At 32.3% G+C, this 57,671-nt stretch carries 60 protein-coding genes and 2 pseudogenes (1 of these 62 running past the window's edge); 42 read left to right on the top strand and 20 right to left on the bottom strand.

The features are described 5' to 3' along the window. Positions 1-466 precede the first annotated feature (466 nt). From ilvA to ilvD, 9 genes are all read right to left on the bottom strand, one after another. Positions 467-1,735: a threonine ammonia-lyase IlvA gene (gene ilvA / locus CM54_RS10435; RefSeq protein WP_023349990.1), complete on the bottom strand. Its 1,269-nt coding sequence runs from the start codon at positions 1,733-1,735 to the stop codon at positions 467-469. Between the two features lie 14 nt (positions 1,736-1,749). Next, positions 1,750-2,319 carry a 3-isopropylmalate dehydratase small subunit gene (leuD, locus tag CM54_RS10440; RefSeq protein WP_002436916.1) on the bottom strand — a complete coding sequence of 190 codons (570 nt, stop codon included), beginning with the start codon at positions 2,317-2,319 and terminating at the stop codon, positions 1,750-1,752. Then, on the bottom strand, positions 2,320-3,690 hold the full coding sequence (gene leuC, locus CM54_RS10445; protein ID WP_002436896.1) for a 3-isopropylmalate dehydratase large subunit: 1,371 nt from the start codon (positions 3,688-3,690) through the stop codon (positions 2,320-2,322). Positions 3,691-3,707: 17 nt separating this feature from the next. Then, on the bottom strand, positions 3,708-4,751 hold the full coding sequence (leuB, locus tag CM54_RS10450; protein ID WP_037551059.1) for a 3-isopropylmalate dehydrogenase: 1,044 nt from the start codon (positions 4,749-4,751) through the stop codon (positions 3,708-3,710). Further along, on the bottom strand, positions 4,748-6,283 hold the full coding sequence (locus CM54_RS10455; protein ID WP_037551061.1) for a 2-isopropylmalate synthase: 1,536 nt from the start codon (positions 6,281-6,283) through the stop codon (positions 4,748-4,750). The genes leuB and CM54_RS10455 overlap by 4 nt, the downstream gene beginning before the upstream one ends. Before the next feature lie 16 nt (positions 6,284-6,299). Beyond that, a complete protein-coding gene (ilvC, locus tag CM54_RS10460; RefSeq protein WP_037551063.1) occupies positions 6,300-7,304 on the bottom strand; it encodes a ketol-acid reductoisomerase in 1,005 nt (334 codons plus the stop codon). A gap of 128 nt (positions 7,305-7,432) precedes the next feature. Continuing rightward, on the bottom strand, positions 7,433-7,666 hold the full coding sequence (locus tag CM54_RS10465; RefSeq protein WP_002436904.1) for an ACT domain-containing protein: 234 nt from the start codon (positions 7,664-7,666) through the stop codon (positions 7,433-7,435). Continuing rightward, on the bottom strand, positions 7,666-9,465 hold the full coding sequence (gene ilvB, locus CM54_RS10470; RefSeq protein WP_037551065.1) for a biosynthetic-type acetolactate synthase large subunit: 1,800 nt from the start codon (positions 9,463-9,465) through the stop codon (positions 7,666-7,668). Before ilvB ends, CM54_RS10465 begins: the two co-directional genes overlap by 1 nt. A gap of 16 nt (positions 9,466-9,481) precedes the next feature. Further along, entirely contained in the window at positions 9,482-11,170 is a 1,689-nt protein-coding gene (gene ilvD / locus CM54_RS10475; protein ID WP_016898677.1) for a dihydroxy-acid dehydratase, read from the bottom strand. Positions 11,171-11,613: 443 nt separating this feature from the next. Here ilvD and tsaE point away from each other — a divergent pair, with 443 nt between their 5' ends. From tsaE to tsaD, 4 genes are read left to right on the top strand one after another with little or no spacing between them, the layout of a single operon-like run. After that, positions 11,614-12,075 (top strand): tRNA (adenosine(37)-N6)-threonylcarbamoyltransferase complex ATPase subunit type 1 TsaE, encoded by a 462-nt coding sequence (gene tsaE, locus CM54_RS10480; protein WP_168992761.1) that lies wholly within the window; start codon positions 11,614-11,616, stop codon positions 12,073-12,075. After that, the gene (gene tsaB / locus CM54_RS10485; RefSeq protein ID WP_002436924.1) at positions 12,056-12,718 is read left to right on the top strand and encodes a tRNA (adenosine(37)-N6)-threonylcarbamoyltransferase complex dimerization subunit type 1 TsaB; all 663 of its coding nucleotides are present in this window, start codon (positions 12,056-12,058) and stop codon (positions 12,716-12,718) included. The genes tsaE and tsaB overlap by 20 nt, the downstream gene beginning before the upstream one ends. Then, on the top strand, positions 12,691-13,152 hold the full coding sequence (rimI, locus tag CM54_RS10490; RefSeq protein WP_002436921.1) for a ribosomal protein S18-alanine N-acetyltransferase: 462 nt from the start codon (positions 12,691-12,693) through the stop codon (positions 13,150-13,152). Before tsaB ends, rimI begins: the two co-directional genes overlap by 28 nt. Continuing rightward, positions 13,149-14,177 (top strand): tRNA (adenosine(37)-N6)-threonylcarbamoyltransferase complex transferase subunit TsaD, encoded by a 1,029-nt coding sequence (tsaD, locus tag CM54_RS10495; RefSeq protein ID WP_037551214.1) that lies wholly within the window; start codon positions 13,149-13,151, stop codon positions 14,175-14,177. The genes rimI and tsaD overlap by 4 nt, the downstream gene beginning before the upstream one ends. A 105-nt stretch (positions 14,178-14,282) precedes the next feature. On the opposite strand, the gene CM54_RS10500 is transcribed toward tsaD, so the two are convergent. Both CM54_RS10500 and abc-f read right to left on the bottom strand, forming a co-directional pair. Next, positions 14,283-15,899: a MutS-related protein gene (locus CM54_RS10500; RefSeq protein ID WP_037551068.1), complete on the bottom strand. Its 1,617-nt coding sequence runs from the start codon at positions 15,897-15,899 to the stop codon at positions 14,283-14,285. Positions 15,900-16,240: 341 nt separating this feature from the next. Beyond that, on the bottom strand, positions 16,241-18,178 hold the full coding sequence (abc-f, locus tag CM54_RS10505; protein ID WP_037551070.1) for a ribosomal protection-like ABC-F family protein: 1,938 nt from the start codon (positions 18,176-18,178) through the stop codon (positions 16,241-16,243). Positions 18,179-18,534: 356 nt separating this feature from the next. On the opposite strand from abc-f, the gene CM54_RS10510 reads away from it, so the two are divergent. From CM54_RS10510 to CM54_RS10545, 8 genes are all read left to right on the top strand, one after another. After that, entirely contained in the window at positions 18,535-19,176 is a 642-nt protein-coding gene (locus CM54_RS10510) for a redox-sensing transcriptional repressor Rex (protein ID WP_002436898.1), read from the top strand. Positions 19,177-19,264: 88 nt separating this feature from the next. Next, complete coding sequence (locus tag CM54_RS10515; protein WP_037551072.1) at positions 19,265-19,552, top strand: hypothetical protein; 288 nt, start codon at positions 19,265-19,267, stop codon at positions 19,550-19,552. Positions 19,553-19,633: 81 nt separating this feature from the next. Continuing rightward, entirely contained in the window at positions 19,634-20,728 is a 1,095-nt protein-coding gene (locus tag CM54_RS10520; protein WP_037551074.1) for a YeeE/YedE family protein, read from the top strand. An 18-nt stretch (positions 20,729-20,746) separates the two neighbouring features. After that, the gene (locus tag CM54_RS10525; protein ID WP_037551076.1) at positions 20,747-20,971 is read left to right on the top strand and encodes a sulfurtransferase TusA family protein; all 225 of its coding nucleotides are present in this window, start codon (positions 20,747-20,749) and stop codon (positions 20,969-20,971) included. 177 nt (positions 20,972-21,148) lie between these two features. Continuing rightward, on the top strand, positions 21,149-22,399 hold the full coding sequence (locus tag CM54_RS10530; RefSeq protein WP_037551078.1) for an ammonium transporter: 1,251 nt from the start codon (positions 21,149-21,151) through the stop codon (positions 22,397-22,399). Positions 22,400-22,542: 143 nt separating this feature from the next. Beyond that, positions 22,543-23,493, top strand: coding sequence for a LacI family DNA-binding transcriptional regulator (locus CM54_RS10535; protein WP_037551080.1), 951 nt, complete (start codon positions 22,543-22,545; stop codon positions 23,491-23,493). A 225-nt stretch (positions 23,494-23,718) separates the two neighbouring features. Beyond that, positions 23,719-25,194, top strand: coding sequence for a sucrose-6-phosphate hydrolase (locus CM54_RS10540; RefSeq protein ID WP_037551082.1), 1,476 nt, complete (start codon positions 23,719-23,721; stop codon positions 25,192-25,194). Between the two features lie 6 nt (positions 25,195-25,200). Next, positions 25,201-26,160: a carbohydrate kinase family protein gene (locus CM54_RS10545; protein ID WP_037551084.1), complete on the top strand. Its 960-nt coding sequence runs from the start codon at positions 25,201-25,203 to the stop codon at positions 26,158-26,160. A 64-nt stretch (positions 26,161-26,224) separates the two neighbouring features. On the opposite strand, the gene agrA is transcribed toward CM54_RS10545, so the two are convergent. The 4 genes from agrA to CM54_RS10565 are packed head-to-tail and all read right to left on the bottom strand — an operon-like array spanning position 26,225 to position 28,979. Further along, on the bottom strand, positions 26,225-26,941 hold the full coding sequence (gene agrA, locus CM54_RS10550) for a quorum-sensing response regulator AgrA (protein ID WP_002436958.1): 717 nt from the start codon (positions 26,939-26,941) through the stop codon (positions 26,225-26,227). 15 nt (positions 26,942-26,956) lie between these two features. Then, positions 26,957-28,246, bottom strand: a complete 1,290-nt coding sequence (gene agrC, locus CM54_RS10555; RefSeq protein WP_002436956.1) for a quorum-sensing sensor histidine kinase AgrC — start codon at positions 28,244-28,246, stop codon at positions 26,957-26,959. Between the two features lie 23 nt (positions 28,247-28,269). Further along, positions 28,270-28,410, bottom strand: a complete 141-nt coding sequence (gene agrD / locus CM54_RS10560; protein ID WP_030063609.1) for a cyclic lactone autoinducer peptide AgrD — start codon at positions 28,408-28,410, stop codon at positions 28,270-28,272. Positions 28,411-28,412: 2 nt separating this feature from the next. Next, a complete protein-coding gene (locus tag CM54_RS10565; RefSeq protein ID WP_037551087.1) occupies positions 28,413-28,979 on the bottom strand; it encodes an accessory gene regulator AgrB in 567 nt (188 codons plus the stop codon). A 316-nt stretch (positions 28,980-29,295) separates the two neighbouring features. Here CM54_RS10565 and CM54_RS13170 point away from each other — a divergent pair, with 316 nt between their 5' ends. Then, positions 29,296-29,373 (top strand): delta-lysin family phenol-soluble modulin, encoded by a 78-nt coding sequence (locus CM54_RS13170; protein ID WP_049307263.1) that lies wholly within the window; start codon positions 29,296-29,298, stop codon positions 29,371-29,373. Between the two features lie 367 nt (positions 29,374-29,740). Here the strand turns inward: CM54_RS13170 and CM54_RS10570 are convergent, their stop codons facing one another. Further along, the gene (locus tag CM54_RS10570) at positions 29,741-30,526 is read right to left on the bottom strand and encodes a carbon-nitrogen family hydrolase (protein WP_037551089.1); all 786 of its coding nucleotides are present in this window, start codon (positions 30,524-30,526) and stop codon (positions 29,741-29,743) included. A 101-nt stretch (positions 30,527-30,627) separates the two neighbouring features. Next, the gene (locus CM54_RS10575; RefSeq protein WP_037551091.1) at positions 30,628-31,254 is read right to left on the bottom strand and encodes a nitroreductase family protein; all 627 of its coding nucleotides are present in this window, start codon (positions 31,252-31,254) and stop codon (positions 30,628-30,630) included. 190 nt (positions 31,255-31,444) lie between these two features. Here CM54_RS10575 and CM54_RS12800 point away from each other — a divergent pair, with 190 nt between their 5' ends. Beyond that, positions 31,445-33,109, top strand: a complete 1,665-nt coding sequence (locus CM54_RS12800; RefSeq protein WP_037551093.1) for an SdrH family protein — start codon at positions 31,445-31,447, stop codon at positions 33,107-33,109. A gap of 57 nt (positions 33,110-33,166) precedes the next feature. Here CM54_RS12800 and mroQ read toward each other — a convergent pair whose 3' ends face one another. Next, on the bottom strand, positions 33,167-33,910 hold the full coding sequence (gene mroQ, locus CM54_RS10585; protein WP_037551096.1) for an intramembrane glutamic endopeptidase MroQ: 744 nt from the start codon (positions 33,908-33,910) through the stop codon (positions 33,167-33,169). Between the two features lie 177 nt (positions 33,911-34,087). Here mroQ and groES point away from each other — a divergent pair, with 177 nt between their 5' ends. After that, a complete protein-coding gene (groES, locus tag CM54_RS10590; protein WP_002435917.1) occupies positions 34,088-34,372 on the top strand; it encodes a co-chaperone GroES in 285 nt (94 codons plus the stop codon). 69 nt (positions 34,373-34,441) lie between these two features. Continuing rightward, positions 34,442-36,061: a chaperonin GroEL gene (gene groL / locus CM54_RS10595; RefSeq protein WP_002435951.1), complete on the top strand. Its 1,620-nt coding sequence runs from the start codon at positions 34,442-34,444 to the stop codon at positions 36,059-36,061. Between the two features lie 114 nt (positions 36,062-36,175). On the opposite strand, the pseudogene CM54_RS10600 reads toward groL, so the two are convergent. Beyond that, positions 36,176-37,351: pseudogene (locus CM54_RS10600) on the bottom strand (tyrosine-type recombinase/integrase). Between the two features lie 8 nt (positions 37,352-37,359). Then, entirely contained in the window at positions 37,360-37,944 is a 585-nt protein-coding gene (locus CM54_RS12225; protein ID WP_051600358.1) for a helix-turn-helix domain-containing protein, read from the bottom strand. A 96-nt stretch (positions 37,945-38,040) separates the two neighbouring features. Between CM54_RS12225 and CM54_RS10610 the strand changes: the two genes are divergently transcribed. The 26 genes and pseudogenes from CM54_RS10610 to CM54_RS10730 all read left to right on the top strand — a co-directional run. Beyond that, positions 38,041-38,259 carry a helix-turn-helix transcriptional regulator gene (locus CM54_RS10610; RefSeq protein WP_037551098.1) on the top strand — a complete coding sequence of 73 codons (219 nt, stop codon included), beginning with the start codon at positions 38,041-38,043 and terminating at the stop codon, positions 38,257-38,259. A 3-nt stretch (positions 38,260-38,262) separates the two neighbouring features. Further along, positions 38,263-38,904: a BRO-N domain-containing protein gene (locus CM54_RS10615; RefSeq protein ID WP_037551100.1), complete on the top strand. Its 642-nt coding sequence runs from the start codon at positions 38,263-38,265 to the stop codon at positions 38,902-38,904. A gap of 13 nt (positions 38,905-38,917) precedes the next feature. Continuing rightward, entirely contained in the window at positions 38,918-39,232 is a 315-nt protein-coding gene (locus tag CM54_RS10620) for a helix-turn-helix domain-containing protein (RefSeq protein WP_037551101.1), read from the top strand. A gap of 11 nt (positions 39,233-39,243) precedes the next feature. Continuing rightward, the gene (locus CM54_RS10625; RefSeq protein ID WP_037551102.1) at positions 39,244-39,453 is read left to right on the top strand and encodes a hypothetical protein; all 210 of its coding nucleotides are present in this window, start codon (positions 39,244-39,246) and stop codon (positions 39,451-39,453) included. A 3-nt stretch (positions 39,454-39,456) separates the two neighbouring features. Further along, on the top strand, positions 39,457-39,870 hold the full coding sequence (locus tag CM54_RS10630; RefSeq protein WP_037551103.1) for a TscA family type II toxin-antitoxin system antitoxin: 414 nt from the start codon (positions 39,457-39,459) through the stop codon (positions 39,868-39,870). Beyond that, positions 39,870-40,121 carry a hypothetical protein gene (locus CM54_RS10635; RefSeq protein ID WP_037551104.1) on the top strand — a complete coding sequence of 84 codons (252 nt, stop codon included), beginning with the start codon at positions 39,870-39,872 and terminating at the stop codon, positions 40,119-40,121. Before CM54_RS10630 ends, CM54_RS10635 begins: the two co-directional genes overlap by 1 nt. Before the next feature lie 59 nt (positions 40,122-40,180). After that, the gene (locus tag CM54_RS10640; RefSeq protein ID WP_037551105.1) at positions 40,181-41,794 is read left to right on the top strand and encodes a hypothetical protein; all 1,614 of its coding nucleotides are present in this window, start codon (positions 40,181-40,183) and stop codon (positions 41,792-41,794) included. 179 nt (positions 41,795-41,973) lie between these two features. Further along, positions 41,974-42,777, top strand: coding sequence for a bifunctional DNA primase/polymerase (locus CM54_RS10645; RefSeq protein WP_037551106.1), 804 nt, complete (start codon positions 41,974-41,976; stop codon positions 42,775-42,777). Next, positions 42,764-43,039, top strand: coding sequence for a hypothetical protein (locus CM54_RS10650; protein WP_037551108.1), 276 nt, complete (start codon positions 42,764-42,766; stop codon positions 43,037-43,039). Before CM54_RS10645 ends, CM54_RS10650 begins: the two co-directional genes overlap by 14 nt. Before the next feature lie 5 nt (positions 43,040-43,044). Then, positions 43,045-43,482: a hypothetical protein gene (locus CM54_RS10655; protein ID WP_082243240.1), complete on the top strand. Its 438-nt coding sequence runs from the start codon at positions 43,045-43,047 to the stop codon at positions 43,480-43,482. An 11-nt stretch (positions 43,483-43,493) separates the two neighbouring features. Further along, positions 43,494-43,862, top strand: a complete 369-nt coding sequence (locus tag CM54_RS10660) for a hypothetical protein (protein WP_037551110.1) — start codon at positions 43,494-43,496, stop codon at positions 43,860-43,862. Positions 43,863-44,189: 327 nt separating this feature from the next. Continuing rightward, positions 44,190-44,444, top strand: a complete 255-nt coding sequence (locus tag CM54_RS10665; protein WP_037551113.1) for a hypothetical protein — start codon at positions 44,190-44,192, stop codon at positions 44,442-44,444. Next, on the top strand, positions 44,434-45,042 hold the full coding sequence (locus tag CM54_RS10670; RefSeq protein WP_009384209.1) for a hypothetical protein: 609 nt from the start codon (positions 44,434-44,436) through the stop codon (positions 45,040-45,042). Before CM54_RS10665 ends, CM54_RS10670 begins: the two co-directional genes overlap by 11 nt. 64 nt (positions 45,043-45,106) lie before the next feature. Then, positions 45,107-45,577 (top strand): hypothetical protein, encoded by a 471-nt coding sequence (locus CM54_RS10675; RefSeq protein ID WP_037551118.1) that lies wholly within the window; start codon positions 45,107-45,109, stop codon positions 45,575-45,577. 16 nt (positions 45,578-45,593) lie between these two features. Further along, positions 45,594-45,929 (top strand): sigma-70 family RNA polymerase sigma factor, encoded by a 336-nt coding sequence (locus tag CM54_RS10680; RefSeq protein WP_009384205.1) that lies wholly within the window; start codon positions 45,594-45,596, stop codon positions 45,927-45,929. A gap of 73 nt (positions 45,930-46,002) precedes the next feature. Beyond that, a pseudogene (locus CM54_RS10685) lies at positions 46,003-46,395 on the top strand (DUF3102 domain-containing protein); the annotation flags it as partial. Between the two features lie 693 nt (positions 46,396-47,088). Next, positions 47,089-47,385: a MarR family transcriptional regulator gene (locus tag CM54_RS10690; protein WP_231469474.1), complete on the top strand. Its 297-nt coding sequence runs from the start codon at positions 47,089-47,091 to the stop codon at positions 47,383-47,385. Further along, on the top strand, positions 47,378-47,950 hold the full coding sequence (locus tag CM54_RS10695; protein ID WP_037551126.1) for a terminase small subunit: 573 nt from the start codon (positions 47,378-47,380) through the stop codon (positions 47,948-47,950). The genes CM54_RS10690 and CM54_RS10695 overlap by 8 nt, the downstream gene beginning before the upstream one ends. A 132-nt stretch (positions 47,951-48,082) precedes the next feature. Then, entirely contained in the window at positions 48,083-48,271 is a 189-nt protein-coding gene (locus CM54_RS10700) for a hypothetical protein (RefSeq protein ID WP_037551128.1), read from the top strand. 113 nt (positions 48,272-48,384) lie between these two features. After that, entirely contained in the window at positions 48,385-48,768 is a 384-nt protein-coding gene (locus CM54_RS10705) for an effector binding domain-containing protein (RefSeq protein WP_037551130.1), read from the top strand. 1,063 nt (positions 48,769-49,831) lie between these two features. Continuing rightward, a complete protein-coding gene (locus CM54_RS12230; RefSeq protein WP_012085746.1) occupies positions 49,832-50,482 on the top strand; it encodes a hypothetical protein in 651 nt (216 codons plus the stop codon). A 13-nt stretch (positions 50,483-50,495) separates the two neighbouring features. Continuing rightward, complete coding sequence (locus CM54_RS12965; RefSeq protein ID WP_012104246.1) at positions 50,496-51,230, top strand: Panacea domain-containing protein; 735 nt, start codon at positions 50,496-50,498, stop codon at positions 51,228-51,230. A gap of 489 nt (positions 51,231-51,719) precedes the next feature. Then, a complete protein-coding gene (locus CM54_RS10720) occupies positions 51,720-52,328 on the top strand; it encodes a hypothetical protein (RefSeq protein WP_155980173.1) in 609 nt (202 codons plus the stop codon). Between the two features lie 421 nt (positions 52,329-52,749). Then, positions 52,750-53,304: a hypothetical protein gene (locus tag CM54_RS12970; RefSeq protein ID WP_443027720.1), complete on the top strand. Its 555-nt coding sequence runs from the start codon at positions 52,750-52,752 to the stop codon at positions 53,302-53,304. 63 nt (positions 53,305-53,367) lie between these two features. Continuing rightward, complete coding sequence (locus tag CM54_RS12455) at positions 53,368-54,297, top strand: hypothetical protein (protein WP_231469477.1); 930 nt, start codon at positions 53,368-53,370, stop codon at positions 54,295-54,297. Positions 54,298-54,494: 197 nt separating this feature from the next. After that, positions 54,495-57,671 carry part of the coding region annotated (locus CM54_RS10730) for a SasC/FmtB family protein (protein WP_231469480.1) on the top strand (this coding region is incomplete at its 3' end). 1,708 nt of the annotated region lie beyond the right edge of the window, so 3,177 of the 4,885 annotated nt are shown.

Raw genomic sequence — 57,671 nt, forward strand, 5'->3', positions numbered from 1 at the left:
GCGATGAGCCGAATCGAGACCGTAAGGTCTCTTTTTTTATGCGAAAAATAAAGATGAGAAATTACCAAGAGCCATAGCTATAGAGAAGAACTATTCTCTGCGAAGAGAAAGCGTTTGAAGCTGATGAATTAAGGAAAGAACGCCACGAGTTTAGTCGAGCTAAACGAGTCAGAGAGAGACGAAAATGAAGAAAGATGCGAGCGCTTGTCTCGAAGCAGAGGAAGGACCTTAGCGCCGAAGGTAGCCGACTTACGTTCTAAAGTAAAATAAGTATTTTTAATACTTAATTTTACTTACTTAATGGCCAAAGCCATTAAGAACCAAAGAACCAATTGCCAGATAGTAATATACCGCAAGCTTTTTTTATTTAAGAACTAATAGAAAACAGATGAAATTGGGTCATACGAAAAAGCTTGAAAATAATACTTACAATAGTAAGATTATTTTCAAGCTTTCCTTGTACCTTTTAAATTAATAAAGAATATAACATTTTATTTTCATTAATATAGATATTTGATGGATCAAATTGATTTACACGTTCTTTTAATTGAATGAGATCATTGTGATGTTTAAGTTGAATACCAATGATAACAGTACCTGTTGTTTGAGAGGACTTTTTAAGATATTCGAATTTAGTAATATCATCTTGAGGACCTAGTACATCATTAACAAACTCTCTTAAAGCCCCTGGTCTTTGAGGAAAATTAAGGATGAAGTAATGTTTCATCTCTTCAAATAATAATGAACGCTCTTCAATTTCTTTCATTCTATTAATATCATTATTACCACCGCTTACAACACATACAACAGTTTTACCTTTAATTTTTGCTCTATAGTTTTCAAGAGCAGCTACACTTAAAGCGCCTGCGGGTTCAGCTACTATAGCTTGTTTAGAGTACATATCTAGTATAGTAGAACATACTGCTCCTTCATCTACTTGTACATAATCATCTACATTATGCTTAGCTATATCAAATGTAATATCTCCAACTCTGGCTACTGAAGCACCATCAACAAATTTATCAATGTGATCTAAAGTGATGACCCGTTTGTTTACGACTACAGATTCATACATACTGCAGGCGCCTGCAGGTTCAACACCAATAATTTGTGTGTTTGGGGAATAAGCCTTGAAATATGTGCTAATACCAGATATTAAACCTCCTCCGCCTATAGCAGAAAATAAATAATCAAATTTTACTCCATCTGCTTCGGATTGTTCAATAATTTCTTTGGCAAGTGTTCCTTGGCCTGAAATTGTAAATACATTATTAAATGGATCAATAAAATTCATTTCATTTTCTTTAGTATAAGCTAAAGCTTCTTCTAAGCAATGATCAAATGTATCACCAGTTAGCACGACTTCAACATTATCGCTACCAAAAAATTGAACTTGGTTTATTTTCTGAAGAGGTGTAGTAACTGGCATAAAAATTACAGCTCTAAGATTTAATTTCTTAGCAGTGTATGCCACGCCTTGAGCATGGTTACCAGCACTAGCACAAGTGATACCTCGATTTTTAGCTTCTTCAGATAATACTGAAATAGCATTATATGCGCCTCTTAATTTGAAAGAACGAACCCACTGTAAGTCTTCTCTTTTTAAATATACTTTACAATCATATTTTTGAGAAAGATAGTGGTCAAGCTGTAATGGCGTTTCTTTCACGATATCTTTGAGGCGTAAAAAAGCTTCATCTATATCTTGTGTCGAAACGGTTGTTTTAACTGTCATAATATTCCACACCCTTAAAATGTTTTTTCATATTTTTCTATTAGATCTTCATATTGTAAAGTAATGGCAATATCATCAAGTCCATTTACTAATTTATTCTTCCATGTTTCATCTATTTTAAATTCAAAAGTTTGTTCTGAAGATGATACGGTTTGCGAAGGTAGATCTACCGTAATTTCTTCAAATTGAGCCAGATGTTCTCGTGCTTCCTTATCAAGTGTAATAGGGAGCATTGCATTCTTCGTACAATTCATATAGAAGATATCACTAAAACTACCTGCGATAATAATATTAAAACCATAGTCTTTTAAAGCCCAAGCGGCATGTTCACGACTTGAACCACACCCAAAGTTGTCTCCCGTTATTAAAATAGAAGCATCTTTATATTCTGGCTTATTAGGGTTAAATTCTGGATTATCAGAACCATCAGGTAAATAACGCCATTCATCAAAGGCGAAGGGACCAAAGCCGGTTTTTGAAATACGTTTGAGATGAACTTTGGGTATAATTTGATCTGTATCTATATTGTCGTAGAAAAGGGGAACAACTTTACCTGTGTATGTTGTAATAGGTTGAATTTCCATCTATACGACCACCTTTCTTACGTCTACAAATTTACCGTTAATAGCAGCAGCTGCTGCCATAGCAGGAGATACAAGATGGGTTCGTGCACCTTTACCTTGACGTCCTTCGAAATTACGATTACTTGTGGAAGCACAGTGCACACCTTCAGGAACTTGATCGGGATTCATACCTAAACACATTGAACAACCTGGTTCTCTCCATTCAAAACCAGCTTCTTTAAAAATGACATCTAGACCTAGTGCTTCAGCTTCCTTCTTAACTGTTCTGGAGCCAGGCACTACAATAGCTGTGATATTAGGATGAACTTTATTACCTTTAACAATATGACTTGCTTCTACTAAATCAGAGAGTCTTGCATTCGTACATGAACCTAAGAATACATAGCCTAATTCAATATCTTCGGCTTTTTGACCTGGTTTGAGTCCCATGTAGTTATAGGCACGTTCATCATTAGAATCTTTAATTTCTGGGAAAGGAGAGCTAAAATTAACTCCCATTTCTGGATTTGTTCCCCATGTCACCTGAGGTTCTAAGTTTGAAACATCTAATTCAATAACTTTATCGAAGTACGCATCCTCATCGGAATATAAAGTTTGCCACCAATCAATAGATTGATCAAAATTAGTAGCGTAAGGACGACCTTTAACATATTCAAAAGTCGTCTTATCAGGTTGCATCATACCGTATTTTGCGCCTGCTTCAATTGCCATATTACAAATTGTCATTCGAGCTTCCATAGACAAACTCTTAATCGTTTCTCCTGTAAATTCAAGGGCATATCCTGTACCAAAATCAACGCCATATTGGTTAATTAAATAGAGTATTATATCCTTGGCATAAACGCCGGTAGGTAATTTACCATTTATATCAATTTTTAAATTCTTAGGTTTAGTTTGCCAAAGTGTTTGAGTAGCAAAGACATGTTCAACTTCACTTGTACCAATTCCAAATGCGATTGCACCAAAAGCACCATGTGTCGCGGTGTGAGAATCGCCACAAACAATTGTCTTTCCTGGTTGAGTTAAACCTGTTTCAGGTCCTACCATATGAACGATACCTTGTTCATCAGATCCCATATCAAAGATATGGACGCCAAAGTCTTTGGCATTCTTTTGTAGGGTAGTAATCTGTTTATTTGCTATTTCATCTTTTATGTTAAAAATGTCGATAGTCGGTACATTATGGTCTAAAGTAGCAAACGTGAGATCAGGTCTTCTTAATGATCGATTCTGAATTCTGAGTCCCTCAAAAGCTTGAGGAGAAGTAACTTCATGTATGAGATGTAGGTCTATATATAATAATTGTGGTTCACCTTCATTCCCATGTAGAACATGTTTATTCCATACTTTATCGAATAGTGTTCGTCCCATAATACTTCTCCTCCCTTTTATAAATAATTATTCTTTAGTAGTTTAAATATTTCAGAAGTTTTGTGACTTCCACCTAAATCTGCTGTAGTATGGCCAGACTTAATGAGTTTAAATACATGTTTTTCAAGTTCTATTGCGGCTTGTTCTTGATTTAGACTTTCTTTTAAACAAAGTGCCAAAGATAACACCATACCAAATGGATTAGCTTTATCTTGGTTAGCGATATCAGGTGCCGAGCCATGAATAGGCTCATATAATCGTGTCCCTTGTTCCCCAAAACTTGCGGAAGGGGATAAACCAAGTGAGCCTGGTATTACTGATGCTTCATCACTCAAAATGTCTCCAAATAAATTTTCGGTAACAATAACATCAAATTGAGTAGGGTGTGTGATTAAATGCATGCTACAGGCATCTACTAACAAGTGGTTGACTTCAACATCTGGATAATCCGCTTTAACTTCATTCACCACTTGACGCCAAAGTTTACTTGAAGATAATACATTTTCTTTATCAACGGATGTTAGTTTTTTTCTTCTATTTTGAGCTAAATTAAATGCAACTCTAACGATTCTCTCTATTTCTTTACGAGTATAAGTAAGTGAATCTAGAGCTGAATGATTATCATAGTGACTTGGTTCACCAAAATAAATACCGCTAGTTAGTTCTCTGACAATCACTAAATCAGTACCTTCAACTCGCTCTTGTCTTAATGGTGATAAATGACTGGTACCCTCACTTACAATGGTAGGACGTATATTTGCATATAAATTTAAAGCCTTTCTAAGTTTTAATAGCCCATGCTCTGGACGATTTTTAGGATTTGACCATTTGGGACCACCAATTGCACCAAGTAAAATGGCATCTGAAGATTTACATGCTTCTAATGTTTCATCAGTAAGAGGTGTACCATAGTTATCGATTGCCGCACCTCCAAAATGATGATGTTCTATTTGATACTGGAAGTCATATTTATGACTGATTAGTTCGAGAAGCTCTAATGTACCATTTATAATTTCTGGTCCTATACCATCGCCAGGTAAAGCTACGATTTTGTAACTCATGAATGAATACCTTTTTTCTTTTGTGTTTCAGAAATATATTTCGCATGAGCTTCTATATAGGCTTTACAAGAAGCCTGTAAAATATCATGATCAATTCCTATACCGTTGACTGGTGTACCTTCGATGTTTAAACTAACGTGAACTTCTGCTTGCGCATCTGCACCTTCAGTGATTGAGTCAATCCTATAATCGATAAGTTCTGTCTTTCTTTGGAAAATACGATCAACAGCATTATATATAGATACGATTGAACCTGTTCCAATACTTGAATCTTGATAAGTTTTTCCATTTTTATCTTTAATCACGACCACAGCACTTTGTAGCCCTTTAGATACATATTGCAGTTGTAAATTTTCTAATTGATAAATCGCTCGTTGCTCATGCTCAGATCCTTGAATGATTGCATGGATGTCGCGATCAGAAACTGATTTTTTCTTATCAGCAACTTCTTTAAATTGTTTAAATAAGTTGATTTGATCCTCAGGGCTAATGTCATAGCCTAATGATTTTAGTTTCTCAGCAAAAGCATGCTTTCCAGACAATTTACCAAGAGGTAATTCAGTTGTACTTACTCCGACTAATTGAGGCGTCATAATTTCATATGTTTCACGATGTTTGAGTACACCATCTTGATGTATCCCCGATTCATGACTAAACGCATTTTGACCGACGATTGCTTTGTTTTTTGGAACTCGAATTCCTGCGTATCGTGATATGAGGTCTGATGTTTTCTTAGTTTCATCAAGTTTAATTTGGGATTCAATACCATAATGATCACGTCGAACATAAAGTGCTAATGCAACTTCTTCAAGCGCAGCATTACCCGCACGTTCACCAATTCCATTCACAGTACCTTCGATGCGTCGTGCACCACCTTCAATGGCTGCCAGACTATTAGATACAGCCATACCCAGGTCATCATGACAATGGGCACTGAAAACGATTGGTTGTTCAGAATGGATGGATTTGGTTAATGTTTTGAAAATTTGTTCATATTCTGTAGGATAACTGAATCCTACAGTATCTGGGATGTTAATAATGGTAGCGCCAGCATCAATAGCAGTTTGCACACAATCAATTAAGAACGGAATTTCGGTTCTAGTCGCATCTTCAGGGGAAAATTGTACTACTTCAAAGAATTGTTTAGCGTATGATACATGTTCTTTGATAGATGCTAATACTTCCTCTTGAGACATTTTTAATTTATGCTCTAAATGAATAGGGGATGTTGCAATAAACACATGTACTTGCGGTTTAGCAGCTAACTTTGTTGCTTCATATACAGCGTCTATATCTGACTTTTTACATCTAGCTAAGCCACAAACTGCTGTAGTAGTTAATGCCTTTGCAATTGATTCAACTGATTTAAAACTTCCAGAGCTTGAAGCGGGGAAACCAGCTTCTATGACATCGACTCCCCATTTTTCTAATTGCTTAGCAATTTTCAATCTTTCGTCAAAGGTAAAGTTGACTCCCGGTGTTAGTTCTCCGTCCCTTAGTGTTGTATCAAAAATTTGAATATGGCTTTCCATTTTTAACATCTCCTTATTATTTTTGAATACTTTTAGCTTTAATAAATGGCATCATTTTTCTTAATTCACGACCAACCGCTTCGATTTCATGACCATGTTGTTGTTCACGTAATTGGTAAAATTCTTTAAAGCCATTTTCATTATCTTTAACAAAACGATTAGCAAAGTTACCGTTTTGAATATCTTCTAATACAGTTTTCATGTTGTTTTTAACTTCTGGAGTGATAACACGTGGTCCAGATACATAATCACCAAATTCAGCTGTATTTGAAATAGAGTAGCGAACGTTTTCCATACCGCCTTCGTACATTAAATCAACGATTAATTTCATTTCATGTAATACTTCGAAGTATGCTAACTCTTTTTGATACCCAGCTTCTACTAAAGTTTCAAAACCACTTTGAATTAATTTATGGATACCCCCGCAAAGTACAGCTTGTTCACCGAATAAATCAGTTTCAGTTTCTTCTTTGAATGTAGTTTCAATAACACCAGCACGTGTTGCACCAATACCTTTGGCATAGCTTAGTGCGATATCACGTGCATGACCTGAATCATCTTGTTGTACACCGAATAATGCTGGTACAGCAGTACCTTCTACAAAGGTACGTCTTACTAAATGACCAGGACCTTTAGGTGCTACTAAGAATACATCTACATCAGCAGGGGGTTGAATAACTCCAAAGTGAATGTTAAATCCGTGCGCAAAAGCTAATGCATTGCCTGCTTCTAAGTTAGGTTCAATTTCATTTTTATATACATTACCTTGGATTTCATCAGGTAATAAAATCATTACTACATCTGCTTGTTTAGTAGCCTCATTCACTGGATAAACATCAAATCCATCTTCTTTAGCTCTATCGAAAGAATGACCAGGTCGAATACCAACGACTACATCATAACCATTGTCTTTTAAATTTTGAGCGTGTGCATGTCCTTGTGAACCGTAACCAATTACTGCAATTTTTTTACCTTGTAAAGCATCTTTTTCAACTGATTGATCATAATAAACTTTTGTCATAGTGAATTCCTCCAATTACTTCCTAAAAATTCTTAATTTTCAAAATATTTATGTTATAAAAATATGTAAGATGATAGTTATGTCTCAATCATCAATTTTTTTACATCGCTAGCGCATCAAACAATTTTTTAAACACTCGTAACACTTAATACATTGATTTGTTGTTCTAACTTTTTTAATACAATATTGAAAGCAGCTTCGTCTTCAATATGTACTTTCAGTTCTAGATTAGAAATACCTTCATTATCTGACCTCTTAACATGCAGCTCATCAATGTTACATTGTAATCGAACAAATGCACTTGTAATACGATGTAATGTACTCACTTGGTCGGCGACCACAAATTGAATTGTACGTTTCATTATAATCCCTCCATCTCGTGATTAGATTTACCACTAGGTACCATAGGATTGACAGGTTCTACAGGAGAGATGCGAACTTCAATTAATGCAGGACCATTATGATTGAAAGCTGCATCGATTTGTGATTCAAGTTTGTCCGGTGAATCAATTAGATATCCATTGATACCATATGCTTCAGCCATTTTAATAAAATCAGGTTGATCATTAAATACTGAATGAGAGAAGCGCTGGTTAAAGAATTTGTCTTGCCATTGTTTAACCATACCTAACGTACCATTATTAATTAACACTATTTTCACGTTCAGGTTGTATTCAGGCAATAGCGCCATTTCTTGATTAGTCATTTGGAAACCACCATCTCCGACGAAGCATACGACAGTTTTATCAGGGGAAGCGAGTTGTGCACCAATCGCAGAAGGAATACCAAATCCCATCGTACCTAATCCGCCACTAGTTACCCATTGACCATGGTCTTTGAAAGGATAGAACTGAGCAGCCCACATTTGATGTTGACCTACATCAGTAGTGACGATTGCATCGCCATTTGTAATTTTACCGATGTATTCAATTGCCTTTTGAGGTTTACTAAATGTATCATCTTCATTTTTATCGTATTTGAATGGATGTTTTTGCTTATTCTGTTTACAATAATGAATCCATTCTTCATGATGAGCTGTTGTGACATTTTCAGAAGATAAAGCTTCTAAAACGAGTTTACAATCGGCAACAATACCTAAATCTGTTTGAATGACTTTATTGATTTCTGAAGGATCAATGTCTACGTGAACTATCTTAGCGTTTGGTGCAAATGCATCAGGTTTGCTAGCTAGTCGGTCATCAAAACGACTACCTAAATTAATGAGTAAATCACATTCAGTGAGTGCCATATTACTTGCATATGAACCATGCATGCCTCCCATTCCTAAGAACAGGGGATGTTCGTAAGGTATTGCACCAAGACCTAATAGTGTGGTTACGGTAGGGATTTGATGTTTAGTGACAAATTCTGTTAATAATTGATTTGATTTAGAATGATTGATACCTGAACCTGCGAGAATAATAGGCTTTTTAGATTTACTAATATATGAAACTAATGTCTTAATGTCTATATCTTCTGGTTCACTTTTAACTTGATAATGAGGCAAATTGATTTCATTTGATAAACCAACGTTTGTTGATAAAATTCCCATGTCTTTCGGGAAATCAATGACGACAGGACCTTTTCTTCCTGAATTAGCTACATGAAATGCTTCATGAACTATTTTAGGAATATCTTCAACATTTTTAATTTGATAATTTTGTTTAGTAATTGGTGTTGTCATAGAGAGTAAATCTGCTTCTTGGAAGGCATCTTTTCCAATTCCTGGTGTTGCTACTTGACCTGTAAAAACGACTAAGGGTAATGAATCACTATGAGCATCTGTGATACCAGTAATTGCATTTGTAGCTCCTGGGCCACTAGTGACAACAACTACACCAGTTTTACCTGAGACACGTGCATATCCTTCTGCGGCATGGGTTGCACCTTGTTCATGTCTTGCTAAGATATGCTTGATTTGTCCATCATAAAATGTGTCATAAAGTGGCAATACAGCACCGCCTGGGTAACCAAAAATAAAATCAACGTCCTCATGTTGTAAAGCTTCAACTAAAAGTTGAGAACCACTACGCATTTGATTAACAGTCTGTTGTTGAAGATATTCTGGTTCTTGTGATTCAGAAACATTTAATGTATCAATATTTTCTTTACTAATCGCGGTTACCGTTGTAAAAGAGGGGCTTTCTTTTTGATTAGACATCGTAATCATCTCCTAATTAAATAAGGTTTTCTGGAACTTGCATAATACCACCTGTATTAGCACTTGTGACTAAAGAGGTGTATCTAGCCAGATATCCCGTTTTTACTTTTGCTTTAAATGGTTGTAGCTCTTCACGTCTGCGATAAAGTTCTTCTTGTGGCTGGTCAACATCTAACTTTCTATTTGTTAAATCAATTGTAATTTCATCTCCATCTCTAATTAATCCGATAGGGCCACCAGATGCTGCTTCTGGGGAAATGTGTCCCACAGCAATACCTCTTGTAGCACCTGAAAATCTTCCGTCAGTAATTAAAGCCACATCTTTTCCTAATCCTCGACCAACAATAGAGGAAGTAGGAGCTAACATTTCAGGCATTCCCGGACCGCCTTTAGGACCTTCATAGCGAATAACTACAACATGACCTTCACGTACAGTATGATTGTCAATTGCTTCAACAGCTTCATCATGAGAGTTAAAACAAATAGCTTTCCCTTTAAAGACTTTAATAGAGGGATCTACACCACCTACTTTAATCACTGCACCTTTGGGAGCTATATTACCGAAAAGTACTGAAAGTCCACCTTCGTGATCATAGGGACTATCGAGAGGATGTATAACATCGAAGTTTGAAATTTCCTTTCCTTTATTATTTTCTTTTAATGTTTTACCAGTGACTGTAATTCTTTCTGGGTGTAACGTACCATCTTTTTTCATTAACTCATTGATAATAGCTGGAACACCACCAGCTTCATGTACATCGTGCATAGAGTAAGAAGAGCTAGGGGCGATTTTTGAAAGGTAGGGTGTTCTTTTCGCAATTTCATTAATACGTTCTAAGTCATAATCAATGCCTGCTTCATTTGCGATTGCTAATGTATGCAACACAGTATTAGTTGAGCCGCCCATTGCCATGTCTAATGCAAAAGCATCATCAATTGCCTCTCGTGTAACGATGTCTCTTGGTTTTATATCATTTTTAATATTATCTACTAATCGAAAAGCAGCTTGACGAATCATTTCACGACGTTGGTCACTAACTGCTAAAGCTGTTCCATTGTAAGGTAAGGCGAGTCCTAAAACCTCCATCAAACAGTTCATAGAATTTGCTGTGAACATACCAGCACATGAACCACAAGTAGGGCAGGCATTTTGCTCCATATCTAAAAATTCTTCTTTAGAAATAGACCCCTCTTTAAAAGCGCCGACTGCTTCAAACATTGAAGATAAAGTAAGTGCTTTACCGTGAGCAGATAGACCAGCTTTCATTGGGCCACCTGAACAAAAAATTGCAGGGACATTTGTACGTACCGCAGCGAGTATCATGCCCGGAGTGATTTTATCGCAGTTAGGAATATAAAACACACCATCGAACCAATGTGCATTAATTACTGTTTCAGCTGCATCTGCAATAATTTCTCTCGAAGGTAATGAATATCTCATTCCAATGTGTCCCATTGCGATGCCATCATCTACACCAATCGTATTAAATTCGAAAGGGATTGCACCCGCTTCACGAATAGCTTCTTTCGCGATATCAGCAAGTTCTCTTAAGTGAACATGTCCTGGTACGATATCGATATAAGAATTACAAATTGCCACAAAAGGCTTATTCATATCTGTAGGTTTTTGAAGAGCGCCCGTCGCATGTAAAAGACTTCTTGCTGGAGCCTGTTGATCTCCTTTTTTAATCATGTCGCTTCGCATATTTGATTCCCCCGTATGAGTATTAAGAACAATAAAAAACGTCCCAATAATAATTGGGACGTTTGAAAGTCCCATTCAACTAGAAATAGGACTTAAACATTTAGTAGATCAACTAACTAAAGTTCGAGTCCTTACGAGTATAATAAAATGATAATAATGTTTTGAGTTGTCGGTAGATAATGTGATGTATTATAAGTCATTTTATTATACTCCTTTCGGTGAATGGATAAGTATTCTTAATAATTTGAATTGTCTTAAAATTTGATAAACTTAATTTACTACATGTGAAATAGCGTGTCAATAAAAATATAGAATTTTCTAACAATTATTTTTAAGTATGTTTCTAGAATTTTCACAAAGAAATTTATAATAAAATTTGTTACAATGAATGAGTTAATAAAGGACGAAATAATAATGTATCTTCGTAAATAGGAGAATGAATGTTGATTACTATACACAATTTAGATGAGATGAAAGAATTTGCTGATGTTTTAGTGAAAAATTTAAAGTCAGGAGATTTAATTTTATTGAACGGCGATTTAGGTGCTGGTAAAACGACTTTAACACAGTTTATAGGAAAAGCTTTAGGTGTGAAACGAACTATTAATTCACCAACATTTAATATTATTAAATCTTATAAAGGGAATGAACTCAAACTTCATCATATGGATTGCTATCGTTTGGAAGACCATGAAGAAGATTTAGGATTTGAGGAATATTTCGAAGACCATGCTGTTACAGTCATTGAATGGAGTCAGTTTATTTCTGATTTATTACCTTATCAACATTTGACAATCAACATTAATGTTATAAATGAAAATGAACGTACAATAATGATTGAAGCACAAGGTGCACATTATGAAATGTTAAGGGAGGTTGTTATCAATGAATTATCTGCTCATTGATACATCTAATCAGCCGTTATCAGTTGCACTCATGCAGGATGAAAAAGTGTTAATTGAACAAACTACAAATATTAAACAAAATCATTCAGTTCAATTGATGCCTGAGATTCAAAAGTTATTTGAACAGTCTCAAGTTGATAAACAAGAAATCACAGACATAGTTGTTGCAGAAGGACCGGGTTCATACACAGGTTTAAGAATCGGTGTGACTGTGGCTAAAACGTTAGCTTACGCTTTACAAACTCGATTATATGGTGTGTCATCACTTAAAGCTCTTGCTGCAACTATTAAAGATGAGCATAGATTATTAGTACCTATCTTTGACGCAAGAAGAGAAGCGGTTTATACAGGTGTTTATCAATACGTTAATGGTGAATTAACTACAATCATTGAGGATGGATATTTATCAATTAATGATTTAAAAGATAAACTTCATGCGCTAAATCAAGAATATGTTTTTATTGGGTTTAATTTAGAAAATATAAAGCATTTATTAGATAGCGAAGTGATTGAAAGTTTACCTAAAGCTTCAGTTATGAAATCCTTAATTCAACAACCTGAAAATATCCATTCATTTACACCGAAGTATCATAAATTATCAGAGGCGGAAAGAAATTGGTTAGACCAACAGAAGAACAATTAAATATTAGGAAAATGAGTGTTGAAGATGTTCCTCAAGTCTTTGATATAGAGCGCGAAAGCTTCAATGATAGTTCATGGACGATTGATGCCTTTTATCATGAAATAGAACAGAATCAATTTGCAACATATTTTGTAATTGAATATGATGATAAAATTATTGGATATTTAGGTATGTGGATTGTTATAGATCAAGCTCAAATTACAACAGTCGCCATTAAAAAACAGTATAGAGGGTACGGACTAGGTCAATTATTACTTAAATATGTTAAAAATTACGCAAGTCATACCTGTGAAGTAATGAGTTTAGAAGTTCGTTTAGATAATGTAGTGGCGCAACATGTATATCAGAATTTAGGATTTGAATATGGTGGAAAAAGAAAAAATTATTATGGTGAAGGTGAGGATGCACTAGTGATGTGGGTGAATTTAAAATGACACAACAAACTTTAATTCTAGGGATGGAAACCAGTTGTGATGAAACAAGTGTAAGTGTGATTAGAAATGGTCAAGAAATACTTTCTAATACAGTATTAAGTCAAATTGATAGTCATAAACGATTTGGTGGAGTTGTTCCTGAAGTCGCAAGTAGACATCATGTTGAAGGTGTAACAGCTACGATTGAAGAGGCACTTGACTCAGCAAACGTCACTATGCACGAGATTGATGCTATAGCAGTGACGCAAGGTCCAGGATTAATAGGTGCATTACTAATAGGAATAAATGCTGCAAAGGCGCTCGCTTTCGCTTATGATAAACCTATTATTCCTGTTCACCATATTGCTGGCCATATTTATGCAAATCATTTAGAGCAACCACTTACATTTCCATTAATGGCTTTAATCGTTTCCGGTGGTCATACAGAGTTAGTCTATATGAAAGATCACCTGAATTTTGAAGTTATTGGTGAGACGAGAGATGATGCTGTTGGAGAAGCTTATGATAAAGTGGCTCGTACGATTAACTTACCTTATCCTGGAGGACCACAAATCGATCAGCTAGCTACTCAAGGTCAAGATGTATATGATTTCCCAAGGGTTTGGCTAGAAAAGGATAGCTACGATTTTAGCTTCAGTGGATTAAAAAGTGCAGTCATTAATAAATTGCATAATCTAAGACAAAAAAATGAAGAAATTGTAGAAGAAAATGTTGCTACAAGTTTTCAAAACAGCGTTGTTGAAGTATTATCTTATAAAGCTATTCATGCTTGTAAATCTTATGACGTTAAACGACTTATTGTGGCAGGTGGTGTAGCAAGCAATAAAGGATTAAGAACATCACTCAAAGAAGCTTGTGATAATGAAGGCATTACTTTAACGATACCAAGTCCATCCTTATGTACAGATAATGCTGCAATGATTGGAGCTGCGGGTCATTATCTTTATCAGGCTGGATTACGAGGTGATTTAGCTTTAAACGGTGAAAATAATATAGACATAGAAGATTTTACGATGTGTAAATAAATAAAAGAGCACTATATAACGTATGAACTTAACTGTTAATATTTCGTTATATAGTGCTTTTATTATTGTATAAATATTTCAATAGTTATTACTGTAAAAGTCAACTTATTCATCTACTTGTGTTTTAGCGCGGTGATAAATATCATCTGGAAAATGAGTAATTCTAAGCAATTCAATTGCATTGCGCGTATTTGCTTTGCCAGGTTTGATTTTATAGTCAAAATAAATTTCATTGTTTTGAATAGACTCATTAAAGTGATAATTATGGTAATCCTTTTCTAATAGGGTGGACAATTCAATATCATGCGTAGCTGCAACAACTTGATAATTTGGCAGTTCATTTAAATAGCTGAGTACTGATTCAGAAGCAGCAATACGTTCAGTTGTATTAGTTCCTTTAAAAATCTCATCTATGAAACAGTAAATGTTAGCTTGTGTATCAATATTAAAAAGTCGTCTAATTGACTTTAATTCAGCCATAAAATAGCTGTCCCCTGAGAGTACATCATCTGCGTTAGCCATTGAAGTAAAAACGTAACCTGGTTGGTAGTTAAATGATTCAGCAGTAGCAATATTAAGGGATTGAGCCATAATAACATTCAGTGCTACAGCCTTCATGAAAGTCGATTTACCAGAAGCGTTCGAACCTGTAAGTAGAAGGTTGGTATCCAAGTTTAAATCATTAGGAACGGCCACTTCTTCATCTATTAATGGATGAATTAAACTTTCAAAATGCACACCCTCCATGTATTGATCAGCATGAGGTATACAATTATCAGTTAACGTACGTCTATACATAGCTAAAGAGTAGTGATTATCTAGTGTACTAATATAGTCGTAACATTCTTCGACTTCATTTTGATATTTAAAATAACTATGTTGTATTAGATGAAATAAAACATAATCAACCATAAACATTAATTTCACAAGCATAATCGTACTGCCTACAACATCATTGGATTCTAATTGAGCTAGCAATCCACTAAAACGTCGAGAACTCTTAAAGTGATTGAAATTAATTCTTATATCAGGTGTTCCTTCTATTTTAGATAAAGCCTTGCATTGTTTAATCACATTAGCAGTATAAAAGATTGATTTTAAATCCTGTTCATAAGTTTTCTTTAAATTCAAAGAAAGCACAATATTTAAGAAGAAGCTTCCAATAAATAAAAAGACTCCTATTTCTGGTGAAATAAATATAGATAAAAATGCAATTAAAGGTAATAAAGGACTAAACATTAAGAGATTGTTCTTAGGAATTGGTGTTAATTGATCTGGGAATAATGGGTATACAGTTTTGCCTATTTTAGAAAGTATGTAAGATACATTTAAACGAAAAGATTTATCCTCGCTATAACGCTTGATGAGTGATTGATTTTCAATCGAGAACATTCCTCTTAATGTAGCATATAATTTCATTTCTCCAATAGCGGTAAAATTAAAGTTTATTTTATGAAATAGAGCTTCAATATTTAAATCTGACCAAGTTTTATCATCTATAAGAGGATGTTGATCAGTGTAATTATCTTTATACTCTTGGTATTGAGCATCAAACCTAGAATTAGGCCTTATAAATGTCTCTAATTTAGCTTTCCTATCCCAAAGCGTATTAATTTTAGCGATTGTTTTTCTCCTTTCGATAAATGAAACGGTGATATTTACAATCGCTATTAAAATAATAAAGATAAGAACGATGAGTCCAAACGTCTGATTATTAGTCATAAATGTCTCCTCAATATAGTTATAATTAAATTATTTCATAAATAAATTTTAGACTCAAATGTTCATACTAAATATAAGATGTCAATAGGGAACGTGCGTACTTATCAACAAAATGTGTGTAAACTGTGGATAAACACTGTTGAAAAGTGTGGATATTACCGTGTATAACTCGAATAATTTTTAGCGAAAGTGTTAATTTACTTGTGGATAACTAGGATAAGTGTGTGGATAGCTATCAAATTAACAATATAGCGTGTGAATAAAATTTGTGTAATAACATACTAAAAGACACTAAAAAGTAAGAAATTCTACCTTTAAGTGTCTCAATAATAAATGGATATTTATAATTTTTCTTGTAATTCTTCCCATTCTAACATTACTTGTTCTAATTTTTGTTCGGTATTATTTTTTTCCTCAGCTAATTCTGCAGCTTTCATTGGATCATTAAATACTTCTGGCTGAGTTAATTGTGTTTCAATATAAGAAATATGAGTTTCAAATTCTTCAATCTTAGTTTCACATTGTTCAATCTGACGTTCGATTTTACGTTGATGACTTTTCTGTTGTTTTTGACTTGAATATGCTGAAGAAGAAATAGAAGTGTCATTATTGTTATTGGTTTTTGAAGAAGAATTATTCAATTCTTCTTGAGCTTTTAGTGCAGCAGCTTCTTCAGTTTTCTCAATATAGTATTGATAGTCCCCGAGATATATCTGTCCACCTTCATGATTCAAATCAAATACTTTATTTGCAAGCTGATTAATAAAATATCTATCATGAGAAACAAATATTATTGTACCTTCAAAATGTTTTAACGCTTGTTCTAACATTTCTTTTGAATCGATATCTAAGTGGTTGGTAGGTTCGTCTAAAATCAGCACATTGTCTTTTTGCAACATTAATAAAGCTAATTGCAAACGAGCTTTTTCACCACCAGATAGGTCATTAATTATTTTTTTAACATCTTCTTGTACAAATAAGAAACGACCTAGTACAGCACGTACATCTTTCTCATTCATAGTAGGGTACTGGTCCCAAACGTAATCTAAAATTGTTTTATTTGATTTAAATTCAGCTTGTTTTTGGTCATAGTAGCCTATTTGAAGATTTGCTCCAAAAGTAATTTCTCCACCAAGTTTGTTTTGCTTATCGGCAATTGTTTTGATAAGTGTCGTTTTTCCTACGCCGTTTGGTCCTATCACTGCGATATGATCCCCCTTGAATACTTCGATATTAATAGGTTGAGTGATAGGTGAATCATAACCAATTTTTAGGTCACGAATATGCATGACATCATTACCTGTATTTCTTTCAAAGCCAAATTGAATATTTGCGCTTCTAGCGTCAATCATAGGCTTATCTATACGTTCCATTTTTTCTAACGTTTTACGTCGACTTTTAGCCATGCCACTTGTTGAAGCGCGTGTAATATTCTTATCAACAAATGTTTCTAATTTTTGAATTTCTTCTTGTTGCTTTTCATACTCTTGCATACGTTTTTCATAGTATTGGTCACGTTGCTCAATAAATTGTTCATAATTACCTACATAACGTTTAACGTCTCCAAGGGCAACATCATAAATTTGAGTAACTATTTTGTCTAGGAAATATCTATCGTGACTAATTATGATAATGGCGCCTTTGAAATATTTTAAATAATCTTCTAACCATTTAGTAGTCTCTAAATCTAAGTGGTTTGTTGGCTCATCTAGCAATAGTAAGTCGGGTTCATTCAATAACATTTGAGCAAGAGAAAGTCGTGTTTTTTGACCACCACTAAAATCATTAATGGGTTTATTAAAATCACTTTCAGTAAAATTAAGCCCGTGAAGAACTGTTTTTATTTTACTTTCATACTGATAACCTTCAAGTTGTTCAAACCGGTTTGTTAATGATTCATAACGTTCCATATGCTCTTGATAAGTTTTGGTTTCATATTCATTTGTATGTTGTGCCAACCAATCTGTTTCCTCTTTAATTAAGTTTTCCATATTTTTTATATGTTCAAATGGTTTTGACATCTCTTCGAAGACAGTAGCCGTGGAGTTAAGTGTCATTTGTTGCGTGAGGTAACCCATTTTTAAATTTTTTATTTTCGATATATGACCACTATCGTAACCTTCTACGCCGGCTATGATTTTCATTAATGTAGATTTACCTGCACCGTTTCGACCAACGACACCAATTCTTTCACCAGTTTTAACTTCAAAGTCTACATCAGTAAAAATATCTTCACCATCGAACGATTTCGAGATGTCATTAAGTTGTAAAAGTATCATTCGATTCTCACCTTTCTAATTCTATTAAATAGTTATAAACTATATGTAATCAATAAGATTTAAAAAATTTTAATTTTATGTGAATTTTAAATAGTTAAGCATTATTTTTTAATAATAGGGTACATCTACCTCATAAGGTATGACGATTAAGCTATTTATTGACTCAATTATCTTTATTTTACAGCATTCGCGCATTACATGAAACTGAGATATTTATTTTTAAAAATCAATAATGTATAATATTTAAGTATTCATTGAAGGCAATTATTTGTTTATTTAAACGCCTTACAACTTGCACGATAAAACGTTTGAATACATAAATATAATTCATTCAAACTTTAAGGGGGACATATTGGATGCCAGAAAATATTAAAATTCCTCGTGCTACATTAAAGCGTTTACCTTTATATTATAGATTTGTGAGTACATTAAAATCTAAGGGTATCGACCGTGTGAATTCTAAAGCAATCAGTGAAGCTTTACAAATAGATTCGGCAACGATTCGTCGTGATTTTTCATATTTTGGTGAATTAGGTAAAAAAGGCTATGGTTATAACATCGATAGTATGCTTGAATTTTTCAAGTCTGAACTAAGTGAAAGTGATGAAATTAAAATTGCGATAGTAGGTGTTGGTAATCTAGGTCGCGCGTTACTTACTTATAATTTTTCAATACACGCTGAGATGACAATTACTGAAGCTTTCGATATTAGAGAAGATTTAATTGGAGAGAAAGTCGGTAAAGTCGTTGTTAAAAATATCAATGAAATTCAATCTACATTAGCAGCAGAAGAAATTGACGTTGTGATATTAACGACTCCTGAAAGTGTAGCACAACAGGTTGCTGATCAACTCGTTGAAGCGGGTGTGAAAGGTATTCTTAACTTTACGCCAAGCAGAGTTAAAACACCACAAGATGTACAAGTTCACCATATTGATTTGGGTATTGAACTACAATCACTATTGTTCTTTATGAAGAACTATAGTAATAATAATTAATAACTTTTAGCATCCTAATTTAGGATGCTACTTTATTATATAAAAATGATATAGTATACGTAATAAAATAAAGGGGGCACAAGCCATAATGAAATTTGAAGCAAACTGTACATTTAAAGCACATATCCCTCAAATGATAAGGGTTCCTGGAAAATTAGTAATCAATAAGAATACTTTACAATTCAAAGCTTATGGCAAAGAATATACTCCATTTGATATAGAGTTAGATATTAATAAAGTTGTGAGATATAAGTGCTCGAAAGGACTGCTGGGAAGTAAATTATTTGTTTACTATAACAATCATGAGTGGTATAAATTTAGTCATTTTTCAAAAGAGGATTTAAAATCATTGAGTAAAGAATTGAAAATACATTAGGTTTCAAAAAATATTGAACTTGCAATTTTTCATTTTTTCTAATATAATACCTTAGTATTTATATCGGAAATAGGTGATTAAATGACATGGATGATAATTAGTGGACTTATTGTCGGAGCGTTATTAGGGTTCGTAATGCAACGAACAAGATTCTGTCTAGCGGGCGGTTTCAGAGACATGTATGTCCAAAAAAGTAATAAAATGTTTTATGCATTGCTCGTAGCTATAACAGTTCAGAGTTTGGGATTACTCATATTAACGAGCTTAGGTATTATTGAAGTGCCTACGCATACATTTCCAGTATTAGGGACGATTATAGGATCATTTATATTTGGCGTTGGTATTGTATTAGCTGGTGGCTGTGCCACAGGTACGTGGTATCGTGCTGGCGAAGGTTTAATTGGAAGTTGGGTGGCATTAATTTTATATGCTATAACTTCTGCAATTACTAAAACAGGAGTACTCCTTCCTGTTATGAATATGATTAATAAGCCTACGAACGTGAATGCGAGTGTAAGTCATTCAACAGGGCTTCCTAATTGGGTACTTGTTTTAATTTTAGTAATTATTACAATTACAATGGTTGTGAAAACTTTACGTAAACCGAAAGTGATGGTGCCTAAGTTAAAACAAAAATATACAGGTATTAGACACTATTTATTTGAAAGAAAATACCATCCATTTATAGCTGGTATTGCCGTAGGACTTATTGCTTTACTAGCATGGCCCATGAGTGAATCAACTGGTCGACCTTATGGACTTGGGATTACGACTCCATCTGCTAATTTGATTAACTTTCTAATATCCGGTGACACTAAGTTCATCGATTGGGGCGTTTTATTAGTGCTCGGTATCTTTATTGGTTCATATATTGCTGCTAGAGGGTCTAAAGAATTTAAATGGAGACTTCCAGATAAGAAGACGATTCGTAACAGTGCTATTGGTGGCATATTGATGGGATTTGGTGCTTCAGTAGCTGGTGGATGTTCAATTGGTAATGGGTTAGTAGAAACCGCAACAATGAGCTGGCAAGGATGGTTAGGTTTAGCATCAATGATAGTTGGTGTATGGTTCATGAGTTATTTTATTTTTATTAAACCAATGAAAAAGTTTCAACAATCATCTAATGAAAAATCTAAACGTAAACAAGTGAGTCAACAAACTCAGACAACATAAGGTAAGGAGGATAAGAAATTGGTACATGAATTAGGTACTGTAGGAATGGTGTGTCCATTTCCACTTATTGAAGCGCAAAAGAAAATGGAAGAGTTAGAGCAAGGCGATGAATTAAAAATAGACTTTGATTGTACGCAGGCAACAGAAGCCTTACCAAACTGGGCAGCTGAAAGTGGATATCCAGTCACTAATTATGAACAATTAGATGATGCTTCTTGGACGATAACTATTCAAAAATCTTAAATTTACTTTAGACGCAAGCTAGTGATATCATACGATGTCACTGGCTTTTTTATTTTAATATATTCAAATACTCAAGTTATGATGTCACTTAATCTTACACTTAGTGTAATTTTATCTTACCGATTTTTGCACTTCTACTAAACACTCTTTATGATGTTGCTAAAGGAAGTGGTAAGAATGAATATGGATGATACAATTTTCTTATTTCTATGTACATTATTAGTTTGGTTAATGACTCCAGGATTAAGTTTATTTTATGGAGGTCTAGTCCAATCTAAGAATGCATTAAATACAGTAATGCAAAGTATGGCTGCAATAGTTATCGTTACCTTTGCGTGGATGATTATTGGTTTTTCTATTAGTTTTGATCAAGGTAATGATTGGTTAGGTGGCTTAAAATTTCTAGGTCTAAACCATGTAGGCTTTGCTATTTCTAAAACTATTAGCCCTCATGTCCCTCTCGCACTCTTCATGTTATTCCAAATGATGTTCTGTACTATAGCAGTTTCTATTTTATCAGGTTCAATTGCTGAAAAAATGAGATTCATCCCTTATCTTATTTTTGTCGGTTTATGGGTTGTGTTTATCTATAGTCCAGTAGCTCACTGGGTGTGGGGCGGCGGATGGATTAGTAAACTCGGTGCTATTGATTATGCCGGGGGTACAGTTGTACATATTACCTCAGGGGTGTCTGGTCTTATATTAGGGATAATGATTGGTGTAGGTAAAAAGCAAGAGAAACATACCCCACATAACTTACTAATAACTCTCATCGGAGGTATTTTAGTATGGTTGGGGTGGTATGGCTTTAATGTAGGTAGTGCATTTACTTTCGACCAAATCGCAATGATTTCATTTGTTAACACAGTCATCGCTGCAAGTGCAGGTGCGCTAGGATGGTTAATTTTAGAGTATGCTTTGAAAAAAACGACAAGTCTTTTAGGATTATTATCAGGCGCTTTATCAGGTCTCGTTGCTATTACTCCAGCAGCAGGTTATGTTAACTATTTAAGTGCCATGATCATAGCTATAATTGGTGGTATCGGTTGTTATGTCGTTATTAATTTAATTAAAGTGAAGTTACAGTATAATGATGCTCTAGATGCATTTGGTATTCATGGTGTAGGGGGAGTATTAGGCGCAGTTTTAACAGGTGTGTTCCAGTCTCATAAAGTAAATGATGCTATTGAAAATGGACTCATATATACAGGTAACTTTAAAGTCATTTGCATTCAATTAGCAGCAGCAATAGCAACTGTCGTATTTAGTGCAATAGTTACATACATGATAGCTAGAGTAATTAAATCATTCACTCCTTTAGCAACTACTGAAGAGGAGGATAAAACAGGTCTTGATGCAATCGTTCATGGAGAAAAGGCCTACTTCTATGGCGAATTGAACAAATTCAATCGCCGAATGAAATTTTAAAAATTATTTTCAAAAAAAATACACTCACCTTCATATCAATTAAACTTTAGTATTTAAAATGGAATTGATTTAAGTATTTAAAGCGATTACATATGTGATAGAATAAGTTTAAGTTATTGAATATATGATAGGTGAGTTTTCTTATGAAAAATATTTCTGATATCGCCAAGCTAGCGGGTGTATCAAAAAGTACTGTTTCAAGGTTTTTAAACAATGGATCCGTTAGTAATAAAACAAAAGAAAAGCTGACAAAAATTATTAAAGAGTATGATTATCAACCTAATCAATTTGCTCAAAGTTTAAGAGCAAGACGTACCAATCTTATAGGAGCAATTATTCCACGTATGAATTCATTCGCAGTTGATGAAACTATTAAAGGTGTCATCAACCAATGTCATTTACATAACTATCAACTCTTATTAAATTATACTGGACTTGAACTAGAAGCAGAACTTGCAGCATTAGAAACATTATCAAGAAGTAAAGTAGATGGTATTGTTTTAATGGCTACAAACATTACTGAACAACATATCCAAATTATAGAAAAGATTAACGTACCGGTTATTATTGTAGGGCAAGAACATGCACAATTGCATAGTATATATCATGATGATTACCAAGCTGGATTTGAAATAGGTATGAGAATAGGTCAAAAAGGACTACACGAAGTCACTTTATTTAGCGTTAGTGAACGTGATGTTGCTGTTGGTATTAAACGTAAAAAGGGACTAATAGATGCTCTAAAACAATATAATATTGAACCTAAGATTTATGAAACTACATTTAAATATGAAGAAGCTCTGGTAGATGTTGAGAGATATTTATCCAATATAACGGAAGTTGATGCAATTGTCGGTGCAACGGATTCAATTGCCTTAGCAATTCACAAATTTTGTGCGGATCATAAGAAAGATCTATCTCCTCATGCAATTTTTGGATTTGGTGGTGATCCAATGACACAAGTAGTGTCTCCGATAATTGAAACAATTCACTTAAATTATAAAGAAGCAGGAGAGCAAGCACTTAAAGAAATTAATCAATTATTAAATCATCAAACTACAGAACTTAAAATAAAAATTCCTGTCATTAAGTAAAAGGTGAGGGATTTTTATTTTATAATAATTTGGAACCGATACCACTACGATGATTAAATTTGTTAAGATATATACTTAAGAAAATTTATTTATCATAAAAGTATTGTGGTTTTCATTTCATAAATAAGCGTTCTTAACAAAAATTCTACATCGTAGTGTTAAGCTAATATGTTAAAATAATAAAGTTAAGTAAAAGTCAAATCAGTCGAGATTAGGAGTGAAAACATGGCGGAATGGACACGTGAAGCACGTTATCAACGAATAGAGGATGTTGATACAGAGACATTTAAAAATTTAAAACAACGAGTCGATGCTTCTCCTTATAGACAGACATACCATATTCAGCCTGAAACAGGATTGCTCAATGATCCAAATGGTCTCATTTATTATGACGGCTATTATTACATATCACATCAATGGTTCCCTCTAGGGGCGGTTCATGGTTTGAAATATTGGTTTAATTATAAAAGTGATGATTTAGTACATTTCAAAGCACAAGGTCCTATATTAGAGCCTGACACAAAATATGATAGTCATGGTGTCTATAGTGGTAGTGCATTTGAGTTTAATGGTCATCTTTATTACATTTATACCGGTAATCATAGAGACAATCATTGGAAACGTACCTCCAGTCAAATGATTGCTCGCGTTAAAGAAGATGGTTCAGTTGAGAAGTTTCCTAAACCTGTAATTCATGGACAACCTGATGGATACACAAGTCATTTTAGAGATCCTAAAGTGTTTAAAAAAGATGATCAATTATATGCAATTATAGGAGCCCAAAATAATAATGAACAAGGGCGGTTACTACTATATCAAAGTGATGATGTTGTTAACTGGACATTTCTTGGTGAAATTCAAACGAATTTAAATCATTTTGGTTACATGTGGGAATGCCCTGATTATTTCGAAATAGATGGACAGGGTGTTATTTTATTTTGTCCGCAAGGGATTGAAGCGGATGGAAATAAATATCGCAATATTTATCAATCTGGCTACATGATCGGTCATTTAAATATTGAAAATATGACATTTGATCATCAAGAGTTTCAAGAGTTAGATAGAGGCTTTGATTTTTATGCACCGCAAACATTTATAGATAAAGATGGAAAACGCATATTAATTGGTTGGATGGGCTTACCAGAAAGTGATTATCCGACAGATAGTGAAGGTTGGGCACATTGTTTAACGATTCCACGAGAACTTACTCTCGAAAATGGTAAATTAAAGCAACGACCATTAAAAGCTCTAGAAACTTTAAGAACGAACAAAGAGACTGCATTAGGGTATGCAAATAAATTTAACCGCAAATTGCACCCCTATGAAGGCAAACAATATGAAATGATTATTGATATTTTAGAAAATGATGCAACTGAAATTTATTTTGAGCTTAGAAGTTCTAGAAATGAGTCTACGTTGATTACCTATAATCAACGTGAGAATTCGCTCACATTAGATCGGTCAGAAAGTGGTTTATTACCTACAAATGTGGATGGCACAACGCGTTCAACTATTTTAGATACACCTTTAAGCCAGTTACACATTTTTGTAGATACGTCGAGTATAGAAATATTTTGTAATAATGGTGAACGTGTACTTACATCCCGTATTTTCCCAAGTGAAGCTTCTACGGGTATCAAAGCATCTACTGAGTCAGGACAAGTATATTTACAATTTACGAAATTTGAACTAAAGGGATGATATATAATGAGAAGGTTGTTTGCAATAGGTGAAGCACTTATCGATTTTATACCACATGTCACAAATTCAGAACTTAAAGACGTAGAACAATTTAGTCGTCAGGTAGGTGGGGCACCTTGTAACGTAGCAGCAACAGTGAGTAAACTAGGTGGTCATTCCGAAATGGTCACTCAATTAGGACATGATGCATTTGGTGACATTATTGTTGAAACCATTGAACGCATTGGTGTAGGTGTAGACTATATTCAACGTACCAATGAAGCAAATACAGCACTAGCTTTTGTAAGTTTAAAAGAAGATGGTCAGCGAGATTTCTCGTTTTATCGTAAGCCTTCTGCTGACATGCTTTATGATCCCTCACATATTGAAGATATAGAGGTTACTGATCAAGACATTCTACATTTCTGTTCTGTGGATTTAGTTGAAAGTTTAATGAAACAAGCACATTCAAAAATGATTAAGAAATTTGAGAAGGCTAATGGAACGATAGTATTTGATCCTAATGTACGCTTACCTTTATGGGAAGACCCAGAAGCATGTCGTCAAGCAATTCTTGAATTTATTCCTAAAGCGAATGTAGTAAAAGTTTCAGATGAAGAACTAGAATTTATAACAGGAATGAAAGATGAAACTAAAGCTATACAGTCACTATTTAAAGGTAACGTAGCTGTAGTGATTTATACAAAAGGTCCGAAAGGGGCACAAGCGTTTACTAAGAACCAATTTACTACAGAACATCAAGGTTTCAAAGTTAAAGCTATAGATACTACAGGTGCCGGTGATGCCTTTATAGGAGCCGTTATTAGTCGTATATTATCTTCAGATATTATTGATGTTGCTCAATTATTTGAAAATGAAGGTAATAGCATTCTCGAATTTGGTAATAAAGTGGCAGCTATAACAACTACAAGATATGGTGCCATTGAAAGTTTACCGACAACAGAAGAAATTGAAAAAGGTTCCTAAACACATAAAGAAACCCAGCTTATTCACTATAGAGTGATAAATAAGCTGGGTATTTTAAAGTGTGTTAGATTTTTTTAACATTACGCACAGACGCGAAGCAATTTTCACCATTTTTGAAATAAACGATACGCTCTTTAGAATCAATCGATTCAATGTTATGTCTATTCACAACAAAGCTGTTATGACATCTAAAGAAACGTTCATCAAGTTGAGCTAACTCTTTAAGATTACCGTAAAATTCAATTTGACGGTTATCTAAGTGTGCGATTAATCTGTGTGACTTAGTTGAAGATTCAAAGAACATAATATCGTCATATTGAACATACACAGAGTTACTACCACGTTTTAACTCAATTGTTTCAACATTACTTTCTTTAGATAGCAACTTAAGACGTGTATGAGCAGTTTCAAGACAGTCAATGATTCTTGTTTTTAGTTCTGAAGGATCATCTTTGAAAATGAAATCCATAGCAGCCACTTTATAAACAAAAGTGAGATAAGTAAGTTCGCTGTGACTTGTTACAAAAATAATGTTACCCACAGGGTCATGTTTACGAATTTCACTACCAAGTTTAATACCATTCATATCAGCTTCTAATTGAATATCTAAGAAATAACAACCAATATCATTCATTTCTTTTGATTGCTCAAGCACTTCATAAGGATCATCAGTTGCGAGAGCTAGTTCCATAGGTTTTTCTTCTATCATGATGTAATTTTTGATAATTGAAACCATGTTTTCTCTTTGTCTAGGATCGTCTTCGCAAACGAATATCTTCATCTATATTTCACATCCTTATGCTTCCGTATTAATAATTTCTACTTTTTGAACGAAATATCCATTTTCGATAACAGTATCTAATAGGACGTTCTCATTTTGGTCAGTCAGTTCTTTAAGCGTAGATAGACCTAACCCTCTGTTATCGCCTTTAGTTGAAAAGCCTTCTTCAAATAATTCATGTATTTTAGGGGTATCATCGCTACATTTATTCATCACAATGAATGTAACAGATTCTTCATTATTAATAAAAGCAATTTGAATAAGTGGATCATCAAGAACTTCTGAAGCTTCAATGGCATTATCCAAAATAATTCCTGAAATACGGCTGAACTCTATAGTGTTCATTTCGATTTTATCAATTTCATCAGGAACCTCTATACTAATCGGTATTGCTTTCTCTTGAGCTTGAAGAATTTTAGTAGTAATTAACCCTTTAATTTCTCTAACTTTAAGATTTTCAATACCATTTATTTTTATAGAGCGCGTTTTCATATTATCCTTCATAGGAACAATTTGTTCATTGAAATATTTTTTAAGACCTTGCATATCATCTTCACGAATAAAATCTGAAAGCGTAGAAAGAATATTGACGTAATCATGTCGGAACTTACGCATCTCATTATTGATACTTTCGATACGTAGCGTATACTCATAGTACGTTTCAATTTCTTCAAGATTACGCTTATACTTCATTTCACGTAGAGTGAACGTTGACATGATTAGAATTACTACACTTAAAAATACGATAAGAGCTACTAATAAGACAGCGTATAATTTGAGACTGTCATTTGCTTGCATATCTGTTTGAGAAACCATATAAAGTAAAATAAAAGATACTAATAGTACAATAGTAATAATAAATAAGTATCTTTTATTGAGTGATAGGTATGATTCTTTAAGTTTTTTAAATAATAATTGAGTTAAATAAGCTATAATTAGAGCTATAACTACAAAGAAACTGAAGTGTATCGTTAATAAAACTAATCTATTGGGAATCCAATCTTTTATAGTTAAATATATGTATACCGTTATGAAATTAGTTAAATATAAAATCATATTGGTGAATAAAACAACAATCACGGAATATAACTTAATCTTGGTGTAGAAGAATATTGTAATAATTATTACTAAAGCAATAAGAGCTTTACTATGCCAAAAATAATAAAGTATAGTAGAAGGGATTACAATCGATAAAATGATTAAATAATCCCTCAAATTAAACTTCATATTAATAATAACTTTTGTAACCCAAAATATTAAAAAAACCTGTAGGGCTGCAAATGGTAAAAAATTAATTTCATCCATAACTTACACACTTTCTGTAAAGTTTACTCGTAAAGTTTAGATAATTCCTTAGGTACCTCAGGTTCATCGAAATAAGAAGCGCATGGATTTGCTCCTGCTACAAAACCAATGAATTCAAATATCATAGTAAAGAATTTTATAAATAAATTAAATAATCCTTCCATAATCATGTATCCTCCTTAGGGAAAAAAATAGATAATAGTGTCAATGACTCTAAAAATTCGCCAAATAAAATAAGTTTATTAACTGGCTCAAATGTAACGAATGAAACTACTAGAATAAAGCAATATAAAACAATGGAGAGTATTTTCTTACGTTTTATTAGGAGTTTAGGTATGGGTTGTTTTTTCGTTGCTGCAGGTGCATTCTTAATAACTATAATAAAACCTATCAATGCCAAAAATAATAATATTAGATATTTTACATCATACTTTATTATCAAATATGGGAATAAAATAAAAAGAATTATATTTTGAATATGACATAATAGGGATGATTTTGCGTGTGCACCATGAGCATTACTTCTAATTAAAAAATAACTTAAATGAGTTAAAAGTGTGTAATAAAAAGTCTGGAAAATTAATGCTAACCCGTATACAATAATTGTTTTTTCAATATTTGTTAATACTACCTGCATACCTAAGCGAACTTTCAAAAATTGTATATGATCTAAGTTGTTTTTGCGTTGTAAATAGTTAGCAAATTCATCAATTTTTCTATCTATTATATTCAATCGTCTATTACTCTCCTCATAATACATTATACAATTTTGCGCAACTCATTTTAAATATTATGCCTAACTGTTTAAAAAATATACCTAAGTGTTATTTTTAATTTCCAAGTGATATTTTAACATAAATAGAAATACACTTAAGTACATTTTTTGACGAGTTAAGGAATTATCGTACTTTAATGTAAAAACCATGTTTTAATAGACTCATATCACAGAGATGTGATAGAAAGATAGTTGAAAAATTTGCTTAATCTTAATTGAATGATTCTTCCCAAATCATTCAAATCCATTATTTAGTTGGAAGGAGTGAAGTGTAATGGCTGCAGATATCGTATCTACAATCAGTGATTTCATTAAATGGATCATTGATACAATTAAAAAATTCAAAAAATAAGTTTTGAATTCTTTCATTGTAACTTTGTTTTCTTCGTATAGTATGACTAAGTAATGGGTTGTTAAGCCATCCCAACTTAATAACCCAAAGTTAATAGCAAGTGAGCAACATTTGCTATAAAGCTGTAGTTTCCTTGGACTCAGTGTTACGTATTATTCTTAGCTACCTTTAATTAGGTAATTATTTCTAGCATGTAAGCTATCGTAAACAACATTCAATTTATCATTAATAAAATAGATAAATTCACTAAAATTTTTTCATAATTAATAACATCCCCAAAAAATAGATTGAAAAAATAACTGTAAAAACATTCCCTTAATAATAAGTTATCAAAGCCGTGAGTCCCTCCCAAGCTCACGGCTTAATTTTATTTATATAAATTAGGTTTTAGATTTCTAAATACAGGTATAGACTCTCTTTGTTGATCAACCAATTCTAAATCTACATTAGTGGTGAGGACACCTTCATCACTGCCCAATTCTTGAACAATCTCACCATTTGGATTGATAACTGTCGAATATCCAGCGTACTCCGTGTTTCCATCATTACCGCAACCATTAGCTGCAACTACATACATATCATTTTCAATAGCTCTTGCTTTAAGCAATGCCAACCAATGATTAAGTCTAGCACTAGGCCATTGTGCAACGTAAAATGCAATTTTAGCACCATTTTTAGCTGGATATCTTAACAATTCAGGAAACCGTAAATCATAGCATATGATTTGTGTAGCTAGGGTACCATCTGACAATTGAAAAGGTTCAGGTACTTTATTGCCATCAGTCAGAAACTCAGGTTCTCTAAGCATTGGTACAAGATGGACTTTATCGTACTCATTTATTAGCTCACCATCTTTATTCACTGAAAATGCTGTATTATACACGTTATTGTCTTTAATATTTGATACAGAACCTGCAATAATATCAACATTGAATTGTTTAGCCAGTTGAGCTATAAATGAAAAACTTCGTTTTAAATTAGTATCTGCTTTATCCTTTAATTCTTCTAAAGCGTATCCGTTGTTCCACATTTCAGGTAAAACAACGACCTCAGTATCCTCGTTTAAGTATTCTTTAAACCACTTTTGTATTTTGGATTCATTTTCATTAGCATTTCCATAAGTTACATGAAATTGAAAAAGTTGAATTTTCATTTTCTTCACTCCCTATTACGAGTTATTTATAAGATACTAAAGTTAAGTATTAAACGCAAAAAAGCGTCTGTGTATTACCTACACAGACGCAGTTAATTTAATTATTTTTTAATAATAAAACGATCTTCTACAGGTTTGATTTCTTTTTCCTTCGCATTCTCACGTACATCACCGAAAGGCATTTGTGCGATTAATTTCCATGTATTCGGAATATCAAATTGGCTTGCAGTAGATTCGTCTATAATTGGATTATAGTGTTGTAAAGATGCACCGATGCCTTTAGTAGCTAAAGCAGTCCAAATAGCATACTGATGCATCGCGTTAGCTTGGTTTGACCAAATTTCAAAGTTTTCATAGAAGTTAGGCATTTTATCTTGTAATGCATTAATAACACTTTGATCTTCATAATAAAGAATTGTGCCATGAGAATGTTTGAAATTATCAATTTTTTGGCGAGTAGGTTCAAAATCTCTGTCAGGACCCATTGTTTCTTTTAAAATAGATTTTGTATTTTCCCAGAATTGTTCATTTTTGTCATTCAAAAGTAAAACTATTCTTGTTGATTGAGAGTTGAATGCAGAAGGTACATGCTTTACAGCATGTGCGATTAATTCTTCTAGTTCTTCATCACTAATAGATATTGTTTTTTCTAAATTATAAATAGTTCTTCTAGTTTCAATTGCTTCGTTAAATGATTGTTCATTTTCAGTATTATTAAAAATCCCCATTTTTAAAATACTCCTTTGCTTTTGATTTATACATACTATAATAATTATACTTTTCATAATGTACAAATAATTACTATGAAATTTCAACAAGATTAATATTCATTTTCAAAAGTCTTATTTGAATGCAAAAATCTAATATTTTCTATATACTAAAGATGATAAAAGAATTTAAAGAGGAGGTGATTGACTTATGAATAGCAATAAAATCAAGCATTCGTTTGTATTAACAGGTTTTGCATTTATGTTGAGTACACCCTTATTTGATAATCATGCACATGCAGCAGAGGAGAATATACAGCCCATTTCTTCGAATAATGATATCAATAAAGCAGAATCTGAAAATCAGACTTTTAGTGACGACAATTCAATAAGTCATCAGCCTCAATCTAATGAAAATAACATAAATCCACTTGCAACTTCTGAAAATGATGAGAACGGAGAGTCTGATTCGGATGCAATAAATGATTTAAATTCAGACTCAGACAACGACACAGATTTAGATAGCGATTCAGCCTCAGACAGTGGCTCAGATTCAGATAGTGCTTCCGACTCAGATAGCGACTCAGACTCAGATAGTGATTCAGATTCAGATAGCGACTCAGACTCAGACAGCGATTCCGACTCATACAGTGATTCAGATTCAGACAGTGCTTCTGACTCAGATAGTGATTCAGATTCAGATAGCGACTCAGACTCAGACAGCGATTCCGACTCAGGCAGTGATTCAGATTCAGACAGTGACTCAGGTTCTGGACATGATTATACATCTGATCATGGTCACGATAACCCTTCTGGTGGGGGTAGTGATGATAATTCGCATCCGGGTGGAGGACACTCTGGCTCGCATCATAATAATCCCGGTAGTTCAAATGGACACGGTTCAGGAGATAATCATCCTTCTGAAGGAAATGATAATAGTAGTTCAAGTGGTCATAATAATGGCAGTGGTGATGATAATTCAAATCAAAGTGGCGAACATCATCCATCTAATTCAAATAATAACGAGCAACCTTCAAGTAATCATACGGGAGGTAACTCATCAAATACAAATCATCATGCTAGCAATAGCGATAATTCTTCCTCAATACATCCTGAGGATAATAATGGTGGATTGTTAAATCCTAATAAAGGTAATGAGGATAATGAAAATAGTAGCAATGGTGGTGCCCCATTAAAAAGAAACTCTAATGACAAAGATGATTTAAATTACTCACAATCTAATCATCAAACGCCTAATTATGATAGAAATCAATTTATTTGGAATAGATCAGGATCAGTTATAAATCATAGAAGCAATTCTCAGAATTTTAATAAAGATGAGCAAAGTAAAGATTCTGAAGAAAATTCTTTATTAGATAGATTTAGAAGCTTAGCAAGTGGTGCATACAAATATAATCCATTTTTAATTAATCAAGTTAGAAATTTAGATACTGAAAATGGAGAAATTACTGATAGTGACATCTATAGTTTATTTAAAAAGCAAAACTTTAGTGGAAATGAATATTTAAATTCTTTACAAAAAGGTTCAAACTATTTCAGATTTCAATATTTTAATCCACTAAATGCAAGTAAGTATTATGAAAACTTAGATGAACAAGTATTAGCTTTAATTACCGGTGAAATTGGTTCCATGCCTGATTTAAAGAAACCTAACGATAAAGACAAAGGGAGTCGTAGTGCTTTTAAAAATCATAGCGCAGATGAAATCACTACAAACGACAACGAGCAATCCGATGATTACAACAAAAACAAAAAATTAGATCGTGTGCTTATCACTTTAGGCAGTGCGATTGTAGCAATTTTTGCCGGTGTAGTAGGTATGTTTATTTATAATAGAAGAAAAAATCAACAGTAACAAAGAAAGCATCTAATCATGTACGTTTCGCAACATTTTACATGATTAGATGCTTTTTTAGTTTAATATGAAATGTAGAATAAAGTTGGCATGTTCTTGAGCTTTCTTTAAAGCTTCGCCACCAAAAACTTGCATTAAAACTACTGTACCATTTTGTAATATATGAATACCAATTGGAACAGCAATTCTTTTAGTAAAAACATAAGCAAGTGAAAAGATCATGCCCATGCCAAAATACATAGGTATAAATTTCATATCATTATGTGCAAGGGCAAATACAAGTGAACTTACTATAGAAGCAATCAAAAAGCTAACAACACGATTGGCTTTAATTGCATTATATAATTCGCCAAAGAAAACCTTTCTAAAGACAAACTCTTCTAAAATAGGGCCAACGATAGAAATTAAAATGATAAAAATAGGCATTTTTTTAGCAATTGCCATTAAACGTTCAGTGTTTGGACTTGTCTGCTGACTACCCATGATTGTAAAGTAAATCAAGCTTATAATAACTTGATATAACATAACAAGACAAAAACCTAATAGTGCCCAAGGAATGATGTATCTCTTAGGTTCCTTTCTACCAGCTTCAAGAGTAGTAGGATTTTTTACCTTTAAATTTATTAAAATTATGATAATAGCAGCTAATATAAAAAGTGAAACTTGCGTGAATATCATAAATTTAGCAGTTTCAATTTGAGACATATGACCAAGTAAATGACTTCTAAGTATAAAACCAGGTAACATTTGAGCCAAGCCATACGCGAGTACCGTTAGTAAGGACACCCAAAGTCTTCTCATAACTTACCTCCATCTATTTCTAAGTATAATTTATTTTATCGTAAATAATATAGATGTACAAAATTTATTCGCTAACCTTTTTGCTTGAATTATTGACCAAATTTGATTAATATAAAAATAGCTTAGCACTCTAATAATTAAAGTGCTAAATCACATGTGAATGAAGGAGGAACAATCATGCTTAAACCATTAGGAAATCGTGTGATTATTGAAAAGAAAGAGCAAGAACAAACAACTAAAAGCGGTATTGTATTAACAGATAGCGCTAAAGAAAAATCAAATGAAGGTGTAATCATCGCTGTAGGTCCAGGACGCCTACTAGACAATGGTTCACGAGTTGCTCCTGAAGTAAGTGAAGGTGACACTATTGTGTTCCAACAATATGCTGGAACAGAAGTTAAACGTGGTGACGATACTTACTTAATTTTAAATGAAGAAGATATTTTAGCAGTAATTCAATAATTATAAATTTATATTAAACAGATAAAACATCTATGTAAGAAATCTTAATAAATGGAGGTCATTTCGAGTATGGCAAAAGATTTAAAATTCTCAGAAGATGCACGTCAAGCAATGCTAAGAGGGGTAGATAAATTAGCAAATGCTGTTAAAGTAACAATTGGTCCTAAAGGTCGTAATGTTGTCTTAGATAAAGAATATACAACTCCATTAATCACAAATGATGGGGTTACGATTGCTAAAGAAATTGAGTTAGAAGATCCTTATGAAAATATGGGCGCAAAACTTGTTCAAGAAGTTGCAAATAAAACAAATGAGATTGCTGGTGACGGTACTACAACTGCAACAGTTTTAGCTCAATCAATGATTCAAGAAGGCCTTAAGAACGTAACAAGTGGCGCGAACCCAGTTGGTTTGAGACAAGGTATTGATAAAGCCGTTAAAGTAGCTGTAGAAGCATTACATGACATTTCTCAAAAAGTTGAAAACAAAAATGAAATTGCACAAGTAGGTGCTATTTCAGCTGCTGATGAGGAAATCGGTCAATACATTTCTGAGGCGATGGATAAAGTTGGCAACGACGGGGTCATTACTATTGAAGAATCAAATGGTTTCAACACTGAACTTGAAGTCGTTGAAGGTATGCAGTTCGATCGCGGTTATCAATCTCCATATATGGTAACTGATTCAGATAAAATGATTGCCGAACTTGAACGTCCATATATTCTTGTCACAGATAAAAAAATCTCTTCATTCCAAGATATTCTACCTTTATTAGAACAAGTCGTTCAATCTAGTCGACCAATTTTAATTGTGGCTGATGAAGTAGAAGGTGACGCTTTAACTAATATTGTTTTAAACCGTATGCGTGGTACATTTACTGCTGTTGCTGTAAAAGCTCCTGGTTTCGGTGATCGTCGTAAAGCAATGTTAGAAGACTTAGCTATCCTTACAGGTGCTCAAGTAATTACAGATGATTTAGGTCTAGAATTAAAAGATGCATCAATCGATATGCTAGGTACAGCTAATAAAGTAGAAGTCACTAAAGATAATACAACTATTGTAGATGGTGACGGTGATGAAAATAGTATCGACGCTCGTGTAAGTCAAATTAAAGCACAAATTGAAGAAACTGATTCTGATTTCGATAGAGAAAAATTACAAGAACGATTAGCTAAATTAGCTGGTGGTGTAGCAGTTATCAAAGTAGGTGCTGCAAGTGAAACTGAATTAAAAGAGCGTAAACTTCGAATCGAAGATGCTTTAAACTCAACACGTGCCGCAGTTGAAGAAGGTATTGTTGCTGGTGGTGGTACAGCCTTAGTTAATATCTATAAAAAGGTAAGCGAAATTGAAGCAGAAGGCGATGTTGAAACAGGAGTAAATATTGTGCTTAAAGCATTACAAGCTCCAGTACGTCAAATTGCTGAAAATGCAGGTTTAGAAGGTTCAATTATAGTTGAACGATTAAAAAATGCAGATGCTGGTGTAGGATTCAACGCAGCGACGAATGAATGGGTAAATATGCTTGAAGAAGGTATTGTAGATCCAACTAAAGTAACTCGTTCAGCACTTCAACATGCAGCGAGTGTAGCAGCAATGTTCTTAACAACTGAAGCAGTAGTAGCTACGATTCCTGAAAAAGAAAATAACGAACAACCAGGTATGGGCGGTATGCCAGGAATGATGTAAAAACGCCAATAAACGTTGTTTTAAAGGCGTTTGGTCATTTAGTATGACATAATAATGACATAAAAATACAGAAAATAAAAAATGCCGTTTGATTCAGCTGAACTAAACGGACATTTAAAATAATTCTTTTGAGACGTTTTCCATGAGTTGACTAAACTTGTGGGAAGCGTCTTTTTTGTATGAGTTGGTAATCTTAGCGTAGATATTCATTGTGGTATTTATATCTTTGTGGCGTAGTCTTTCTTGTATTTCTTTGATATGTACGCCTGCCTCTATAAGTAGGGCACAATGTGTATGACGGAACGAGTGGGTACTTATTTGCTTATTCGTTATGTCAGTCTTTTTAAGTATAGCTTTTATCCATAATTGCAGTTTTTTAATCACAAGAGGATAACCATTAACATCAGTAAACACAAAATTGTTATCTACATAAAGTTCATTTTTCCATGTGTCCTAGACGTTTATCTTATAATTTTTGAGTAATTGAATCACGTGGGGATCTACTGAGATTTTACCGATTGAGCTTTCGGTTTTGGGTGTAAGTATCTGATAATGCTTTTTATTATTATTTGGATTGTAATAAGTCTTGGTAATACTAATTGTGTTATTCTCAAAGTCTATATCAGACCATTTTAACGCTAACAGCTCGCCTGCACGCATGCCAGTATATGCTAGTGTGGTAAATACTTCAAAGCTATTTTGTGGTGAATGGTGATACTTAGCAACCTCCAGGAATTTAAATAACTCATCTTTTTCAAGAAACTTTTTGTGTATCTCAATATCTTCTAATTCTTCCACGCTTACTTTCTTTTTAGGTCGTTTAATACCCTCACTAGGCATAGCTTTTATTAATCGCGTTTCATACGCATACTTAAATATCATATTTGTAGATGCCACAATACTATCAACATAATTCTTGCTATACTGTGCGCTCATATCGTCCACAAAGCGTTGATAATCATGTTTCTTGATAGTTTGTATTGGTTTAGTATTAAAGCGCTCTATGGCGTGCTGTATGGCTTTCTCACGTGCTCTGACACTACTTATTTTTACATCATTAGCATACTGTTTAATCCAGTCATCAGCTACTTGTTTGAACGTGCTAGAAGAAGGGGCGATATAGTCACCATTTCTTATTTGACGCTCAATCATTTCAGCTTGATGTTTAGCATCTGATTTACGTTTAAATCCAGTCTTGGATATGTATTCATATTTGCCAGTTTCTGCATTTTTACCTAGTGAAATGCGATAACGCCAGTTATTTTTAGCGATTTGGTCATAACTTGCCATGTGATCACCTACTTAATATTTAAGTACGATTTTAAGAATTTATTAAAATCATTCGAAATGTCTTTAAATATTTCGTCATCATTAGAATGTTTATTTTCAGTTAATATTTTAAACAAGGAAGCTATAAAAGTTAAAATATCTGTATCTTCTTCATCTTTTATTTTTAGAAAATCAGAATCTTTTTCTTGAATATAAAAATTATATAAATTTTGCCAAAAAATACTATCACGATAACTTAACTTTTTTGACATAATATCAAGATAATTTTCTTTAACAATAAGTTCTGTATCGTTGAAATATTCTTTAAATCTCTTCTTCATTTTGTTAATTTCTTCTCGCTTTACTTCTTTAGGCGTATCTTTAATTGATACAAACACACCTGCTAATCTGCTTAAATCAAAAAAATCAACATTATAATATTTTGATAGTTTATGAATTACTTCAATTGTAGGTTTTCTTTCTTTTCCAGTTCTTGGATCAATGCCTTTTTCTAAACTATCTAAATAAGTGTGACTTATACCAATATTCCTAGACGCTTCTCTAATTGATTGGTCACCTCTTAATTCTTTTAATTTCTTTCCAAAGTCATTCACAGAAATCACTCCTTAAATAAATTCTTAATTTTATTGTAAATCATAGTTGACACAAATTTCAATATAGATTATTATATAAAACAGGAGGTGTTATTCATGGTTAACAACGTTAAAAGAATACGAAAAAATAAAAAAATTACCATTACTGAATTAAGTAGAAAAAGTGGGATAAGCAGAACAACTATATACAAATTAGAATCTCAAAAATCAAATCCCAGCTTGGAAACCATTCAAAAAATATCTTCTGGTTTAGATGAAAAACCAGAAAAAATTTTTAACCTCAGTGTTATTCAAGAATTACAAAAGGAGGCTTAACCAATGATTAAACAAATTTTCAATGATAAAGAAATTCGGTTTATCGAAAAAGACGGTGAGTATTGGGCAGTAGCAGGAGACGTGGCAAAGGTATTAGGTTATTCGCAAACATCAAACATGTTAAGAATGATAGATAAAGAAGATGTAACTACTCATAATGTGAAGGTCACCTCAAATAGTAAATACGCAAGAAAAACACAATATGTAAGTATCATCTCTGAATATGGTATTTATGAAGCTATTTGGAATAGTAGACGCGATGAAGCTCAAGCATTTAAGAAGTGGATTAAACAAGTCATCAAAGAGTTACGCCAATCAACAGGGCTAAAAGGATATGAAGCATTCCGAATGTTAGACAAAGAAAAACAAAAAGAAGCTATGGATAACTTGAAAAATGGTATTAAAGCTATTTCAAAAAAAGATTATTGCAAAGCTCAATCAATTAGTAATAAAGCAGTATCAAATGTGTTCGGCTTTTCTAAGATGATTAAAAAACAAGATATGACACAGGAAATGCTGGAGTTAAGACAACAGGTGTTAAATGACACAGTAGAATTTATGGTGTTTGTTGATAAATATAATCTTCCTTTATCTGTGAAAAAGCACATTTATGACAAATACAATGACAAGCAACAAATGGCGTAAGGAGGCTTAAACCATGTTCAACATTAATATTGATGAAGATGAAGCACGTGACATGCTACAAAAAGCAATTGATGAACGTGTTGAAGAATTAGCAAGACAAAAATATTTCATCACGTATAAAGAATTAGCTGAATACCTAAATTTAAGTAAACCAACGATTGAGGAACTACTTATTAATAACGGCCTAAAGTATTACATGGTCGGATCGACATATCGTTTCAAGAAATCTGATGTTGATGAATTTATGGAGAAAATTACGTCTCACATGGATATTCATAACAATGATTTAAAACAGATTAATGTTAAGAAATTACTTAGCACAAAGTAGGAGGAATACGAATGAAGCAACAAGTTTTAAAAACTAAAAGCGTCGTCGGTTGGTTTAACGTGAAAGATACTAATGGAAATTTACTTCTAAATGTTGCACCTGATGTATTTAAAGAAAACTTCCCTGAAGTAAGTCCTGATATTTCTATTGCATGTATGGAATTGGAATTAAATCGAATTGTAGAACTAAAAGAAAAGAAAAAGAAGAAAGCGAGTGTATAGAAGATGAAAATTAAACAAAAGTATCAATTATCAAAAGTAGTAAAAGTATTAGAGAAAGTATTATATGAAAAAGATAAAGACGTATTTTTATCAGCAAAAGATAGATTTCATTCTAATACAGATTATCGCTATGACGATACAGCATTTTACGAACATATTTTAAAACTAATTCATAAAGAGTTATTTAATATTCTTGCTGAATTAGATTTTGAAGATGAGGCGTTTTCTATTCTTGACGAAGTAACAATGACATTAAGCGATGTTATGAATGAAGACAAAGAAATTTACTACTATACCGTAACAGATAGCACTGGTGAACATGAACACACAACAGATCGTGAAGGTCATGTAATTGGCATTTTAGAGTGGGCTTTAGATTATATAGTCGGAAATATCCAAGTGGAGGACGCAGAATAATGAAATTATTTAAAAAGAAATACGATCATAAAAAAGTGAACAAAGTGAAAGATATGATTTTATATACTTCATATTCTTTTGAAGCTAAAGCATATCAGGAAGCAATTGAATTTTTAAAAGATAACAACAAACAAAAAGCTATCGAACTTATGTATGAAAGATTAATTGAAGCACAAAAAAATGAATATGAAATGAAATTAAAAATAGAAAAAGCGTCATCTTGCACCGACCAAAGCCAAGATAACGCATAGAAAACAAGCATTTAATTAAATACCCACTAAAATACTAACACATATGAAAGGTTGATTACATGGACGAAGTGAGTTTATATAAAAAACATTTTGAGTTCCACTCAAAATTAGATTATATCAACACAGCAAATTTATCAAGAATCAAAGAGATAAGCAAGCGAATCCATTTCGCTTGTATCTCAACTGATAAACAAGTGTTTGATAACAAAGGCAATTTGTATCATCGAGAAAAAGATAATATTGCAGGTGATTACATTAATAATCTTACTTTAAATTATACCATAATTCCAAAGAAATTGGGACTGGTTTATGGAAAAATTAATGTCAAAACTGTTGAGGAAGATAACGGAGAAGAGAAGAAGAAAGCAAATTTTCATGCTGATCAGTTTACAAATTATGCGCGTTTTATTGCGGATTTAATGGCGGATAAAGTTATATATTCAGTTGAATTAGACAACTTTCTTTTTGTAAAAAATAATAGCTACGAAATTATAGACGATGCCTATTTAGCATTAAAATACCCAGTGGATAAAAAACATCAAATTGATGATTTTTTAGAAGTTATGACAGAACTGTATCGTGATTATATAGAAGTAAATCACGGTTACAATATTCTTCCATATGCATTTGCTGGTAATGATTTCGTGTATCATTGCAAGCATTTAAAACTAGAAAAGAAAGAATTACAAACTAATGAATTATACGCAATGAAATATGATGTAAATTATAACAATTTAGATTTTGATACACCTAGTCGATTTTATGAGTTAGTCACTGAAAATGAAAAAAGTAAGCACAATTTAAAATTGGTACATGCTTATTCTATGTATCGCAAAATGGAACTTATTCAAGCAGAAAAATGGTTCTTATTTAAAGATTTCGGGCGTTCAGGTAAAGGACTATTTATAACTACATTCAATAAAATCCTACAGGTTAATAAAGTGAATTTCGATAGTTTGCTTTCAAAAAGTTTTGAATCAGTGAACGAATGGATGAATTTTTACGGTGCAGACATCGCACACGCTAATGAAACAGGTGAAATTACCAAAGCAATGATGAGAATATTACGAAAAATTGCTACAGGTGAAATTGTTTCTGGACGTGGCATTGGTAATAATACATTTAAATTTAAAAATAATGCCGTTTTAATACTTGATACAAATGAAAATGTTGATACTGGTGACATTACGGCAAATACAACTAGAACAATAAAAATAGCTTTCAAAGACAGACCGCACGGAGAAACTGACTATGAGAGATACCAGATTTTTAAACCATATTGGAATTTTGTAAAACCAAATGATGAAGATTCAGAAAATGCCTCAGTATCATTTTTAATTACAAGTTTAGAATATCTTAAATCCATTGGCGGTGAATTTAAGTTTAACGATGTCACATTGAAACATTACTTTAGTGAAGATGAATTGACTGAAACACAAGTTATTATGCTGAAGGTGCTTAAGGAACAAGGCTTTATTCTTGCAGGTGATGAAACCTTACAACGTTTAATTCAAGAAGACTATAAAAGTATGCGTTACAAGAAAGCCAAAGAAGATATGAAAAAGATAGGTATTTCGTTAAATAAGCAAAATAAAATTGAGGGCGTAAATTATAAGGTGCATGAAATAGGAAATCAAGAATTATTTGATATGGCATATAAGTTATTGGAATAAGGGTTACCGTAACCCTTAGGTAACCTTAATAGTAACCTATAAAATGTTGATATTACAGCTTGTAACCCTTGTAACCTTAATTTTTACAGTGTCTATTTAAATACTAAAATAATTTTCTTACTATAGACAAAACAAGGGTTACAAGGGTTACTGGTTACCTATAAAAGGAGTGATGTTCAATGTCAGGTTATCATGTTGCAAAGCAATTATTAAAAAAGAATATTCAAGTCATACCGCTCAACAAGTATAAAAAACCAATTGTAACATTTGCTGATATACAGATTACTGATGAATTTATAGATCGTCATAAGTCTTTATACCAACATACACATGTATTAGGTGTACTCACAAGGGGCGTGTGGTGTATCGACATTGATATTAACCATGTTGAAGGTAAAGACGGATATGAAAGTATTAAGTACATTCCTTATTATGATGAAATTGTAACTAATGCACAAAATACATTGGTTCAAACAACCCCGAGCGGTGGCAAACATATTATATTTAAGAAACGTACAGGGATTGAATACACTCAGAAGATAGGATATTTACCGTCAGTTGATATAAAAGCGCACCCTAATAACTACTTTGTGCTTGCTGGTAGTCGTACATTAAAAGGAAAATATACACACAATAAAACCAAGACATGTGAATATAATGGCGATTTTGAGCAACGTATTTTTTCTAAACAAGGTAACTATACACAACAAACGCTTGAACCTTATTCAGTAAAGCGTGTGTTGCCAAGTAATAATTTTGAACATTTAGAAAATGGTAAAGGTGGTGAAGGAAAAAAAGCATATCAACGTATTATAGACGGTCAAAGCGAATACAGAAACAATGATTTATATAAAGCGGTAAGTTATGCCGTTCAATGTAACGTTGATATAGATCCGTTAAGAGTATTGATTGGTGACAATAAAAACGGCGATGTTATTACTGAAAGGGAATGGGAGGCTACAGCTAGAAGTGCAAGCAATTAATGAGAATTATAGTTTAGATGAACAAGCTGAACGTATTGGTCTAATAGTAGGTATTTCAGAAGAAATTTATTTTTGTTCAATTAGTCATGTTTCACAAGTCTATGTTGAATATATCGATAATGAGTGGACGGCATGGCGTGAAAGTTTTATACCAAATAGCAACAAAAGAACTAGTTACAAAGTTATAGCACAAGGCAATTTTGAATTGGTAATAGCAAGAGTGAAAAACTATCTAACATATATTAAAAGAAAAAAAGGATGATGAATATGATATACAAGAGACTGACTCAAACATTCCAATTAAACAAACAAAATCTCAAGGCTAATAAACCTATATGTCACACCTATAAAACAAATAGCAAGTATCACTATTTAGAAGTAGACTTCATCACATGTGATTGGTGTTTATCGAGTGAAGGTCAAGCACACCTACAATCTAAATTGAATATGGAACTACTGTCTTTATGGTTAAGAGGTTATAACCTTAAGATTAATTATACGAGTGTGGGGCATATGACTATCTTCTTAAGAGCAGACATGCAGACAATAGACTTCCTTATTAATGAATTGAATGTAATGTGTGATAGGGAACAATACTGGTATCAGTATCGTGATGGTAATCGTATGAGACCTATAGATCGTGATAAGGGATATGTTGCACCTATTAAACATGTTAAGCGTAATGTGAATAAGATTAAAGCATAAAGGAGAATGTAATGACTAAAGATGAACTGAATGTATATATCATTAACTTTATTAAATACCATACCCTAGTATCCTTTATTGATTTAGAAGAATTATTTGAGTCATTGCATATTGGTTATCAAGGTGATTTTACATTTGTACATGTAGACAATGAGAACATTGTGTTGTGGCATGGATGGAGTATGGAAGTCATTAATATAGTAGGTAGCTTACTATCATCTAAACAACTTGAGCTAGAACGCACAGATGTAACGACTTATGTAAGACATGGTATATATCTAGATCTGCCTGTTATGAAAAATCCATTCGATTATTCAGATGCTCGTTGGTTGCCTGTGAAACTGAAGCTAAGTGAGACGATGAATACACTATTACATTAGGAAATGTTGCGTTATGGGATGCAGTAAACTGATAGCACGTTATTTATTATATTGTAAGACATCTAAAAAAGTCGTTAAAGGAATTAGTTATAAACATTATCTGGATATGAAACAGAAGTAAATTTTGCGGGGATTATCACACGCCCCCCATCAAACCATTTGACCTTTTTTGACTAGCTGGGAGAACGGCGAGTGGTCTCGACTTCGTAATTTTTTCAATTTGTTCCACGTATAACCTCTACCCCTGCATAAAAGCAACATATCTTGCGCTAACTTTATCAATTTAGTTAACAAGATAAATCTAAATAAAACAAAGGAGGTCGTGTAGTGAGTAATATCAATATGTTTGAATGGAACAATATAAAAAGTAAGATAAAAGAAATTCGTGAAGAAATTGATGGTGTGAAACAACAGAGTTTCATTGATAAAGCGAAGAATCGACAACTTACTAATGTACTTAGAGAATTAAGCGTAGTTGAGAATATGGTTAACGAACTAATGGATTATCAAAAAGAATATAGTGCAGTAAATAAAATTAAAAATTTAATTAAAAAGAATAAGGAGCGATATTATGGCAAGTAAAACAATCCCAAAACCAACGGTTAAAGAAATTTTTCCAACGCATTTAGAAGTATTAAAGGATATGTTGGACCAATGTAGACATATTAATAACAATGCTTCATATCAGGATAGTATTAACGCTTTGTACAATAAATTAGAAGAAGGAAACTTAAGCACACAAGAATATGAATTAACTTTAAATGAAATAGATGATTTAAGACGTGAAAAAGCTACAAATCCTAATGTTAATGGACAAATTGTAGTCAATTTACCGAGTAATATTAAATCACTAGATCAATTGCAAAAAGTAACACATAGTGAGACAGATAATGCTAATAAGGTTATTAAATCAGTTGAGAAAGAGAATGAAAGTATCAACCAACAAATCAATGAGCTTAAAGCTAAAATTGAAAGCAACAATAATTATATCGGTGAAATAATCAATCAACAATCGTTAAATGATGTTGCTAAACCAATTATAGAAGGCGAATCCAAGTACTATGATGCAAAAAGATTCTATAGCGATTTTATGTGGCAAAAAGCAACTGGTTTATTGCAGAAAAAAACATTAGGTAAAAAGATAATTAATTACCCAAATTTAGCACCAAGCAAAAAATAGTATTTAAAGGCGTTGACTTTATTGTCAACGTCTTCCATCTATTTTAAAATCAGGGAGGTTGACCATGATATTAAAACAAAATAAATCAACATTGTATTATATAGAAGAACAAAAAATTTCAGAGTATGAGTTGTTGCTAAAGTACAATCCACTAATCATAAATCGTAAAATTAGATCTATAGAGATGCAAATTGAAGAAAGTTATCATTTAAATGTATCACACATGACTTGTGATGATGTGGGTGGAGTTATCACAGTATCATATCCTCTTGAAAAATTAGTTATTTGGATAATTCAACAAAGAGAAGATTTAGAATGTTTTAAAAAAAGTAGTTTTAAAAGAATGAATTTATTAAAACAGATTATTCGTGGATATACAAAACAGGAACAAAAAGAAGTAATAGATTATATGCGTTCCCATGGAAGTATAAAGGCATACGAGACGATTGATAAATTACAAAGAGATTTATATAAAATTAAGAATTATAACCATATTAACAGTGCTAGAAAAGATGAAAAGGCTACTAAATTATAAGTGTTGGGATAAGTACATGAATTATGATAAAGCGACACTAAGGAAATTTATACTTAACTATCATAGTATACAGAAAAATGATGAAGTGAGTGATAATAATGATAATTTAGATGATTTCTTTGAAATTAACAATCAAGAAGAAACCAATCTATTTGATGAAAATAATATCGAAGAAGTTATCTTTTATAATGAACTAGAGAATATTGTTGAGCGAGTAGGAACAGACAAAGAGTATTTTATATTTATATTGTTAACCGAAGGCTATTCATATAAAGAAATAGGCGATGTATTTAATGTTACTGCAGGTAGAATAGGGCAAATGTTTAATAATTTATTAGAAAAGCTATCTTAAGAGGTAGCTTTTATTAATTTAAGGTGATTAGTCAATACATATAAGACATTATACACGAAAGGAGCATATAAGATTGAACGAATTACAACTTAGTAACGATTTAACCACAATAGCAACAGAAATCAAAAGCTATCAAAACATCGCTGGTCAATCTATTTTCGAGATTGGTCGAAGATTAAAGCATGTTAAAGAAATTGACCTAGCTCATGGAGAGTTTGGTAAGTGGCTTTCAAAAATAAATATGAGCAGAAGTACTGCTAGAAGATTTATAAAAGTAGCTGACAGTCCAGAATTAAATTCGCCATCGATGGCGAATTTAGGAACAAGCATTTTATATGAAATAGCAACTCTCCCTGAGGAAGAAAGAAAAAAAGAACATTTAACTTCAAGCGGAGAAAAGAAAACACCAGACGAAATGACACAGAGAGAATTACAAGATTTAAAAAAACAACTCAAACAACGTGACGCATTATCACAGTTAAATAGTATTGACCACTAAGTTAGGTTTAACAGCGGTATCGAGATTAAAAATATTAGAGCTTAAGCAAGATGAAAAAAGTGATAAGTCAGTATATGAAATATTTGGTATTGATGATAATGATTAATTTATGAAATTCTAGGAGAGCTACTATGATACTAAAAAGTTGTAAATTAGTTTTGTGGTATTACGAAGAAAATTACTGAATATGAATTATTAACAAAGTACAATCCTAAGTTTATTAATAGGAAATGTAATCTCATTCAGAATCAAATTAATGAAATGTACTACCTAAATCAATCACATATGACTTGTGATGAAGTAAGAGGCATAATTGCTGTGTCTTTTCCTATTGATAAACTTGTGATATGGATTAGTGAAAAGAAAGCTGATTTGAAATGATTTAAAAATGATTCATCGGTACGCCTATCCTTATTAAAGCAGGTGCTAAATACCTATACAAAAGAAGAACAAAAACAGGTGATTAGATACATGCAATCAAATGGCCGTATTAAGGCGTATGAGCTTATTGAACGATTACAGGTAGATTTTATACAATGTTTATCTTAACAAGCCTATAACAAAGGTTAGTGAGCCACAACAAGATATGGTGGTGTAGTTTCTATGGTTCAACCAGATAAGGAAACACTTAAAACATTCATATTAAACTAACATAATTACGTGAATGATGTTGAGCCAGAGGTTTCTGCTGATGATTTCTTTACGTTGAATGATGTTCCAGAAACATATCTTACACAAACTACACATACTGACGACCATATTTATATGAACGAGTTAGAAATATTTGTAGAGCGTGTTTGTACACATAGAGAATTGATTTTGTTTTTACTTTTGCGTAGTGGTAGATCCACCAAAGATATAGCTCAAATTTTTGAATTATCTGTGACCAGAATTAATCAACTTACTAATCAATTAATAGATAAAATTATAGGAAATAAGGAGTGTTTAAATGGATAAATTAACGCCAAAACAAGAGCGTTTTGTAAATGAATATATTAGAACATTAAACGTCACACAAAGCGCTATAACAGCTGGCTATTCACCTAAAACGGCACACGTTACAGGATGTCGATTATTAAAGAAGAAACACATTAATGATTACATCCAAGAGCAAAAGAAAAAAGTTATAGATGAAAGTGTATTAAGCGCTAACGAGTTATTACATCTATTAACTAATTCAGCTATTGGTGATGAAACTGAAACTAAGGAAGTAGTTGTCAAACGTGGTGAATATAAGGAAAATCCACAAAATGGTAAAGTGCAACTTGTTTACAATGAATATGTTCAGCTAGTAGAAATCCCTATTAAGCCAAGTGATCGTTTGAAAGCTCGTGATATGCTTGGCAAGTATCATAAACTATTTACTGAGAAAAAAGAGTTTACTGGTGATACTCCAGTAATTGTTAATATTGGCGAATGGAGTGAGGGCGATGAAGAAGATACACAGAGAGAGCTAGATAAAATAAAAGAAAACTATCCTAATAGAACAATGATTGTTGATGATATACCGCTAGAGGATTAAATAGAGCCTATCTGAAAATATTCAGATGGGTATTTTTGATTTTAATTGAGATATTATTTTGTTAGTATTTAAATTGATTAATAAATGATAATTTAAAAGGGGTTAGATTAAAAAATAATAGGAGAATGGTAATTGAATAAAGTTAATTACTTTTTAAAAGCATTGGTATTGGCAATTATGCTTCGTTGTACCATGAATTATTTACTTCCGTCACCTGAAACAATAACTTTTAAAATTTTAGATGGGCTTGCTTTTGGTGTTTTAACCGTACTTTTAATTAATTGGATTATTGGATTTTTTAAGAAGTATACACAAAAATAAATCGTTCATTTATGTCTGTTTTAGAATTGTTAAGGGTTCTAAGTCTCAATATCAATAAAGCAATAGGAATAAAGCAATGTTTTTAGTAAATTAAAAAGAAAAGGGGTTTTTTTATGAAGTTGTACGTTAACGAAATTATCAGAACAAATAACTTCGAAGATGATGATATGATGAATAAAATTTTAGGTATGTGGGATAGTTTTTATAAAAATAATGATAATTATAAAGGGGAAGTTTATGCAGTTTATCATGATTATGAATCGGATTATAAAGGCGATTATTCATTAGCTTTGTGTACAGAAGATATTTCGGCAGATAAATTTTTCGAAGTTGACTTTGCTGATAGTACTGAATATAAGTGCTCTGGAAAAGATGAAATTATAAACGTATGGCAACGTATTTGGAGAGAAGAAGAAGAAAATAAAATTCAAAGAAGTTATTATATTGATTGCGAAGAATATAAAAAAGATGGGTCAGTTGTTATACATCTTTTTTAGGTTTTATGAAACGAGTTGAAAACGAGTTTCTTCTTGTCTTAATAATGTATAGAAATAATACAGAGATTAAAAATAAAAGTAAGTATGATGTATAAACCTTTTATAAACAAAAAAGTAGATGTTTAAAATTTACAATTATAGTTTTCTTAAAGATAATGAACGTATCTACTGAAATGTACTACTCAAAATTGAGTATCCTTTAAAATGACTGTATCCTTTGGATGCAGTCTTTTTATTTATGACTTGTCAAAACTTTACATTTCATACAATAACAACCGTACTTAAAAGTCCGCTTATAACCAGTACCTTAAAATATAGAAGTGGTATAATACGACAAAAGGGTGCCCCAAATTAGGGCTACCTTTTTTATATAACCGAACCAAATGTGGCTTCGTTAAATGTGTCCGTAAGTGGACATATTAGCTACTTAGCTTAATACCCTCAAATGTGAGGATATTAGTTTATACACAGCCCAAATGTGGGTTCAGTAATAGAACTGAACAGCTATACACATTCAATATGCTCAAATGTGAGAGTATTAATTAATAATACAAATGCTGACGCACTAAGTCAGTGCATTAGAAAACGACAATATCCGTTTTCTAATTTCTGAAAAGCTGAATATGGCTTGTTTAATTTATATATTTGCGTAGTTAGAAATACAATTTCGAAGTGTTTTAGCGCATGAGCTGATGTAACAATTTGTGACGTTAGCTACACGAGTATTCGATAAAGAGAGTAGGGTAACACGACGCCCAAAGTAACTTGATCTAGGATATGAACAAAATATTCACCCATGTATTGTAACTTGTAAATGTTAGATAAGTGAATGTAGCAACACCAGTGTTTATTGATAATATCGGTGAAGATGATGAAAGAAAAGAGATTTAAAAGGGTTGTAAGAGCAATACCCGAATACAGAGTTTCATATTGATGATATAAGGAGATTTGGGAAGTAAAGAAGATTAATTTTTTAAATTATAATATATTGTTGTAATTTTGATTGTTTCTAAGAAAATATAGAGTTATACTTAACAGAACTATATTTGATTAGGAGTAAAATATGTCTTATGATGATGAGTTGAATTTTCTTAAAAAAATAATTTCTGTAATCTATGAAAGAATGACTAATTACGCTGATACCTTTGTTGAACTAAGAAATAATAAAATTAATTTTAAAAAGAAATGTGTTTGTGATTTTTTGGATGATAAAAATACGTATATTGATAGTGAGTTGTTAGATAATGTAGTGGTTTTTAAAGAAATAGTAAAGAAAGAAAATAGAATCTTATTGATTGATGAAGAGTTAGAATTAGAAATAGATAAACGTATTAAAAATGAAAGGTCTATTTATAACAAACTTTTAAAATATCAAGCAAAAAATGGTAAAGGAAAGTATCCTATTATTAAATGTTTAAATGATTTGTTAGGGTATAGATTCACTTTACAAAGCGATATTGATTTAAATAATGTATATAATATATTAAATGAGTATGTTTATGAGAATTTTAATGGTAAAATAAAGATAGTAGACGCTAGTAAAAATGACTATAAAGCAATTCACTTATATTTTAAGATTGATAATTTTTGTTTTCCGTGTGAACTTCAAATATGGCTAAACAAAGATCATAAGAATAATAAAAAATCGCATAAAATATATAAGCAAGATTATTTAAATTGGGAAGAATATGAAAGTGAATTAGAAAAAAAGTAGGGTGGTGAGATAAATGTACAAACATTATTTAATAATTTTGGAAGAATATGACCATGAAGGAAGATTAGCATTCCATATGACTATAACTGAAAAAAAAGATCTTGAAAAAATAGAACTTTATGAAGAAGATTTAACAGAATTAGGTATTGGTTTTTATACACATTTGATTACTACGTCAAAAGATACAATTCAAAGTATAAAGGAAAAAGATAGTTTTTTTGAAAATGTAACCATTTTCGAAAAATATTTTGACTTTAAAAACGTTGCTAAATCTCCTCACGGATTAAATGCTATGGATATAGCGAGATATATTTTAATGTTGAAACCTACTACTCCACTTAAACTTCAAAAATTACTTTATATAGTATATGAAAGATATTTTTTAAACAGAAAAATAGAGTTATTTAAAGAGAGATTTTTAGCCTTTGATTATGGGCCTGTAGTTAAAGAAGTTTATTCAGTATACAGGGGGCAAAGTGACGTACTTACTGAAAAAGATGATCAGTCTGTATATAGTGTGATAAGTAATGCTACTACTCCAATAACATATAAAATATTCAGAGAAGAGGATTCTGAATATATTAGTAGTTTAATAAAAGATGTTATTGATGAGTATGATGGAGTGTCAGCTTGGGACATGGTTGAAAAAACTCACAAAAAAAACACAGCATGGGATAAAGCATATAAATTAGGACAAAATAGTCCCATTACTGTAGATTTAATAAAGTCATCGGTACCAGTAAAATAACTTTTACGTTCCACACACTCTCATGTGGTGTTTTTTTACGCTGAGAAACGCCCTGTGTTGCAGTGGGAAATGAGTTTGTGTAACTGTTTGTTATATGTTAAAGATAAATATTATGTGCATTTCAAAATGTAAAAAAAAGCTGACTGAACAAAACGTTCACTGAAGAATTTTAAAGTTATGTTTATAAATATGATCATAATAAAAAGCCATCATACATAATATATGGTGGCTTAAACGTTGAAGGTGAAATTAAAAATAAACATAGTATGAATAGCGTCATTTTATCATACTATGATTTAAACTAACTGAGATTCATGAATCCCCAAATGTTGAGTAACTTTCAACACAATTTAATTATACCATAATTTAGTAGTAGGTACTAATTTTATATGTGGTATTATTATAAATATACAATTTAAACGTAGAACTTATTTGTATGAGTGAGGGTGAAAAATGTTGAGAAATACAACATATCTTAATAAAATGAGATTGAAATTTTATATTTTAAAATGTAAGTATTTTAACGGACTACCGTTATTTAAAAAAATTGTTTGGAAAGATGAATATCTATCTTATAGCTTTAAAAATATAAATTTATTTGAAATTTTAAAGTTTGAAAATAAAGATATAAAAAAGAGATATCATGAAACGCCTTATACATTGTTCGGTCAATGGGAAAGTAAAGAATTAGAACAATATACATTGGGTATTATTAATGATTCAAATATATATAAATATGTTAAAGAAGTAAATGTTAAAGATATTATAGGGGAAAGTAGAGGTCAAGGTCTTTCAAGAAAATTTGAAAGTATTGAAAAGTTTTTAATAACAATAGATAAAAAAACAAAAACATTTAGTGATTACGCTTCATATTTCTATCTTTTCAATATGACTAATGATCAATTCCGAGATTTATTTATAAATAAACAAATTGAAGAATATTTGAAAAATGAAACTAATATTGCAATGAATACAGTGTATCTGCTAGAAAAAAATGAAAAATATTATGTGACTATTAACGGTACTCATAGAGTGTTATTTGCAAAAATTATAGGTATTGAAAAAATAAAAGCAGTTGTTTTTAAAGTTGATCAATAATTAAGTAAAATTATGTTTATATTATTTCCAGTGACATAATTATGACATAATAGAGTGCGAAAACTAAAAATAGTACTATGATTAAAATATTAAAACGTTGATTTAACAGTCTTTTTAATATGTATTATAGCTTGTTTTTAGTAGTACTTAATGCCAGGAATGATGTAATTAAATCATTATGGTTGTCATTATTACTCCTTTTAGAGATTATTTTCTCTGAAAGGAGTTTTTTTATCTATTATTTTCTGTAATTATTGTAATTAGAGTATTTTAGTTCGTAAAAATATATTATAATAAAATTAACGATAATGCGAAGGAGAATTAATGTATTTATGTAATGTTTTATAAGCTTTTATTATAAGTACTCATAATAAGTTAGATAAACGCTATCGTTTAAAAATTTTGGGAGGATATTACAACTATGAAAAACAACAAGCCTAGAGATTTAAAACAATTTCCATCTTTACCAAGTAAAAAATATTTTAGCTACGGCACAGCGAGTGCTTTAACTTTAGCTTTATATCTTTTTGCGGGCAATGGTTCCGCTCAAGCTGAAGAAATTAACAAGACTAATAGCACTACATCACCTAAAACTATTCAAACTGAAAGCAATAAAACTAATACATCAACTTCCAATAATGAGACTCATCATAAATCATCTAAAAATTTAAATGATTATATTGATGGAACTCCAAATGAAGATCCTGACGAAGATGAGGACAGTGGAACATATGAAGTTCCTATCTTATACGTTACTGTATGGTTGGATGATCAAGGTAATATCATTAAAGATGCAGTAGAAGATAATAAAACGCCTGCCTCTGAAAGAGTGCCGGTAAAAATTCCTGGGTACCAACATTTTAGAACATCAATTTCTGATGGTATAACTAAATTTATTTATAGAAAAGTAAATACATCTCAAACAGCAAACACAGCCACAAGTAGTTCAACAAAAAAGGATGACACTAAACCATAAGAAGTAAATTCTGAAAAACCAACGACTCAAAAAGATTCAGAACAACCAAAACAATCAGAACCTGTGAAACCAACGACACAGAAAGAGCAAGAGCAACCGACTCAATCAGAACCGACAAAACCAACGACACAAAAAGAGCCAGAGAAACCAGCACAACCAGAACCATCAAAACCAGCTACACAAAAAGAGCCAGAGCAACCAACTCAATCAGGACCATCAAAACCAACGACACAGGAAGAGCCAGAGCAACCAACACAACCAGAACCGGTAAAACCAACGACACAGAAAGAGCAAGAGCAACCGACTCATTCAGAACCGGTAAAACCAACGACACAGGAAGAGCCAGAGAAACCAACTCAATCAGGACCGACAAAACCAACGACACAAAAAGAGCAAGAGAAACCAGCACAACCAGAACCATCAAAACCAGCTACACAAAAAGAGCCAGAGAAACCAACTCAATCAGGACCATCAAAACCAACGACACAGGAAGAGCCAGAGAAACCAACTCAATCAGGACCGACAAAACCAACGACACAAAAAGAGCCAGTTATTCCAACTAAACAGCAGGAGAACAATCAAAATAATGTAAATGATAAACCTAAATTACACGTTACAGTATGGTTAGATGATCAAGGGAATATTATTAAAGATGCAGTAGAAGACGATAAAACACCTTTAAATCAAAGAGGTGTTATACAAATAGAAGGTTATAAATATATTAGAACAGAAACCGAAGATGGTATTACTAAATATATCTATAAAAAAGTTAAATTAAAACAACATAAGCAAACATTAGAAGTAATTAAACCTACTAAAAAAATATCAAAACGTAATGAAGATAAAGATGATAAAACATCTCATAATCATAAAACTTCTAAGAAAGAATTACCTGAAACAGGAGTTAAAGAACAAGAATTTAATCCAGCATTATTAATGTTACTAGCAGGTTTAGGATTAATTGGTATTTTTAGAAATAAAATCAAAGAATAGAATTATAGAGAGTGTGGAGCTAAACCCACACTCTTTTTTATGTACAAATAGTAAAATTCCCAAAATAAACAATTGCACAAAATATAGCTTGGTGGTATATTTTAAGGAACACAATGAAATATATTTTATCAATAATAAAATATAGGTTGAATATTGTTGGGTTAATTTAAATTCTTTATATTTGAGGAGAAAAAATGATGGAAAACAAAAGAATCAACAACTTAGATAAAAAAATCACACGTTTTTCTATTAGAAAATATCAAGGTTTTGGAGCAGCTAGTGTAGCAATAATAGGTTTTATCATGATGTCTAACATAAATTACGCAAAAGCTGACAGTATTGAACAAAATAATACCACCATCAATCAAAAAGTTAGTGATAGTACCAGTCATCAAATTAATATTGAAAATGGAAAATCTTTAAATGATAATCTAACTAATAACCAAGATATTGAAAATAAACTTTCAACTACTAAAACTAATACTCAACACGTTATTAATACTAGTCAACTTGAAAAAATTTTAAATCAATACAAATCTTTAGATTTAAGTAACAAGACAGAAGATTCGGTTGAATTATTTCGCGCTGATTTACAAGAAGCTGAATCTATTTTAAATAATCCTCAAAGCCAACAACAGGTTGATGATTATTATCATAAATTTTTAAATAGTGCAGGTAAATTACATAATAAACAATCTTTACTTCCAAATCGTCAGTCAAACGGTGTTCAATCACAACATTTAACTAAGAATAATAACATTTCAAACTATTCGAATATTAGACATAAAAGAGATACATCATCATTTAGAAGTGCTCCTGAAAATAACGTATCTAATGATCCATTGAAAGCAAACGAAGTTAATCCAGAAATTCAAAATGGAAACTTTAGTCAGGTATCTGGTGGTATATTACCATCAAGGTCAAAGAGATTAACTGTAGTTACGAATGTAGATAATTGGCATAGTTACTCAACTGATCCTAATCCTGAGTATCCTATGTTTTATACACCAAGCGCAGTAGATTATTCAAGTTTTATGAGCAATAATGGTGCTCCATACGGGGTTGTACTTGCAAGAACGAATAACGGTCGTGATAGAAGTGTCAATGATGCTAAAGTAGCAGGTATTTATCAAGATATAGATGTGGTACCTGGTTCGGAATTAAACGTTAACTTTATATCTACAAGTCCAGTATTTTCAGATGGTGCATCAGGTGCTAAATTAAAAATTAGTAATATAGAGCAGGATCGCATCTTATTTGATAATCGTCTAAATGGTATGGGACCGTACCCTACCGGTAAATTATCTGCAATGGTTAACATACCAAGCGATATGAATAGAGTAAGAATTTCTTTTTTACCTATATCCAACACTGGTCGAATTAGTGTACAACGGTCTTCGAAAGAACATGGATTTGGTGATAATTCATCTTATTATCATGGGGGTTCAGTTAGTGATGTAAGAATAAATAGTGGATCCTATATCACTTCTAATGTGGCACAGGTAGAATATATAACTCAGCCTAATAGTCCTAATGATAATTTTGCACGTGCAACAGTTAATTTATCTGTTGAAAATAAAGGGCATAATCAATCAAGAGATACATATTATGAAGTTATATTACCAGCAAATTCAAAACTCATTTCTAGTAGTGGAGGAACCGGTAATTTAGATGTAAATACTAATAAATTAAGAATGTCAATTAGTAACTTAAATCCAGGAGAGAGGAAAGATCTCTCCTATACAGTAGAATTTAAAGCAACAATACCTAAAATAGTTAATTTAAATGGACATGTTAGTTATAGAACTAATGCAACATTTAGAGGAAGAGATACTCAAAGAACCGGAGATAATACTGTTAATTTACAAACTGTGACAATTCAAATGAATAAAACAGAATTACAAAGTAAAGTAAATGAAGTTGATAACTACTTACACGATTTAAATGAGGCTGATTTTACCGCAGATTCATGGCGTGCACTTCAAGACAAATTAACCGAAGCTAGAAATATTATCAATGAACAACAGAATAATGTTGCTATAGAAAATCAAGCATCCCAAGAAACTATCAATAATGTTACTAATACGTTAGATACATTGAAAAATAGTCTAAAATATAATGCACCATCCAAACCAATTATTGAAATAAATTACCTGATTCCAAATTTAACTATAACACCAGCTAATAAAGCAGATAAGTTAAATATTACATATCAAAATACTGCTAATGAGAGCACATCAATTATTGCTACTAAAACTAATGATAATTGGTCACTTAATAATAGTGTTCCTGGTATAAATATCGAACCACAATCCGGTTTAGTAACAATTAATTATCAAGCTGTTAATCCAGAAAGTTTAGTTGTAGCGAACGATATAATTCGAAACAGTGACACAAGTGAGGAAAGTAGAGAAAATATGCCACGTAAAGAGGCAACACCGGAAGCGCCTGGTATTGAAGCAAGTGAGGAGCATGTCAATGTCGAAGTAACACCTAAAGGTGAAGCGTCAAAAATAGAGATGATTTATATAAATCCCGAAGGAGAACCAGCTTCAATAAATGCTATAAAAAATGGAGAAACTTGGACATTAGATAAGCAAGTGTCACATGTTAATATTGACGATCACACTGGTAAAGTTACGGTTGGTTATCAAGCAGTACAAGCAGAAAGTGAAATAGTAGCAACCGAAACAAAAGGAAACAGTGACTCAAGTTCAGAAAGTAAATTAAAAATGCCACGTAAAGAGACAAAGCCTGAAGCACCAGATATTGAATCTAACGTAGAGCATGTCAACGTAGAAGTAACACCTAAAGATGAATCAACAAAACTAGAAGTAAAATATACAGATACAAATGGCCAACCAACTTCGATTATCGCAAATAAAAATGGAGGAGTTTGGGCACTTAACAAGGAGGTTCCACATATTGAATTAGACGAAACTACCGGAAAAGTAACGGTTGGTTATCAAGCAGTACAAGCAGAAAGTGAAGTAGTAGCAACCGAAACAAAAAGAAATAGTGATTCAAGTCCTGAGAGCAAAGTGACTATGCCACGTAAAGAGGCAACGCCAGAAGCGCCTGATATTGTAGCAAGTGTAGAGCACGCCAATGTCAAGGTAACGCCAAAGGGTGAAGTGACTAAATTAGTCATCAATTATACTAATCCAGAGGATCAACGTGTTACCATTAACGCAAGTAATAATGGAGGAATTTGGTCATTAAATAAAAATGTTTCGCACATAGAGGTAGATGAAGCAACCGGAAAAGTAACAATCGGCTATCAAGCAGTACAAGCAGAAAGTGAAATTATAGCAACAGAAATAAAAGGCAATAGTGATTCAAGTCCTGAGAGCAAAGTGACTATGCCACGTAAA

The sequence above is a fragment of the Staphylococcus sp. TE8 genome (assembly GCF_000692055.1).
Classification (GTDB): domain Bacteria; phylum Bacillota; class Bacilli; order Staphylococcales; family Staphylococcaceae; genus Staphylococcus; species Staphylococcus capitis.

Excerpts from the sequence above, each read along its gene's own strand:
- leuB (WP_037551059.1), bottom strand. The coding sequence starts at position 4,751 with ATGAGTTACAAAATCGTAGCTTTACCTGGCGATGGTATAGGACCAGAA.
- CM54_RS10620 (WP_037551101.1), top strand. The coding sequence starts at position 38,918 with ATGTTCAACATTAATATTGATGAAGATGAAGCACGTGACATGCTACAA.
- CM54_RS10670 (WP_009384209.1), top strand. The coding sequence starts at position 44,434 with ATGGCAAGTAAAACAATCCCAAAACCAACGGTTAAAGAAATTTTTCCA.
- CM54_RS10520 (WP_037551074.1), top strand. The coding sequence starts at position 19,634 with ATGACATGGATGATAATTAGTGGACTTATTGTCGGAGCGTTATTAGGG.
- CM54_RS10630 (WP_037551103.1), top strand. The coding sequence starts at position 39,457 with ATGAAAATTAAACAAAAGTATCAATTATCAAAAGTAGTAAAAGTATTA.
- CM54_RS10510 (WP_002436898.1), top strand. The coding sequence starts at position 18,535 with ATGCCAGAAAATATTAAAATTCCTCGTGCTACATTAAAGCGTTTACCT.
- CM54_RS10570 (WP_037551089.1), bottom strand. The coding sequence starts at position 30,526 with ATGAAAATTCAACTTTTTCAATTTCATGTAACTTATGGAAATGCTAAT.
- CM54_RS10660 (WP_037551110.1), top strand. The coding sequence starts at position 43,494 with ATGACTAAAGATGAACTGAATGTATATATCATTAACTTTATTAAATAC.
- CM54_RS10610 (WP_037551098.1), top strand. The coding sequence starts at position 38,041 with ATGGTTAACAACGTTAAAAGAATACGAAAAAATAAAAAAATTACCATT.
- ilvD (WP_016898677.1), bottom strand. The coding sequence starts at position 11,170 with ATGCGAAGCGACATGATTAAAAAAGGAGATCAACAGGCTCCAGCAAGA.
- agrD (WP_030063609.1), bottom strand. The coding sequence starts at position 28,410 with ATGGAAGGATTATTTAATTTATTTATAAAATTCTTTACTATGATATTT.
- CM54_RS10575 (WP_037551091.1), bottom strand. The coding sequence starts at position 31,254 with ATGGGGATTTTTAATAATACTGAAAATGAACAATCATTTAACGAAGCA.
- ilvB (WP_037551065.1), bottom strand. The coding sequence starts at position 9,465 with ATGTCTAATCAAAAAGAAAGCCCCTCTTTTACAACGGTAACCGCGATT.
- CM54_RS10705 (WP_037551130.1), top strand. The coding sequence starts at position 48,385 with ATGAAGTTGTACGTTAACGAAATTATCAGAACAAATAACTTCGAAGAT.
- agrA (WP_002436958.1), bottom strand. The coding sequence starts at position 26,941 with ATGAAGATATTCGTTTGCGAAGACGATCCTAGACAAAGAGAAAACATG.
- CM54_RS10635 (WP_037551104.1), top strand. The coding sequence starts at position 39,870 with ATGAAATTATTTAAAAAGAAATACGATCATAAAAAAGTGAACAAAGTG.
- CM54_RS10675 (WP_037551118.1), top strand. The coding sequence starts at position 45,107 with ATGATATTAAAACAAAATAAATCAACATTGTATTATATAGAAGAACAA.
- CM54_RS10640 (WP_037551105.1), top strand. The coding sequence starts at position 40,181 with ATGGACGAAGTGAGTTTATATAAAAAACATTTTGAGTTCCACTCAAAA.
- tsaB (WP_002436924.1), top strand. The coding sequence starts at position 12,056 with ATGAATTATCTGCTCATTGATACATCTAATCAGCCGTTATCAGTTGCA.
- abc-f (WP_037551070.1), bottom strand. The coding sequence starts at position 18,178 with ATGATACTTTTACAACTTAATGACATCTCGAAATCGTTCGATGGTGAA.
- CM54_RS10530 (WP_037551078.1), top strand. The coding sequence starts at position 21,149 with ATGAATATGGATGATACAATTTTCTTATTTCTATGTACATTATTAGTT.
- ilvC (WP_037551063.1), bottom strand. The coding sequence starts at position 7,304 with ATGACAAAAGTTTATTATGATCAATCAGTTGAAAAAGATGCTTTACAA.
- groL (WP_002435951.1), top strand. The coding sequence starts at position 34,442 with ATGGCAAAAGATTTAAAATTCTCAGAAGATGCACGTCAAGCAATGCTA.
- CM54_RS10680 (WP_009384205.1), top strand. The coding sequence starts at position 45,594 with ATGAATTATGATAAAGCGACACTAAGGAAATTTATACTTAACTATCAT.
- CM54_RS10455 (WP_037551061.1), bottom strand. The coding sequence starts at position 6,283 with ATGGAAAGCCATATTCAAATTTTTGATACAACACTAAGGGACGGAGAA.
- CM54_RS10500 (WP_037551068.1), bottom strand. The coding sequence starts at position 15,899 with ATGACTAATAATCAGACGTTTGGACTCATCGTTCTTATCTTTATTATT.
- leuC (WP_002436896.1), bottom strand. The coding sequence starts at position 3,690 with ATGGGACGAACACTATTCGATAAAGTATGGAATAAACATGTTCTACAT.
- CM54_RS10625 (WP_037551102.1), top strand. The coding sequence starts at position 39,244 with ATGAAGCAACAAGTTTTAAAAACTAAAAGCGTCGTCGGTTGGTTTAAC.
- leuD (WP_002436916.1), bottom strand. The coding sequence starts at position 2,319 with ATGGAAATTCAACCTATTACAACATACACAGGTAAAGTTGTTCCCCTT.
- groES (WP_002435917.1), top strand. The coding sequence starts at position 34,088 with ATGCTTAAACCATTAGGAAATCGTGTGATTATTGAAAAGAAAGAGCAA.
- tsaD (WP_037551214.1), top strand. The coding sequence starts at position 13,149 with ATGACACAACAAACTTTAATTCTAGGGATGGAAACCAGTTGTGATGAA.
- CM54_RS10465 (WP_002436904.1), bottom strand. The coding sequence starts at position 7,666 with ATGAAACGTACAATTCAATTTGTGGTCGCCGACCAAGTGAGTACATTA.
- CM54_RS13170 (WP_049307263.1), top strand. The coding sequence starts at position 29,296 with ATGGCTGCAGATATCGTATCTACAATCAGTGATTTCATTAAATGGATC.
- CM54_RS10645 (WP_037551106.1), top strand. The coding sequence starts at position 41,974 with ATGTCAGGTTATCATGTTGCAAAGCAATTATTAAAAAAGAATATTCAA.
- CM54_RS10515 (WP_037551072.1), top strand. The coding sequence starts at position 19,265 with ATGAAATTTGAAGCAAACTGTACATTTAAAGCACATATCCCTCAAATG.
- CM54_RS12230 (WP_012085746.1), top strand. The coding sequence starts at position 49,832 with ATGTCTTATGATGATGAGTTGAATTTTCTTAAAAAAATAATTTCTGTA.
- ilvA (WP_023349990.1), bottom strand. The coding sequence starts at position 1,735 with ATGACAGTTAAAACAACCGTTTCGACACAAGATATAGATGAAGCTTTT.
- CM54_RS10540 (WP_037551082.1), top strand. The coding sequence starts at position 23,719 with ATGGCGGAATGGACACGTGAAGCACGTTATCAACGAATAGAGGATGTT.
- agrC (WP_002436956.1), bottom strand. The coding sequence starts at position 28,246 with ATGGATGAAATTAATTTTTTACCATTTGCAGCCCTACAGGTTTTTTTA.
- CM54_RS12965 (WP_012104246.1), top strand. The coding sequence starts at position 50,496 with ATGTACAAACATTATTTAATAATTTTGGAAGAATATGACCATGAAGGA.
- CM54_RS10695 (WP_037551126.1), top strand. The coding sequence starts at position 47,378 with ATGGATAAATTAACGCCAAAACAAGAGCGTTTTGTAAATGAATATATT.
- CM54_RS10615 (WP_037551100.1), top strand. The coding sequence starts at position 38,263 with ATGATTAAACAAATTTTCAATGATAAAGAAATTCGGTTTATCGAAAAA.
- CM54_RS12800 (WP_037551093.1), top strand. The coding sequence starts at position 31,445 with ATGAATAGCAATAAAATCAAGCATTCGTTTGTATTAACAGGTTTTGCA.
- CM54_RS12970 (WP_443027720.1), top strand. The coding sequence starts at position 52,750 with ATGAAAAACAACAAGCCTAGAGATTTAAAACAATTTCCATCTTTACCA.
- mroQ (WP_037551096.1), bottom strand. The coding sequence starts at position 33,910 with ATGAGAAGACTTTGGGTGTCCTTACTAACGGTACTCGCGTATGGCTTG.
- CM54_RS10535 (WP_037551080.1), top strand. The coding sequence starts at position 22,543 with ATGAAAAATATTTCTGATATCGCCAAGCTAGCGGGTGTATCAAAAAGT.
- CM54_RS10545 (WP_037551084.1), top strand. The coding sequence starts at position 25,201 with ATGAGAAGGTTGTTTGCAATAGGTGAAGCACTTATCGATTTTATACCA.
- CM54_RS10655 (WP_082243240.1), top strand. The coding sequence starts at position 43,045 with ATGATATACAAGAGACTGACTCAAACATTCCAATTAAACAAACAAAAT.